Annotated in this window: 27 protein-coding genes and 2 pseudogenes; 17 read left to right on the top strand and 12 right to left on the bottom strand. The window is 54.3% G+C overall.

Going from position 1 to position 57286, the window contains the following annotated elements; translation table 11 throughout:
• Positions 1 to 285 precede the first annotated feature (285 nt).
• The 5 genes from RC85_RS09355 to RC85_RS09335 form a co-directional block, all read right to left on the bottom strand.
• Positions 286 to 1920, bottom strand: a complete 1635-nt coding sequence (locus RC85_RS09355; protein WP_068261600.1) for a prenyltransferase/squalene oxidase repeat-containing protein — start codon at positions 1918 to 1920, stop codon at positions 286 to 288.
• A 929-nt stretch (positions 1921 to 2849) separates the two neighbouring features.
• Complete coding sequence (gene ispG, locus RC85_RS09350) at positions 2850 to 3992, bottom strand: (E)-4-hydroxy-3-methylbut-2-enyl-diphosphate synthase (RefSeq protein ID WP_068261598.1); 1143 nt, start codon at positions 3990 to 3992, stop codon at positions 2850 to 2852.
• 52 nt (positions 3993 to 4044) lie between these two features.
• A complete protein-coding gene (gene mfd / locus RC85_RS09345) occupies positions 4045 to 7410 on the bottom strand; it encodes a transcription-repair coupling factor (RefSeq protein WP_068261595.1) in 3366 nt (1121 codons plus the stop codon).
• A 9-nt stretch (positions 7411 to 7419) separates the two neighbouring features.
• Positions 7420 to 7839 carry a hypothetical protein gene (locus RC85_RS09340; RefSeq protein WP_149752529.1) on the bottom strand — a complete coding sequence of 140 codons (420 nt, stop codon included), beginning with the start codon at positions 7837 to 7839 and terminating at the stop codon, positions 7420 to 7422.
• A 457-nt stretch (positions 7840 to 8296) separates the two neighbouring features.
• Positions 8297 to 9688: an ArnT family glycosyltransferase gene (locus RC85_RS09335; protein WP_149752530.1), complete on the bottom strand. Its 1392-nt coding sequence runs from the start codon at positions 9686 to 9688 to the stop codon at positions 8297 to 8299.
• Position 9689: 1 nt separating this feature from the next.
• On the opposite strand from RC85_RS09335, the gene RC85_RS09330 reads away from it, so the two are divergent.
• From RC85_RS09330 to RC85_RS09270, 12 genes are all read left to right on the top strand, one after another.
• Complete coding sequence (locus RC85_RS09330; protein ID WP_084422507.1) at positions 9690 to 12002, top strand: efflux RND transporter permease subunit; 2313 nt, start codon at positions 9690 to 9692, stop codon at positions 12000 to 12002.
• Between the two features lie 465 nt (positions 12003 to 12467).
• Positions 12468 to 13064, top strand: a complete 597-nt coding sequence (locus RC85_RS09325; protein WP_068261611.1) for an RNA polymerase sigma factor — start codon at positions 12468 to 12470, stop codon at positions 13062 to 13064.
• Positions 13064 to 15598 (top strand): DUF1553 domain-containing protein, encoded by a 2535-nt coding sequence (locus tag RC85_RS09320; protein WP_068261590.1) that lies wholly within the window; start codon positions 13064 to 13066, stop codon positions 15596 to 15598. The genes RC85_RS09325 and RC85_RS09320 overlap by 1 nt, the downstream gene beginning before the upstream one ends.
• Before the next feature lie 462 nt (positions 15599 to 16060).
• Positions 16061 to 17392, top strand: a complete 1332-nt coding sequence (locus RC85_RS09310) for a DUF1501 domain-containing protein (protein WP_068261585.1) — start codon at positions 16061 to 16063, stop codon at positions 17390 to 17392.
• Positions 17389 to 19020: an EF-hand domain-containing protein gene (locus tag RC85_RS09305; protein ID WP_149752532.1), complete on the top strand. Its 1632-nt coding sequence runs from the start codon at positions 17389 to 17391 to the stop codon at positions 19018 to 19020. The genes RC85_RS09310 and RC85_RS09305 overlap by 4 nt, the downstream gene beginning before the upstream one ends.
• Positions 19021 to 19029: 9 nt before the next feature.
• Positions 19030 to 20109 (top strand): AAA family ATPase, encoded by a 1080-nt coding sequence (locus RC85_RS09300; RefSeq protein ID WP_068261579.1) that lies wholly within the window; start codon positions 19030 to 19032, stop codon positions 20107 to 20109.
• Positions 20109 to 21068: a DUF58 domain-containing protein gene (locus RC85_RS09295; protein WP_068261576.1), complete on the top strand. Its 960-nt coding sequence runs from the start codon at positions 20109 to 20111 to the stop codon at positions 21066 to 21068. The genes RC85_RS09300 and RC85_RS09295 overlap by 1 nt, the downstream gene beginning before the upstream one ends.
• A complete protein-coding gene (locus RC85_RS09290; RefSeq protein WP_068261573.1) occupies positions 21065 to 23461 on the top strand; it encodes a BatA domain-containing protein in 2397 nt (798 codons plus the stop codon). Before RC85_RS09295 ends, RC85_RS09290 begins: the two co-directional genes overlap by 4 nt.
• A complete protein-coding gene (locus RC85_RS09285; protein WP_068261570.1) occupies positions 23458 to 26310 on the top strand; it encodes a hypothetical protein in 2853 nt (950 codons plus the stop codon). Before RC85_RS09290 ends, RC85_RS09285 begins: the two co-directional genes overlap by 4 nt.
• 10 nt (positions 26311 to 26320) lie before the next feature.
• Positions 26321 to 30745, top strand: coding sequence for a hypothetical protein (locus tag RC85_RS09280; protein WP_235033146.1), 4425 nt, complete (start codon positions 26321 to 26323; stop codon positions 30743 to 30745).
• Positions 30735 to 31931 (top strand): prenyltransferase/squalene oxidase repeat-containing protein, encoded by a 1197-nt coding sequence (locus RC85_RS09275; protein ID WP_068261565.1) that lies wholly within the window; start codon positions 30735 to 30737, stop codon positions 31929 to 31931. Before RC85_RS09280 ends, RC85_RS09275 begins: the two co-directional genes overlap by 11 nt.
• Before the next feature lie 53 nt (positions 31932 to 31984).
• Positions 31985 to 32974, top strand: a complete 990-nt coding sequence (locus tag RC85_RS09270) for a PD40 domain-containing protein (protein ID WP_068261608.1) — start codon at positions 31985 to 31987, stop codon at positions 32972 to 32974.
• A 194-nt stretch (positions 32975 to 33168) separates the two neighbouring features.
• Here the strand turns inward: RC85_RS09270 and RC85_RS09265 are convergent.
• Positions 33169 to 33846, bottom strand: a pseudogene (locus tag RC85_RS09265) (NAD(+) synthase); the annotation flags it as partial.
• A gap of 959 nt (positions 33847 to 34805) precedes the next feature.
• On the opposite strand from RC85_RS09265, the pseudogene RC85_RS26730 reads away from it, so the two are divergent.
• Positions 34806 to 35116, top strand: a pseudogene (locus RC85_RS26730) (integrase core domain-containing protein); the annotation flags it as partial.
• Positions 35117 to 35344: 228 nt separating this feature from the next.
• Here the strand turns inward: RC85_RS26730 and RC85_RS09255 are convergent.
• Together RC85_RS09255 and RC85_RS09250 are read right to left on the bottom strand one after the other, a co-directional pair.
• Positions 35345 to 42964 carry a choice-of-anchor Q domain-containing protein gene (locus RC85_RS09255; RefSeq protein WP_068261559.1) on the bottom strand — a complete coding sequence of 2540 codons (7620 nt, stop codon included), beginning with the start codon at positions 42962 to 42964 and terminating at the stop codon, positions 35345 to 35347.
• Between the two features lie 980 nt (positions 42965 to 43944).
• Complete coding sequence (locus RC85_RS09250; RefSeq protein ID WP_068261556.1) at positions 43945 to 45984, bottom strand: NAD(+) synthase; 2040 nt, start codon at positions 45982 to 45984, stop codon at positions 43945 to 43947.
• A gap of 229 nt (positions 45985 to 46213) precedes the next feature.
• Here RC85_RS09250 and RC85_RS09245 point away from each other — a divergent pair, with 229 nt between their 5' ends.
• Positions 46214 to 46900 carry a DUF2461 domain-containing protein gene (locus RC85_RS09245; RefSeq protein ID WP_068261553.1) on the top strand — a complete coding sequence of 229 codons (687 nt, stop codon included), beginning with the start codon at positions 46214 to 46216 and terminating at the stop codon, positions 46898 to 46900.
• Positions 46887 to 48290, top strand: a complete 1404-nt coding sequence (locus RC85_RS09240) for a sulfatase-like hydrolase/transferase (RefSeq protein ID WP_160148047.1) — start codon at positions 46887 to 46889, stop codon at positions 48288 to 48290. Before RC85_RS09245 ends, RC85_RS09240 begins: the two co-directional genes overlap by 14 nt.
• Here RC85_RS09240 and RC85_RS09235 read toward each other — a convergent pair.
• The 4 genes from RC85_RS09235 to RC85_RS09215 form a co-directional block, all read right to left on the bottom strand.
• On the bottom strand, positions 48269 to 48637 hold the full coding sequence (locus tag RC85_RS09235) for an RNA 2'-phosphotransferase (protein WP_068261547.1): 369 nt from the start codon (positions 48635 to 48637) through the stop codon (positions 48269 to 48271). The two genes, RC85_RS09240 and RC85_RS09235, sit on opposite strands and share 22 nt — an antisense overlap.
• Positions 48638 to 49214: 577 nt before the next feature.
• Positions 49215 to 50666: a replicative DNA helicase gene (gene dnaB / locus RC85_RS09230; RefSeq protein ID WP_068261546.1), complete on the bottom strand. Its 1452-nt coding sequence runs from the start codon at positions 50664 to 50666 to the stop codon at positions 49215 to 49217.
• 72 nt (positions 50667 to 50738) lie between these two features.
• Positions 50739 to 52472, bottom strand: coding sequence for a DnaA/Hda family protein (locus tag RC85_RS09225; RefSeq protein WP_084422505.1), 1734 nt, complete (start codon positions 52470 to 52472; stop codon positions 50739 to 50741).
• A gap of 302 nt (positions 52473 to 52774) precedes the next feature.
• Positions 52775 to 53959: an N-acetyltransferase gene (locus tag RC85_RS09215; RefSeq protein ID WP_068261541.1), complete on the bottom strand. Its 1185-nt coding sequence runs from the start codon at positions 53957 to 53959 to the stop codon at positions 52775 to 52777.
• 158 nt (positions 53960 to 54117) lie between these two features.
• Here RC85_RS09215 and RC85_RS09210 point away from each other — a divergent pair, with 158 nt between their 5' ends.
• Together RC85_RS09210 and RC85_RS09205 are read left to right on the top strand one after the other, a co-directional pair.
• A complete protein-coding gene (locus tag RC85_RS09210; protein ID WP_068261538.1) occupies positions 54118 to 55707 on the top strand; it encodes a PDZ domain-containing protein in 1590 nt (529 codons plus the stop codon).
• 96 nt (positions 55708 to 55803) lie between these two features.
• Positions 55804 to 57111, top strand: coding sequence for an excinuclease ABC subunit UvrC (locus RC85_RS09205; RefSeq protein WP_200836819.1), 1308 nt, complete (start codon positions 55804 to 55806; stop codon positions 57109 to 57111).
• Positions 57112 to 57286: the final 175 nt, after the last annotated feature.

Here is a 57286-nt window from a genome sequence, read left to right as displayed (position 1 = left end):
AGCGAGCCATAGCGAGTTACGGCAATTTGCGCACCGCCGTAACTCGCTATGGCTCGCTACGGCCTACTTTCAAGGGTCGTGACAAGTTGACAACGACACATTTTCATCAGTCCAGGCGATGCCCACGCGGCTAAACGAACTAATCCGTAGCTACCCGGTGCAACGCGCGCATCAACCTCGGGTTCACCACGGCAACAGGTTTAACCGAGCCTACTTTGGTGGAAGCAGAAACGTCCATTACCGATCGCGTGGTTGGTAGACCGTTGTTGGCGACGAGGGAATCGATCAGTCCAACTGAAACGAGTTCGCTGGACCATACAACGGTTCGTATCGGTAGTAAGCTTGCAGCGTTAACGCGCACATTGCGGTTGTGTAGATTCGCCCGCCGACGTTGCCCCAACGGTCGTCAAAGTGCCATGATCCCTTTTCGTGACCAGTCTTTTCTTGGGTTTGAACCAAGTGGTCTCGCAGGACGCCGTTCCACTTTTCCCAATCATGTTTGCCTTGGAAACTGTGTCGGCTGTGATGCAATGCGAGCGTTCCGTAGTAGTCGTGGTAGATGTTGGTCAGTGTAGGACCGCGCTGGGCTAGCTCGGATAGAGCTTCCATCATTCGCGAACGTCCAGGCGGTTCGCCCAGGTACAGCATCAACGTCAAGCCAACCGCTGTCGTGGTTGGTTCGCCAGGTGGTCCTTTGTAGCCAAACCAGAATCGATCGTCTTCGCGAGTCGATAGCGTGAACTCTTTCGCATCCGCCAGTGTGTTGGTGTGCAGCCGAATGTGATTTCGTCTTGCACCGATCAGAGACAGAACTTGCCATCCGGTCAACGTTAAATCACCGGGACTTTGAGGATAATAACCCCACGATCCGCTGCGGTGCTGGGCGTTGCAGGTGAACGATGTCGCGCCGTACATCAAGTCATAGAATTCGTGATTCTTTGGATCGCCATCGGTCGTCATCGCCATCGCTTCCCCGACGGCCATCATTGCAATGCCATGCCCATACATGCTGCCGGTTTGCCAATCGAGACCCTGCTCTGATTCCTTGGCAACGCTGCGAAGATAATACAGTCCGCGTCGGACTTGATCGGCGTAGGGGCCGTTGCCGGTATGAGTGTGTCCGGCACCGAGGAACGCCAAGACCGCTAGTCCAGTTGCGGCGGTCGGCGGAGTCGGATCTTCGCCAGCTTTTTTGTTGTTGCGACATTTGCCGCCACAGGGATCCAGTTTCAAATCGAACGACCAACTTCCGTCGCGTCGTTGATGCCGCGACAAATAATCCAGCGCCATGTCCACCGCGTTCTCGCTCGCGATCGATCCGCCATTGGCCATCGCCAACTGCTTTCGCTTTTCCGGCGATCGGCCAGCCAGCCCGCCACCGGTTGCGATTTGGATCAATGACGTGCTTTCGCCACTTCCGCCTGACAATGCCGCCAGAGCATCATCGATCGGAACGACGGACGTGTCCGTGACCACGGGCGAAGGTTTTAGCGATGCGGATTCAACAACCCGCGGAGCAATTTCGATCGAGACAACATCTGTCGCAGCATCGTCGCTGGACTCATTCAAGTCCTGTGTTTCTAAATCAATTTGTTGCAGCGAAAGGACGTTGGCAGCTTCACCGCGCCGCGCCGTCAACAATAGTCCTCGTTCACTTTGGCTGGGCATCCCAAGAAGAGCGAGCAGAATCAACAGAGCGGTGTGAAAGATCGTGCTAACCAAGAACGCCGGAAAACCGCTCGGACGTTGGGATGTTTTCAGGTCATCTGGAGTGGCTTGCGAACCAGATTCTTCCACCAATTCCGGCAAGTTTTCAGTTCCGCTCCAGCGCGCAGCTTTCTCCGACACCTGCTTGGGCGGCAGTGAAATGACGGGATTGGTTGCGGTCGTGCTGGTCGTACCGATTTTGGGAGCCTTCATTGAAAGAGCCTACTTTCAATGATAGCTCCCGGTTAGCGACAGTGACGGCAGCCCCCGTTTCATAAGCTAAAAGCACAAAATTCAAAAACCCATATCACCTCTCCCGCTCGCGGCAGAGGCCGAGCCAAAGCCAGGACGAGGGCAACGCCGTGAAGGGTTTCTAAATCGTTTAACCGCGTGGGCATCGCCCCGCGCGTCCGGCGGTGTAGCAATAAATCTTCTGGTGACCAAACCGGGAAGATGAAACTCAACTGACTCATTGTCATCTGGAACGATAGGTCTTCTTAGCGTTTGAAATTGCTACGCCTGGATTCAGCAGTGGAATGAAAGACAAAAAGATTACAGACAAAAAAATTTTGCCGCGGTCATTTTTTTGTCTCTAATTTTTTTGTCTAAATCAATTCACTTGGTGAGCACTATCCAACACCGAGAAGGGTTTCTAATTCGTTTAACCGCGTGGGCATCGCCCCGCGCGTCCGTGTCCAGCACAACGCGTTGGGCGATGCCCACGCGGCTAAAGGAACTCATCCGTGTTTGCCATCATCAAACTGTTCCAGAGCTAGGTGAATGCTTATCGAATCGTGAGGTCCGAGCCGACCACTTGGTGTTGTTCGCCCAGGAGTGTCCAGGTTTCGGTTCTATTACCCCTCCGGGGCAAATCATGGTTTTGGTTTGATTACCGGTGGGCAATGGCCAATGGCAGAGTGCTGACGCCCCATCCGGGGCTAAGGAACGAGCGGGGAATTAGTGTCGCCTTTCGCTCCGCGAAAGTAGCGAATCCGCTGCTTTCGCGGAGCGAAAGGCGACTAAAAAAGTTGCACGTTCATAACCGAAAAGCGCCGCCTCCTGGGCGCTAACACGTCCGTACTATTCCGTCACGCGGTGGAGGTGCAAATTGCAAGCTAGTCTTGCGATCTGCGTGAATGGGTTCAGGCCAATGATCGTTCGTCGATGATCTGATTTAGTTCTAGCTTCAACCTTGGTAGAATTTCGTCATAGCCGAACGCGCCGATCGTTTCGGTGCCTTTTTTCAAGTTCACCTTTGCCGGGCCGCACCAAAGGCCCAAGTCGGCGTCGTCGGTTTCGCCTGGTCCGTTCACGCGGCATCCCATCACGGCGATCGTGATTTGATAATCCTTTGCAAACTCGGTCATCTCCTTGACACTCTGGGCCAGATCAATGAACGCCTCGTTTTCGACTCGTGAACAACTCGGGCAACTGATGATGTTCAACTTGGTGTCGTCGAACTTGACCACACTGCGAACTCGGCCCGCATAGATGTCCTCGATAATGCTCTGACCCGCGTTAACTTCTTCCGGTTTGCGATCGTTGGGCAATGTCAATGAAACGCGAACCGTGTCGCCGATTCCGTGACCGATCAGTTGCTCGAAAGCGATTCGCGTCTTGATAATTCCGTCCGGTGGCATGCCGGCTTCGGTGACGCCCAAGTGGAGCGGGACGTCAGGCCGGGCTTCGGCGAAGCGGCGGTTGACTTCGACCACCTGCGATGGATCACTGTCTTTGAGCGAAACGATAAAGCGATGGAAGTCGAGCGAGTCCACGAACTCGCAATGTTCCAAAGCGCTTTCTAGCATCGGAGTGATCGCGTCTTCACTGTCGTACTTCGCTTTCTTCGCCGGATCGACGCTGCCGCAGTTCACGCCGATGCGGATCGCACAGTCATGTTCGACGGCTTGGTTGATAATGAATTGGACTTTTTCCTGCCACGTTTTGTCGCGCTGGTGGTGATACAGGTGGCCAGGGTTGTAGCGAATCTTGTCCACGTGCGGCGCGACCAGTTCGGCCAGCTTGAAATTCTCTTGCAGGTCCACGGCCAAGTTGGCGGTCGTTTGTTTGCGAATTTCGCCGAGTGCTATCGCGTCCTTGTCGCTGTCAACCGCGATTCGAACCACGCCCGCACCGGCTTCGCGGTACGCTTCGGCTTGAGCGACGGTGGCGTCGATGTCTTGCGTCTTCGTCGCGGTCATGCTCTGCACGGCGATCGGGTGACCATCACCAATGATGATGTTGCCGACCGAGACGGGACGAGTGGGGTTGCGAGTGATCTTCATGAACGTTGCTACGAGTGTTAGAAACGAGTGTTTGAAATTCGTCGATTGATGTTCAACCGAGATGAAGGGCTGCCCTTGCCAATTGCAACCAACTGGTTCCGGCTTGGTCAGTGTTCATGTCGTATTCGGTTGTCGGAATATAAGCTTTTTTGTGATCGACAACCCGGATCGGGATCGTCGATGTCTTGGCGAGTTGTTCGATTCGCTGGCGGTTGGTGTAGTTGAGGACAATGAAACGGTTATTGGTCGTGATCGATGCAATCAACCACGCGGCCGCATCGAGTCGTAATTCAGCCAATTCCAGCATTCGGTTAACCGCATCGGGGGGCGAACCAAAACGATCCTGCAGTTCTTCGCGAATCATTTCAATCTCCGCAGCGTCGTTTATCTTAGCCAATCGGCGATACAGGTCGATCTTGTGACGTAAATCGGGAACATAACCGTCAGGCAGGTACGCTTCGACCGGCAAATCGATGTCAACGTCAGCGGTTAACTTGGGCGGCAGGTTCTGAATCTGGCGAACGGCATCTTCCAGCAAATGACAATACAATTCGTAGCCGATCGCCGCGATATGACCACTTTGCTGGCTGCCCAGCAAGTTTCCAGCACCACGGATTTCCAGGTCTCGCATCGAAATCGCGAAACCGGCACCCATTTGGCTGAATTCTTCGATCGCCCGCAACCGCTTGGTCGCCTCCGGTGAAAGGTGCTTGTGCTGGTCCACCAGCAAATAGCAGTAAGCTTGATGCTTGTACCGACCGACTCGCCCACGCAATTGGTGCAGATCGCTTAACCCGTATCGATCGCCATCGTCAATGAAAATCGTGTTCGCGTTGGGAATGTCCAATCCGCTTTCGATGATCGTGGTCGCCAGCAGCAGGTCGAACTTGTGATCAATAAAATCGACCATCACCTGTTCCAGTTCCCCTTCGCCCATTTGTCCATGCCCGATTCCAATGCGGACTTCCGGCACGATGTCACGCAGCTTACTGGCAATGCGTTCCATGTCCGCGATGCGGTTGTGGACAAAGAAAATCTGTCCGCCACGATTGAGTTCGCGAACGATCGCCATGCGGATCATTTGCTCGTCGAATCGGATGACGTTGGTTTCGACGCTGCGTCGTTCAGCGGGCGGCGTTTCCAGGTTGCTGATGTCGCGCACCCCGACCAATGCCATGTGCAGAGTTCGCGGAATGGGCGTCGCCGATAACGTCAACACGTCCACGTTGCTGTGCAGCGTTTTCAGTCGTTCCTTTACCGCGACGCCGAACCGTTGTTCTTCATCAACGACGACTAAACCCAAGCGACTAAAATCCACGTCCTTGCTGGCGATGCGATGCGTTCCGACCACGATATCAACTCGGCCGGCTTTTAGCCCCTTGACCGTTTCGCGCTGCTCGGCCGCCGTGCAGAACCGGCTCAACTTCCCGATCTCGACCGGAAACTCAGCCATCCGTTCACGAAAGTTGTGATAGTGTTGTTCGGCCAGCACCGTTGTCGGCACCAGCACCGCGACTTGATAGCCACTGGAAACCGCTTTGAAAGCCGCACGCATCGCGACTTCGGTTTTTCCGAATCCAACATCGCCACAAATCAATCGATCCATCGGCTGGTTGGATTCCATGTCCTCTTTCAGCGCCGCAATCGCGGTGACTTGATCGGGCGTTTCGATGTAGGGGAAACTGGCGTCGAATTGCCGCTGCCATTCGTTGTCGTGATCAAAGATGATCCCGCGCAGCGCACTTCGCTGGGCCTGCATCTCCAGCAGCTCGCCCGCCATGTCGGTAACCGCCGATTCGGCCGCCTTCTTTTGACGGTCCCAAGATTGACCGCCGATCTTTGCCAACCGTGGCTGTGTTTTGGTCCCACCAACGTATCGCTGGACCAACCCGATCCGTGAAGCGGGAACGTAGATCTTGCTGCCGCCGTCGAATTCGATCGTCAGGTGTTCCAGATGCTGGCCGTTCTTTTCAATGTGCTGAAGCCCGCGATACAGGCCGATGCCGTAGGACAAATGAACGACCAGATCGCCCGGTTCCAACTGCGTCAGCGAATTGATCGGCTTACCGCGTGACCGACTGCGCCCACGACGAACGGGGCTGCGGTGAAACAGTTCGGCACCGGTCAGCACCAATACTTCGTTGTCGGTCAGCCGAAATCCGCCGCTAATTTGAGCAACATCCAAGTGGATTCGCCCGCTGCGCGACGCATCGGTGTCGTGCAATAATTCAGTCAAGCGTTCGCCGTCGGCAGGCGTATCGCCAACCAGGATGACGTGATGCCCGGCGGCGACGGTGTCGATTCGAGTTCGTGTTTCGTCCAGCGATGTGGCAAACGCATCCGCGCCAGTCGAATGCAAATCGACGATATTCTTGCTGGGGCCGCTCGCAAGTGCGGTCGCTGTGACCGTTTGGAATTCGGCTAGCGATTTTTGAAGCTCCGCATAAGTGATTAGGTTTGCATTTTCACTGGTGCGAGAAACCAAGTCGCTTGCCGATTTTTCTGTTTCCAGCGGATCGACGATCACCACCAAAGTGTCAGCAGGCAAATAGTCCACGATCGAACCGAGTCGGTGATCATTGGATGAGCCAGTTGTGGTTTCTTCTTCCGTTGATGTGGCGACGCCGACCGCAGCGATTTCGACGTGATCGACCGATTCGATACTGCGCTGGCTGCCTGAATCGAAGCGGCGGATCGATTCAATTTCGTCACCGAACCATTCGATGCGAATGGGGTGCGGCTGGTCGGCTGAATAAATATCCAGCAACCCGCCGCGTGTCGCAAATTCGCCGGGCAGTTGAACAGCCGTGGTGGAAGCGAAACCGGCTTCGGCTAACCAGCGACGGATGTCGGCCGGATCGATCTCGTCGCCGACGCTGATCTTTCGCGTCGAATCTTCCAGGGCCTGCGGCGTTGGAACTCGTTGCAATGCTCCGCCGATGAAAGCTGTCACCAGCAGTGGTTGGTCGTCGTTGCTGTCGCGGTTTTGCAGACGCTGCAGAACCTGCAATCGCTCGGCGTAATCGTCGTCGCGGATCGCTGCGGCTGTGATTTCGGCTGACGAAAGTGGCAACGAGATCGCGTCTTCGACACCAAACGCCTGAGCGTCACCGGCGACAATGTCGGCATCGGCGGCTTGCGGCAGTAGCATCAGCACGTTCTTGTGCTGGCGAGCAAGAGCGGCCGCGAAGACTCCGCGAAGTGATCCCCAAACGCCGCTGAACGCCAACGGCTTGGGGGCTTTTCGGGTCGCTTTGCTGGTCGCTTTTTTGGGGCGATTTTTTTTGTCGCCAGGCGGTGTCGCAGCGACCGGTTTTGGCCTTGCTGCGACAACCCGCGCGTTGATTCCCGCCGACTCGTCACACAGACGAGCCAGGTCGGCTAGTTTGCTGGCGTTAGCAGTAGCCGAGGCAACCAAAGGACTGGATTAACCTACGTTCCATTTGTTCTCGAACCATTCCACGCGGTCGATTCGTCGCGGGCTGTAGTTCGCAGTCGATTTGAACTTCTGGTTTTCCATGAACGATTTGAACGCGATGAACGGAACCTCGGCGTGTTGAGCGACGACGTCCACCATCTCGCTGTCGGGCTTCCAGGCGTACAGAATTTTGTTGTCCTTCTCGAACCATTGGTCCAAGTATTCGGCACCCGAAGTGCTGACGACAACGAAGTCGCATTCTTTTTTGCAAAGAAAGCCCAGAAACGCGGACGCTAGTGCCCGCGTTTTCTCTTGATCGCCCTCGACGGTGGTGGAGGCGATGTTCCACAAGGACACAAATCCGTCCTCGTCGAGATCTTCAGGCGTTGCGTTGATTTCAATGTTTTCTAGACCTTCTCCAACCGACATGGATTTCCCTTCGTATTGGGGGGTGACGTTTTGGCGTGTTTTTTCAGTACCGACGTGCATTATACCCCTGATTCGCCCCACCGATAAGCCGCCAACAGCCCGAACCACGAATCCCCACTTCCGAACCACAAATGCCTCCGGCCGGCCAGCAAACTGGGGATATGTTTCTTTACTTGAGGTTTTCTAGCCACAAAGGGCACAGAGAACACAAAGGTTTGCACTCGGGGCGGTTCTTGTGGCTCTCTGTTTCTTTGTGTCCTCTGTGCCCTTTGTGGCTAGCAATGATGGGCATCGGTGAACGAAATCAATCTTTGGTCAGAAACTTTTGTACTTGAGGTTTTTTAGCCACAAAGGGCACAGAGAACACAAAGGTTTGCACTCGCGGTGGTTCTTGTGGCTCTCTGTTTCTTTGTGTCCTCTGTGCCCTTTGTGGCTAGAAAACAAAAACCGTACACCGTCAATCAGTGTTCACTTTGACGTTGCGGCAGCATCCTGCCGCAACCAGGACCGCTAGTGCGGGGGTCAGTGGGGCTCGCATTCGCATGTTGCTCCAGTAGACGCTGTGAACGACGGACAGTGTGATCGCTAGCGTCAAACCAGCTAGCATGAATGGTTCGAGCAGGCGATGGCGTTGTTTGAATAGGCCAATTAGCGAGGTCAAAAACACGCAGGTGTAGAAAATACCGACGGCGAGGTTCATTGACGCCGAGCGACCTTGGACCTGATGTGGCATCGGTGACCAGAGGCGGGCCAGACGGACGAGACTGGAATAGGCGAACACTTGTGGTTGGCTGACGATCGTGGCTTTTGCTTTTTCGTAGGCCCAACGATCGTCACTGTGTTCGTCAACGATTTCTGGATGCTCTTGAAGCCGATTTTTGTAGTCTTCTAAGAACGGTTCTGCGTCCCAAGCTTCTCCTGGGCGTGACGTTCGCAAGTGCTGATAAAACATCGGGTTGTTCCCGAGCAGCAGCGTGTACCCGCCATGAGTGGTCGCCCAAACCGGGTGCCCGATGACTGTCCAGTTTCTAGCTGTCCAAGCACCAACGCCCGCGGCGACGATCAAGAGAGCGATCGCGGGTTGCAGCATGTTTACCCATCGCTGTCGCCAAGCGGAGACGCCGGCCAGTGCAAACAACAGCAGCACCGCCCAGACCAAAAACGTTGGCCGACACAGATAGCTGAGCGCAAGCAAGATGCCAAGCACAGAGTAGGCCGGAACAGAGTAGGCCGGAACAAGCGCAGCGAAGTTCCGGCAATTGCATCGTAGAAGCATCGGATTGCCGGAACTTCGCTGCGCTCGTTCCGGCCTACGAGAATGCGATGTCATCACACTGCACCACCACAACACGGTCGCCGCCAGTGCTGTCGCCAACGTTTCCGTCATCACCAACGTTGACTGCATCAACAAGATTGGGTCCAACAAGACCAATCCCGCCGCCAGAAACGACCATCGCGACGACGTGTATCGCATCGCAATTAAGAACGTCGCCAAAACTGTCCAACCACCCAGCATCGCATGCAGCACAAGGATCTCAATTCGATGATCCTGGTCACTGATCGATAATACCGCCAGGATCCACGGATACAGCGGCGGCCGGAACGCCGTCGGACGCGCGATTCCCTGATCGTCGGTCAGTCCATACACTCCTGTTCGCTCGATTGAATTGGCAATTGCGGCGTAGGCGTCTGGATCGGCATCAAAATTGTCAACAAAGACCCAACCCACCGCTCCGCGAAAAACCACTGCGACTAAAAATACCGCGATCCCAAGTCGATGGCCGGAAAATCGGCTGAGTGGTTTTAGGACTGATGTCACGCTTGATCTCATCGCTGTTTGAAGTTTCACCATGTTAGACGATATTGATTCCACAGGCGACGAACGTCCTCCACAAAGATGGGGCTCTATTGTCAGTGTCGTTGTCGCCATCGCGTGCTTCTTCGTCGCTTGGCCCATCGCCAGCCAATTGCAGTTTGATCGAACGATCACGTCCATGTTCGATCCCGACGACCAGGACTTGCGATCCTATCAGTCATTGCAAGACGACTTCGGTGGCAATGCCGTCGCGATGCTGGTGTACCACGACGCTGAACTTTGGTCAGCCGAAGGGATCGCTCGCAACGAAAAGGTAACGCAAGCGGTCGCCAAGATACCTGGAATCGACGGCGTCATCTCTCCGTCAATTTTGAACGACTTGGTCAAGAAGGTTAAGCCCGGATCGTTTTTGGCTGGCGGTCCGCCGCTGATCAATCGACGCGAGAGTGTTGCACGAGGGTTCGACCAGATGTTTGTCGGCTACACCCATTCGCCCGATCACCAACACGGCGCAGTCGTCGCGATGTTGGATCCGGCGAAAGTCGAAATGGCGGTTGCGGGCATGCGGGAAGTCACTCGCGAAATGAATGCAGATACGGATTCTCCGATGCAAGACTTTGTCTTGGTCGGTGAGCCGGTCTTGGTCGAGGAAGCGTTCGACTTGATTGAGCGAGACGGAAAATGGCTGGCGACGCTGACCGTGATCCTGTTGTCGCTCGTCGTCCTGTTCTCTCTGCTGGACCTGCGTTTCGTTCTGCTGTCCGTCATCGTGATTGCTTGGTCAGTGACCGTGACCAAGGCACTGATGCAGACCTTTGGCATGGAATTGTCATTGGTGTCCACCATCCTAACGGCGATCGTGACCGTGATCACTGTCACGTCAGTGTTGCATTTGGGCGTCCGATATCGAATCATTCGCCGGCGACGAGATTCGCCTGCTCGCGCGACGATGGTCGCGGTTTCGTTGTTGGCGATGCCGATTCTGTGGACCTGTTTAACCGATGCCGCTGGCTTTGCCGCTCTTTCTGTTTCCCGCATTTTGCCGGTGCAGCAATTTGGTTGGATGATTGCGATTGCGTCGCTGTCCACGCTGGTGGGACTCGCGCTGTGGTCGCCCGCGATGATGGCGATTGGCAATCCGCGATGGTTTGCGTCTTCTGTGCCCGCGCGTTGGATCGATGGCGTGCGTGGCAGCGTGCTGGAACCGCTGCAAACCAAATTGCGTCATTCGATTTTGGCAATCGCAAGTGTTTCAGTGCGGAATCCTCGATTGATGATCGTTGCCATCATTTTGGCGGTGATGGTCGTTGCAGGCGGGATCGGACGAACGCAAACCGAGACGAGTTTCTTGAACAACTTTCGCAGCGACAGCGATATCGTGTCGGCTTACAGTCGCGTGGAGGAGGAGTTCGGTGGCGCTGGCGTCTGGGACGTCATCATTGATGCTCCGCCAGTGGTTTCGTCGTCGTATTTGAAACAGGTTCGATCGCTGGAAAAGAAGCTTCGTCAGATTGACCTCGATGGCATCCGTCTAACCAAGGTCATCAGCCTGGCCGATGCCGATGCGGTCGTCGCTCGGTCAGGTTTAATGCGGTTGGTTTCGTCGCGAGTTCGACTCGGTGGAATGCAAGCGATCGTTCCAGTTTTCTACAACGCATTGATGAGCGGTCCTGCGGATTCGCAGCAAAGTGGTGAAGCCGGATCACGTAAGCTGCGTTTAATGCTTCGCAGTGAAGAAGACATCAGTTCAACGCAGAAGATTGCCTTGATGCAAGAAGTGCGTTCGGTGATCGCAAGCACCGAGATTGGGAAGTCGGCCGAAGTGACCGGCTACTACGTCTTGATGGCACGCTTGATCGACCAATTGATTCGCGATGGTTGGCGATGCTTTGCCGCATCGTCACTGTTGGTCTGGTTGCTGTTGTTGGTGTCGGGAAGATCGGTCCTGCGAGCGTCGATTGCGTTGGTGATCAACTTGTTGCCCGCACTGTTGGTGATCGCTGGACTGGGATGGATGGGCGGCAAGATCAACATGGGATCGGCAATGATCGCAGCGGTTTCGATCGGTTTGTCGATCGACGGAAGCGTCCACTTCCTGACCTCGTATCGACGCAAACGAGGCCGCGGCCATGACGCAAGTTCGTCCGCCGTGCATGCAGCCGGCAACGTCGGTGCCGCCATCGTACTGGCAACGATCGCACTGGTCATCGGATTCGGAGGATTGGCGACCAGCGAGTTCGTGCCAACGTCAACCTTCGGAATCCTGGTCGCGATGACACTGGTCGTGGGTGCGATCGTCAACTTAACGGTGTTGCCCTGCTTGATTGCGATCACGGATCGCAGCTAGTATTCCGCGTCACCTCAATTTTCGGGTAGCGGAACTCGCCAAGAGTTTCGGCTACGAGGGGGACGCCGAAAGTCTACGCGACTTCCGCTACCTCCTAACCGAAGATTGAGCTGACATGGACTACTAGTGCGGGTGCCGATCTAAGCGACCGGAGCGTAAATAGCACGCCACGGATGGCTTTCGCGGGACCACGGATGTTGCGCGGCCGGTGGGCGGATGGCGAATAAGAAAATAATCTAAACCGCTATCGAAAATCCCTTCGCCCCAAAACATCCGTGGTCCCGCGAAAGCCATCCGTGGTTAATTCAATCGCGAACAAGCTACCACCTGGATCTAAGGGCAGAACGTGCAGGCGTTTGCCGAGAAGTGTTGCTGAATAATCTGTTATTCTTGATTTTTCGAGAGCGCATCTTTCGCGTCCCACGACTGTAATGGTAGTTCTGGCCCCGATCTACGGACTTGTTCTTGGAATCTTCGCAGCGAATCAGTCGAGCAAAACGCGGAGGCCGCGAGGCCTTTGGCGAGTTGTATGATTGGTTGATCACGCCGGTTTATCGGTACGCCTGGAATCAGGTTGGCGATCAATGTGCGGCTGAGGACATTTGTTCGGAAGCCTTTTTGGCGTTGGTGAAGGAGCTTGACGATTTGCCCGAATCGGATTTGGCTGTGATGGCTTGGATACGGCGAGTGGTCAGGAACAAATCAGTGGATTGGATTCGCAGGAATCAGGTTCAGCGAAAGGCTTGGGCGGTGATCGCGACGACAGAACGTGACGTGCCGGAGGCGGCTTCGCCATCTTCGGCGATGGAAGAACAGGAGGATTGTCATTTGGTTCAAAGCATTCTTGGGCGTTTGCCAAGCGATCATCGCGATGCTCTTGAACTTTGTTATCTCGATGGTTTTTCAGTCCAGCAAGTGGCCACGGCTCTGGAGCTAAGTATGTCAGCCGCCAATTCATTGCTCTATCGAGCGCGGGAGAGCTTTCGCAAAGAGTGTGATCGGCTGCAAGCAAGGCCAGCGGAGTCTTCCATTGTTTCATCACCAGAGCAGGGAGCCGGATGATGAGTGATCGAAAAAATGACTCTGACAACAATGCTTCGGGCTCTCGCATCGCGGAAATGTTTGATAAAGGCTTTTCGAGTGTCTCGCCGAGTGAACAGTTTAAAGATCAGTTGAAGGAACGGCTGCAAAACCAGTTTGCTGAAAGTCAATTAGCAATCGAAAATAACGTTCAGCGGCCGACTGCGAAAAGTCCCAGATCATGGCGTCGTTTGTCGTTGGGTTTTGTTGCGGCTGCGGCGGCTGTGTTGGTGATGGTGCTTTGGCCGGCCCGGCCCGTCTACAGCTTTGATGCGATGCGAGATCGATTGAGTGATGAGGCGTTCTTGCGAGTCAACTTTCAGGAACAGGGCCAGAGTTTCGTTGGTTGGGTGTCGTCCGACGGGAAATTCGCTGCGGTCGAATCTTCGAGTTCGGTTGCATGGGCGACCAAGGGAACCCATGCAACGTTTGATCGCGAAACCAAACAATCGAAATCACTGGTGGATGCGAAATCGGTTCGGTCAAGCATTCAGGTGCGAGCATTGCGTGTACTCGATGCTCTGCGCGGCGACGGCAACAGTGGGCTGCGTGTTGTCAACGAATCATGGCAAACCGTAGATACGTCCGGCGGAGCAGACGGCATTTTGAAAGTTCGTTTCGCCGAGGCGGATGTTGAACAGGCAGCATTCGATGCGAGCTTCGGTATCGACTCATCGACCGGTCTGCCCGTTTGGATTGATCTGGATGATTCCGGCGATGTTCGGGACAGCAATTCCGATTCGCGACTGCCGCTTGCGTATCCCAAAAAAGGTCCGACACAATTGTCATCGCTTGGGGTTCCCCCGGATTGGGCGTCAATGATGTCCGACCGGTCAACCAAGCCTGCAACCGATTCGCTTTCCATGGGCAAGTCGGATGCTAAGGACGACAACGAAGAACAAGATGCGAGCTCGGTCGCCGTATCGCGTCAACCAGAGGTCTCGCTGCCTCTTGACGCTGGCCCAGAACCATTCGTCGCAACCGAGCCCACTCGCACTTGGCCGCAACCGCTACCGGTTCAGGTGCCGTCCGATGCGAAAGCGATGGCGACCAGGGTCGATGACCGTTTGAAGAGTGTTTGGGACGATGAAGGTTTGCAACCTGGACCGGCCGCCGATGCACCGACACTGTTTCGACGAATGCATTTGGATTTGACCGGCCGGATTCCTCATGTGGCCGAAATTCGACAGGGCATTGATGGCGGTAAGTTTGACGTCGCTTCGTTACTTAGCAGAATGCTGGATTCACCCGACTTTGATTCCAACATGGCGTCTGTTTGGGTGCGATGGTTGTTGCCGCCTGATGTTGAATTGGAACAGTTTGGTGGCAAACCGGCGCTGCAGGCCTGGTTGGCTGAACAATTTGAAGCTCGCGTTTCTTACGACCAAATTGTTCGCGACTTGTTGACCGCACAAGGACGCGTCGGTGACCCTGGGCCGGTTTTGTTTACGACCGCTTTGGAAATGAAGCCCGATCATTTGGCGAAACAGACGGCGCGGACTTTCCTGGGAACTCGCATTGATTGTGCGATGTGCCACGACCATCCCTACGACACATGGACGCAAACCGATTTTTGGGGTTACGCTGCGTTGTTTGCTCGGATTTCTCGCCCGCAGGGAAAGATGAATGCGATGTCTAGCGTGTTGCAGGTCAGGGACGTCGGCGACGGAGAAGTCACGTTTCCTGATACGGAGATTGTGGTTCAACCGCGGTTGTTGGGCGGCGGACGATTGAACGAGCAACCCGAATCGAATCAGCGACGGCGTCAGTTGGCCGACTGGATCACAGATCCGACCAACCGTCAGTTCGCACGCGCGACGGTGAACCTCGTGTGGTCGCACTTCTTCGGTGCTGGACTGGTTCACCCTCGCGATGATTTTGGGACACACAATCCAGCTCTGTCACCGGAGCTGCTAGAAGAATTGGCTGCGTTCTTCATCGAATCGAATTACGATGTCCGCAGTCTGGTTTCGGCAATTGTCTTGTCGGATGCTTATCAACGATCCAGTCAAACTGAATCTGACACCGATCGCCCGATGTTTGATTCAATGCCGATTCGCTGGTTAACGGCCGAACAGTTGTACGATTGTTTGTTGGTGGCGTCAGGCGGGCTCGGTGAATCGTCGGTTGCGTTGGATCCTGCACTCGGATTGAACCGAGTCAATAACACGGCTCGTGATTCGTTTGTTGAAAAGTTCGGCAGTACGTCTGATTCGGTCTTGGAATACCAAGCCGGTATCCCGCAAGCGTTATCATTGATGAACGGAACGCTGTCGAATTTATCAGCCGGTGAAGACAGTTCGCGTTTGCTTCGCGGGTTGCGAGCACCGTTCTTCAGCGACGCTGATCGGATCGAGACCGTGTTTCTGTCATTGGTTGGGCGACCACCGTCGCAACGGGAATCCGCTGCGGTCAATCGTATCTTGCAGGATGTGCGGAAAGATGAAACCAGCGAAGTATTGTCAGACCTCGTTTGGGCATTGTTGAACAGCGCCGAATTCGCGACCAATCATTAGGGAGTAAACAATCATGAAAATTTGGCGTGATAGTGAACCGCGACGCGTAAGCGGCCGGGCAGTGCGAATGTTGCAACCGCGTACGCGTCGAGGCCAGGCCGCTTACGAAAGCGTCCAGCTTTGGAACTTCGCGGCCGCTACACAAATCAACGACCGTAGCCGCGGAGCGGTGAAAGCCCATTGCCGGGTGCGTCAGCACCCGGTTGATGTTGCCCCACGGATTGTTTCTTCCACGAGCGATCGGCGGCTTTGCCGCCGATCGCTCGTGGAAGAGAGGAGTGGTGTTCGCTTGTTTCCGGGTGCTACGCACCCGGCACCGAGCTTTCGTCCCTCCGGGACTGGCGTTCAGCCACCTACGCGTCGAGGCCCGGCCGCTTACGCGTCGCGGCTCACTTTTTTGTACGCGATTGCCAAGAACGATCACAGTCTTGATTTTTCGTTCGCGAGTATTGGATTTTTACGATGAACGCTAACCTGAAACGTCGAAGCTTTTTGCAGGGCTCTTTGTCCGCCAGCACGGTCGCTGTGTCTGGTTTTCTTCCCCGGATCGCGATGGGGGCCGCGAAGAATGACCAGCGTCGTGCGTGCATTATCTTGTGGATGTCGGGTGGCCCCAGTCAAACCGATACGTTCGACATGAAGCCCAAGCATGAAAATGGTGGCGAGTTCTCAGAAGTGTCCACCAACGTTCCCGGCGTTCGCTTTAGCGAACATTTACCCGAGTTAGCCAAACACGCTGACAAGTTGGCGATCGTTCGCACGTTGACCAGCAAGGAAGGTGATCACGAACGAGGGTCATACTTTTTGCAGACCGGTCAAAAGATGGGCGGCCCAATGAAGGCTCCGGCTCTGCGATCGCTGATTGGGCATCAATTGACCGAAAGCCGCACGACGCTGCCGCCGCTTGTGTCGGTTGGCGGAAGCGGGTTCATTGCCGCTCGGCCGATTGGTTCCGGTTACTTGGGGCCTCGCTTTCAACCGATGGAAGTTGCGGTGGCGACGGGTGCCAACGCCGATGCCGATATTCGATCAGGCACGCCTGCATCATTAACGGTCAACTCGCTTTCGCGTCATCATTCGATCGACGAAGATCGTTGGCAACGACGCGTGGAGCTATGGGATGCACTGGAGGGAAACTTCATTGCTGATCGTAAGAATCCAGGGCTGGTTGCTCATCAAGGAACCTACCAAAACGCAAGGGAGTTAATGACGAGCGGTCAGGCGGAAGTGTTTGACCTGTCGCGTGAACCAGAATCGATTCGTCGCAATTATGGCGTTGGTACATTTGGTCAAGGATGTTTGTTGGCTCGGCGATTGGTCGAATCGGGTGTTTCCTGTGTCGAGGTGACGCTTAGCAGTAGCACCATCGGTGGAAGCACCTGGGATAGCCATACGCAGAATTTCCCTGCGGTTGAAAACCTGTCGCGTGAATTAGACGCCGGATTCGCCGCGCTGCTAAGCGACCTTTCATCACGCGGGCTTTTGGAAACAACGACAGTCGTTTGTATGGGCGAGTTTGGTCGAACACCGCGAATCAACAACAACGCGGGACGCGACCATTTCCCACGAGCGTTTGCGGGAGTGCTGGCGGGCGGCGATGTCGCGGCGGGCCAGGCTTACGGGAAGACGTCCGATGACGGGATGACGATTGTCGAAAACCCCGTGACCATTCCCGAGTGGTTGGCAACGATTTGCCAAGCCACGGGTGTCCAACCCGAAGAAACGGTCATCGATCAAAGCGGTCGTCCAGTGCCAATCGTTGATGCAGAACCGGTATGGGACTTGATCGGATGAATGGTGTTCGTTTCTATCGGCCGATTGGGTTGGCGGTAATGGCGGTTGCAAGCCTAGGGTTTTCGCCTGCGTTTGCTGCTGATGATCGCAGTCCGGACAAGCAGATCACCGCTGCGATGTTGCCTGTTGCGGTGAATAATGGGATGACGACCAGCCCGGCGTTTGGTATCTACCGCGCTGATGGAGATTCGGCCACTCGCAAGCTCGCGGGCTACGAAACCGATGCAAGCGGTCAATGGATGTTGCCAACCGTGATCGCGGGTAGCGAGCGAGACCATGTGCCGTTGGTGTTGCAAACGCCGCACGGAAATCTCCTGATTCGAATGTCGGTGTTGATCGATGGTTTGTCACCGGAACGGGCCACAGAGAAGTTGCTTGACGAAGTGATCGAGCGTGCTGGGGTGGAGCAGCCCATCGCAACTGAGTCAAAACCGAGTGATAACACTAAAGAAGTCACCGTGACGCCATCGGCCTACGATCGCGACAGTGTTTTAACCAAGTTGGAACGGTTGGTACGAGCGACAGGTGTCCAAACGGCTGATCGTGAAGAACTCAATTGGATGTTGGATCAATGGCGTCCAGGACCGTTGTGGCTGATCGCCCGCGACTCGGTTTCTCCCCCCAGCCAGTTGGTCGAACCTCTGGCTGCTTGGATGGATTTGGATCGCGACGGCGTACTGCAAAATTCGGAATGGCAGGGCCTGTCCGAGCGTCTCAAGCAGCTCGATTCGAACCGCGACCGCATCGTTACGTTGGTGGAAGTGCAAGAAAACTTTTCCAAAAATATGCGGACACGCAGATCGACCGCGCCCTCGCTGGACTGGAACTTGGCCTGGAAGTCAGGCGGGAAGTCAGGCGGGAAGTCAGACGGGAAGTCAGACGGGGAGTTGGACGGGGAGTTGGAAAGGAATCGTCCAGCCATTTCTGAATCGCAAACCGGGGACGCCGAATTGATCGATACCGTGGATGCCGTCGTTGAAGTCCGTTCATCGGGTGTGTTTGATCAAGTTGCATCGGTGGTCGATCAAATGCTTGACACAACCATCGCAAAGACACTTGGCAGTCAGGTCTCTGTGCATGTCGAATCCGGTTCGGTTTCCGAGATCCCTGGCGGAGTTCAGGCAACGTTCAACAACAAATCCCCCCGTCCCGCGATTCGTTTAACGGTCCATGGTTACATCAACAAAGGCCTGGCCAGTGTGCCGAGTTGCCAAGTTTCAATCGCTGCCAAGGTTGCGGAGCATCCGATATGGAGCGTGATTGATGCGAACTCCGATGGACGGATCGTTGAAGTGGAGCAACGCAATGCAGCGAATCGAATCGCAGCACTTGACTGCAACCAAGATGGGATCGTGTCGCCGATGGAATGGCCCTTGGCATACCACTTGGTCGTTTGCCAGGGCAGTGACGCGACTGAACAGTTGAAATCTTTAACGCCGCGTGTTGTGACGACGCCAATCAATGCTGCGGCCGTGCCGGTTCCCGATTGGTTTACCGGCATGGACTCCAATCAAGATGGCTCGCTGACTCGCGGCGAGTTTCTCGGATCGACGAAACAATTCAGCGACTACGACCAAGACAACGACGGCCTGCTAACACCTTCTGAAACAGCAATTGAGCAACCCTAGGAGCCATCCGTGAATCATCCGACCGACTCGTCACCCGCCCCGCCGCCGCATTCCGCCAATTCAACACAGTCAACACAGTCAACCGAAGCGACTCAGCAAGAAGTGCTGCAATGTCGCGAAGCCTATGACCAGCTTCGACAACAACTTGGCTTGGTGATCGTTGGGATGGAGCCGATGATCGAGCAGTTGATGATCGGCATGCTCTGTCGCGGGCACTGTATCCTGCAAGGGATGCCGGGGTTGGCGAAGACTTTGTTGATCAGTTCGCTGGCGAAGTTGATCGACATGAGTTTTGCTCGGATCCAGTTCACGCCCGATCTAATGCCCGCCGATATCACGGGCGGCGAGGTGCTGGAAGAAGATCGTACGACCGGTAAACGGGTCTTTCGATTCGTCCAAGGTCCGGTCTTTCATCATTTAGTGTTGGCTGATGAGATCAACCGAACGCCGCCGAAGAGTCAAAGTGCTTTGTTGGAAGCGATGGAAGAACGGCAGTTGACCGTTGCCGGGACGACCTATGAATTGCCCAACCCGTTCTTTGTGCTGGCGACTCAGAACCCGATCGAAGTGGAGGGAACGTATCCGTTGCCCGAAGCCCAGTTGGATCGTTTCTTGTTAAAGATTTTGGTTGAATATCCCGAGCGGGATCAAGAGATCGAAATTTGCCGACGTCAAACGAGTGCTGCTGCGGTTGAAATGAAGCCCGTCATGACGACGGATTCACTGCGATCGATGCAAGCACTCGCGCGTCGGATTCTGGTGGCCGATCATGTGATGGAAGCCGCCGTTGACCTCGCTCGCATGACGCGTCCCGGTGATTCCAAAATGCCAGCCGAGATCGCGCCCTATGTTCAATATGGTGGTGGTCCGCGAGCAAGCTTGGCGCTGATCAAAGCGGCCAAGGCGCGGGCGCTGCTAAACGGGCGACACCATGCGACGACTGAAGATGTTTGCGCGGTGGCTCGGCCCGTGTTTCGCCACCGAATGGTGTTGACCTTCAACGCAGAAACCGATGGCGTGGATATCGAAGCATTGCTTGATCGCTTGATTCAATCCGTTTCCGGTGCCAACGTCAATGGACGGGTTTGATGAACCTGTTTCAACGTTTCAAAGCCAACCCAGCAATCCCGAAAAAGGAATTGGCGTTATCCGCCGATCCTTCGGCGGCGCTTGGGCAATTGGAACTGCTCGCGCGAAACGCCGTTGATGGCTTGCTTTCAGGAAAACACCGTTCGACCCATCGCGGCGGAACGAGTGACTTCGCGGAACATCGCGAGTATTCGTTTGGGGATGACATTCGCCGAATTGATTGGCGACTGCATGCCAGAAACGATCGCTACCACGTCCGAACTTACGAAGACGAAACAAACTTAAAGGCATTGATTGTCGTCGATGCCAGTGGTTCGATGAGCTATGCGGGAAGTACCGCATCGAAGTTTGACGTCGCACGAAGCATTGCCGCATGTTTGTCTCGGCTGTTGATGCGTCAACGCGATTCGGTTGGGTTGGCGGTGGTGGATGATTCGCTGCAGACCGAGATCCCTGCGGGGCTGCGTCCTTCAACGCTTCATCGCATCAATCAAACGCTGGCGGATGCAAAAGTGACGGGACAAAGCGATGTGCCAGGTTGTTTGATGAAGCTGCGTCCGAGCGGTCGGCGACGCGGCATGATGTTCTTGATTTCGGATTGCTTCGGCGATCCTGATGCGTTGCGAAAAAGTTTGGCAAGTTGGACAGCGGCCGGGCACGATTGTGTCGTCGTTGAATTGTTGGCACCGGAGGAGATCGAATTCACGTTTCGCGGAACCGTGGTCTTTGAGGACTTGGAACTGACTGGATCCAGGCTTGAAATGGACGCGGGTCAAATCCGCAATGCGTATCTGGAACGATTTGGCAAGCATCGTCGTCAGGTGGCTGATGCGATCAAGCGAAGCCGCGCCGACCACTTGAAACTACGCACTGATCAGCCGCTCGCGGAAACACTGCGTCAATTTCTGATCTTTCGATCCGCGACCGCGCGTGCTCGTGCCGGAGGACGCCGCCGATGAGTTTTCTTGGAGCGATGTTCTTGTTGGCGCTGCCCGTGATTGGGATCCCGGTTGCCATTCACATGATGAAGAAACGGCAGCGGGATGTCGTGCCGTGGGGCGCGATGCAGTTTTTGCGTGACCCGACACGACGTGGGCAACGCATGTCGCAAATGGATCGCTGGTTACTGCTGGCGACCCGAATGCTGTTGTTGGCTTGCCTGATCGGCGCGCTCGCTCAACCGTTGTTGAAGTGGGGCCAGACTTCTGAAAACGACGGATTGCCGACTCAGCTTGTACTGATCGATGACACACGATCAACGCTGGCCGATGATTGTTTTGAATCGATTCGCAAAGCCGCCGACGAATTGATCGCTTCGTTTCCCGCATCAACGCCCGTCGAGGTCTGGGCGGCCGGAACGCCTGCACGTCGAATCGCATCGACTTCATCGGGTGCCGATTCGATGGATCAGATACAGAGTGCCGTTGCCAATTTTAGCCCCCGAGGCGGTGGCGGTGATTTTGCCGCCGCGGTACGTCAGGCAACCGCAACCGCGACGATCGATCAGGACACTTCCAATTTGGATATCTGGCTGTTTACTGACGACACCGATGCGGGTTGGGAAATGCCTTTGTCAGCGTCAGCAATGGCGGTGGGAAAAGGACAGCGATTGCATTTGATGCAGATCGAGAAAACGCAGCAAGTCAAACATCAGTTGGCGGTGGTCTCGGTCGAGTCTTCGCGTCGTGCGATTGCCAGCGGTGAATCGGTGTCGTTGTCAGCCACCGTCGCGAACGGTGGCTCGATCGCTTCGCCAGAGGTTTCTTGTGTCTGGAAAAAAGGCGGTGTTGTGATCGCGGAATCCGTCTTGCGATCGATCCAGCCCAATTCGCAGCAACTGGTGCAAACTGAATTGTCGATTGATCAAGCCGGAACGCATGCGATCACGTTTGAATTGAAACTTCAACAGTCAGGTGCAGCGGACATGTTGGCTGCTGATGACGTCGGCCACGTCGTGATGCAAGTCGTCAAAGAAGTCCCGATGCTAGTCATTCAGAACGCCGAGAATCAATTCGGATCAGCGCCGACTGATGCCGACTACTTGGCCGCCGCTTTGGGACGCAACCTGGGTGGATGGAAAACGGGTGTCGATGAATCGAAAGGCAAAGGGAAGACGAACGATCGTAGCAAAGCGTCATGGCACAGTTTGTTCAAACCCGAAGTCGTGGACATCGACGATCTTGACGACGTGCGTTGGCAGCGATATCCGGTGATCGTTTGGCTCGGGGGTGCGACATTGCCGCCTGCGTCGCTGCGAAGCATCGTCAACCAGGTCCGCCGCGGTGCGGGGTTGTGGATCACGTTGGACGCGCAAACGGACCGCGATTGGATCAACGAATCGCTTGGCCAACGCGGTCTAGGCATTGGGAACGCTGGTGATTTGTTAGCGGGAAATTCGCGATCTGGCGATTTGGTTGGTGGATTGGTGATCAATGCGTCGGCGAAGCAAATGCAGCGTTTACATCCTCCAGATCCCACCGATTCGATCCTTGCGGCACTTTCAGACACCCAGCGATTGGATCTGGATGCGGTTCGGATTCGGCGACGAGTTGAATTGCAGGCTCCATCGATGGAATCCGCGTCACGCGTGATGCTGCGTACCTTCGAAGGTGATCCGATTGCGATCCTGTCGTCGGTTGGTCGCGGTCGCACCGTGGTTCAGTCGCTGCCGATGAATCCTTCGTGGTCCAACTTTGCTTTATCCAAGTGTTTTGTTGTTTGGGTTTTGCAGGTGTTGGATCATCTTTCGCAGCCAGTTTCAGAAAATTTCAATCTTGCCGCGGGCCAGATGTTTCGTCACGACGTCGAATCCATCGATCACGAATTTGAGTTGACGTTGCCCGATGGGGCCAAGGAAGGGCTGATCGCGTTGCCATCGGGTGAAAACGATGGCAGCACCTTGGCAGGCGTGGTTCGATTTGACCAAACGCAGCGTGCTGGGTTGTACCGCCTGAAAGATTTGGATGATGACCAAATCGCTGAGGTGTTCTTTTCGGTGTCCGGTGCTTCGGAAGAATCCAAGATCATTCCGGCGTCACCCGATCGATGGCAGGCTTTGGCATCGCGAAAAGACGTCAGTTTCCATCGCAGCGCATCAGGGTTCGACTTTCCCGCGATGCTTTCCACAATTCCAAAAATCGACGTTACGGGCAACCAGGGATTGCGGCTTTGGCCAGCGCTGTTAGTCGGTCTGATTGCTGCGATCATCCTAGAAACCTTCTTGGCCGGTTACGCGGCACTTCGTCGCTACGGAAAATTGGGAACGGTCGAAGAAGATGAAAACGTGTCAGGTCTATCGAACGCACCCGCGTTCGGCAATTCGCCAAGCTTGGCGAAGGAGGCCGCGGTATGAATGCAATAGTCGTTTTGGCTCAGGCAAATACTCACACAATCGCCAAGCCAGAAATTGTCATTCGCGAATCACTTCAGGCATCGGGAACACTCAGTTTTGGTTTTAGCATTGCCTTGACCGTCATCCTGATCGTGTTTGCGATCGCTTGGCTCTTTCGACAACGTGAATTGCTGGGAACACCGTCCACGTTGTTGTTGGCTTTGTTGCGAACGGTGGTCATTGTGGTCGCAGTCTGGATGGTCGCTCAACCGACTTGGAATCGAACTGAAACCACTAGCCAAAAAGCTGAAGTCGTTGTCTTGGCGGACGCCAGTGGCAGCATGGACACGATTGATCCTGTCGGGACCGCTCTCAATGCCCAGTGGCAAAACGCGATCGCGGACCCGGACAGTCCGCTTGCGATCATCGAACGTGCTCAGCTTAATCTGAACATGGCCCAGCGAAGCGAAGCGATGAGTCCGGGGCTGTTGGATCGGGCGGCACAGCAGGTAGCCAAGATTCGTGATCGGGACCCTGGATTGGCGGATGCTTGTCTGGCGTCACTCAAAGAAGCCACAACGGCGTCCAAGGAACTGCAGGACAACGTCGAACGCGCCGAGCGACTCGCCTTGTTGGCCTTGCGATCAGATGCGATTGAATCTGCCAAAATTGACGTCGAAACGTTTCGAGCAAACTTGCAATCTCTGGTTTCGATTCCGCAAGGAACTTTACGGCAATCACGAAAACAACACGTCGCCGACCTTTTGTCGCGGTTTGAAACCCAGGTGAAGCAATCAACCAATGCATCGGTTTCGTTGCGTCGAGCCGTGTTTTCCGAAGACGTTGTTCCGCTGGAATCCGATTCGTGGGAAGCGGGGCTTGATGTCGCCGCTGGTTCTTCTGGAAGTGCAAATGGCAATCGCACGAACGTTTCATCTGCTTTGTCGTTTGTGCAGTCGTTAAATCCATCAGCAAACTTGGCTGCAGTGTTGATGTTGAGCGAAGGGCAGCACAACGCTGAGTCGCAACAAAGCCCCGTCGAAGTTGCCGCTGGGTTGATGGGGACGCCGGTGTTCACCGTCGCGATTGGTAGTCGTCGGCGGACACGCGACGTTGCGATTCATCGAGTGAACGCGCCGTCGATGGTTTACCAAGAAGATCGTCCGATCGTCGAAGCCGTCATTTCGGGATACGAATGTGACAACGATGAAGTGGTCGTCACGTTAAGCCAAGACGATCAAGTCATCGCGACAAAGTCGGTCCAATTTCCATCCAAGATTAGCGATGTTGCGGTTGAGTTTCGTTTGCCACGTTCGCGGCCCGGACGCAAACAGTACCGCTTGAACGTGGAAGCGGTCGAGGATGAATCGAGCCTGCAAAACAACAGCTCTGTCTTTTCAGTCGAAACGATCAAGAGCAAGCTTTTTCTCTTGATTGCCGACCGACAACCGCGTTGGGAATACCGTTATTTGGAACAACTCTTCAGGCGGGACAGTCGTGTTGAACTGGACAAGTTGTTGTTGATGCCGAAGGTCAAATCTACGCTGTCACTGGATACAGATTCAGATTCCGGTCAAGACGCCAATGTCGGCCAATGGTTACCCAGCACGGTGGACGGTTGGTCGAAATTCGATGTGGTCATTTTGGGTGATTTACCGCCCGACGTTTTGACGCCCAAGGTTTGCCAGGCAATGGACACATGGATTCGGTCGGGCGGTAACCTGATCACGATTGCGGGGCGACAATTTATGCCAGCGGCCTATCGGTCACAGCCCTGGTTCGATTTGTTGCCGATCACGTCCATGCAAATGCCGGTGTCAAACGAAATCCGTCCGACGCCGACGTTGGAGGGATCGATGCATCCGTCAATCCGATTGGACAATAGCGCCGAAGAGAATTTTGTCCTTTGGCGACGTTGGATGTCGGGACCCATGCCGGGTTTTGTTTCGCCTTTTCATGCCGCCAAACCGACTGCATCGGTTCTGGCGTCACTATCGGCTGAGCGAGAAAGCAGCTTTGATCAGCAGGGTTTCGATCAGCAGCAGGGTTTCGATCAGCAATCCGGCAGTGACCGATCATTCCGTCCGGCTTGGTTGAGTGTGCATCGGGTTGGCAGTGGACGAGTCGCCTATCTTTCGTCGCCGATTAGTTATCGACTTCGCGTCCGTGCTGGCGATCAGTACCACCATCGTTTTTGGGGTCAGTTGGTTCGCTGGATGACGACTTCAGATTTGGCTTCGGGCGACAGCATGGTCGAAATCAAATCAGACCGTTCGACCTATGACGCCGGTCAACGACCAGGCGTTCGCGTTCGTTTGGCTGATGCGTCGGGTCGGCCAATTCGCGGTGGCGATGTTCAGGTTCAGTTGTCGTCGAATTCTGGATTGGCAAACGACGGTTTCCAACCGCAGACGCTGCAACTGATCGAGAGCGAACAAGCACCGGGCGACTATCAAGTGACCCTGGATCGGTTGCCCGCTGGTGTCTACCAAGTCCGAGCCATCGGGCCGACGATCCAAACGCTACGCCAAACCAGTGCGGCCGCAGATTCGGAAACGACCAACGCTGAAACGACAAACACCGAAACGCCTGAATCGATCGCGACGTTTTCGGTGGAATCAGTCGGCGATTTGGAACACCTGATGACTGAAGCCGATCCGGTCTTGCTTCGACAGATTTCCGAAGCCAGTGGTGGGCTCAGCATTTCGCCGGCGGCCTTAGAAGAAGTCTTGCATGTCGTGTCCCTGGACCCGCATGTGACCGAAACCCAACAAGTGACTCCGTTATGGAATCGTTGGTCCAACCTCTGGATCATTCTTGGTTGTTTGACCACCGATTGGTGGATTCGACGCAGAAAAGGACTCGTTTAGCATGATCACGATGGCGAAACCTGAACCGATTTCCGATCGCGTTCGCGAAAAACTTGACCGACTGCATACCGCACGACGATCACGACGGACGATTGGCACCATCGTTTGGGCGGTTGCTTTGCTGGTCGCCTGTGCCGCGGTCGCAATGTCACTGGACGCAGTGTTTGGATGGTGGTCCAAGAGTGTCCGTGTTGCGATTTCGGCAGCCGTTTTTGGATCGGTCCTGGCGGCTATCGCCGTCGGTTTGCGAGGGGTTCTATCGCCGCGTCGTGAGTCTGAATTGGCGAGGGTTGCCGATGACAAAACGCCGGCAATGCAAGAACGGATGCAAACGATCTTGTCAGCATCACATTGGAGCGACCCGCCAACTGGGTTCCATCGAAACGTAACTCACCCGATCCAGCATGACCCAATCATGCGACAGCTTGTTGCGTCGGAGACGAATGACCTGATCGATAAGGTTTCACCTCAGGAAGCAGCCAGGGAAAGCAAGTTGACGGTTCCCTTGTTTGTCGGATGCGCCGGATTGCTGGGCTGTTTGGCGGTTGCGGTCTGGGTTGGTTCAGACATCAAGACGCTTGCGGCTCGATTGGTCGCGCCGATTTCCGATATCACTCGACATCAACTCGACGGAATTCCGGGTGATCAAGTGATTGCGAAAGGGGAAACTTGGGAACTGAAGTTAGCCGCGACGGGACCAACTTCGTCGATGGTTCACCTTGAACGAGAAACGGATGAGCAGGGCGAAGATCAAGAACAAGGTCAAGCGACGCTGTTTCATGAATCCGTGAAATTGACGCCCAACCGTGGGTCGGAGAACGAATTTCGTTATCGCCAGCGAAGGCTTGACGACTCGTTTCGCTATCGGCTTTCGGTGGGTGATCTGAGAACACCATGGCATCAAGTTATCGTCGCTGAACGCCCTCGAATTACCGGTGCGTCGATCCGCGTCACACCGCCTGCCTACACGGGGCTGAAGTCAAAGCTCTATCGCCGGATGCCCAATCGTGTCACGGTGGTCGAAGGATCAACGATCGAAGTCTCGGTTACCGGAGCGGGCGATATCGATCAGGGAATGTTGTTGATCGATGGCAAACCGTCGCGAACGATGTGGTCAGAAGACAAGAGCAACTTCAGCGTCTCGTTTGAGATCAGGGAGGAGATGACTGTTTCTCCGCAGCTTTTTGAACCCAATGGATTGCAGAATTTGCGTTCGCCCAAGTGCCGCATCCTGACGCGTCCTGACCTGCCGCCGACCGTACGGATCAAGACTCCGCGACCGGACCAGAAAGTTCGCCCGGATGACAAGGTGACTCTAACGTTTCAAGCCAAGGATGATGTCGGTTTGGCGAAGGCTCGCTTGGTGGTGGAATCTGAGGCGGAAGACGGTAGCGTCAAGAAGCTGGACTCGATCGATTTGCCTGTGCCAATGCAAAAGGGAGAACCCATCAAGGATTGGAAGGGGAAAACGAAACTGGATCTTTCCAAATATGAACTCAGCGAAGGGCAGTCATTGAGCTATCGAATCGAAGCCTATGACACCAAGCAAGCTTCGATTCTGGAGGAGTCGGAAACGGAAATTGCGTCTGAGGAGAATTCTGCAGTGCAACCGTCAAGGGAAAAAACGCCATTGGATTCGACAGAGGAATCGAAACCAAAACCGCAAGATGGCAAAGGAAACATTAGGGATTCTGACAAGTCTTCCGAAGTGAGTTCGTCAAAATCAGGCGAACCCAAACCAAACGATTCCGAAATGGCTAGCAACAAGAGCACTTCGAAATCGAAACCAGCCGATTCGCCGACCAATCCGGAAGATAAACCAACGGCCAAAACTGGTGCCAATGCGCCTGATGCAACCAATGCCAACACGGATCAGGTTTCGCAGAAGATAGCGAAATCAACTGACAAGCAATCCGCCAACAACATGACCGAAAGTGAAGACAAACCAAACGATCAACCGACGCCGAAACAAGATGGGGAATCAAAGTCGGAGCCTAGCGAAGCACAAAGAGATCGTTCGGCTTCGAATTCGGGTGAATCCCAACCGAGTATGTCCCAGCCAAATAAGTCACAGCCGAGTGAACCGCAGCCAGCCAAGTCCCAGCCAGCCAAGTCACAACCAGCCAAGTCACAACCAAGCAATCCTAACTCGGCAAACCAAAAATCCTCAGGCGCGAAACTCACCGCTCCACCAGAACCTTCCGATGAAAAGCAGCCGCCTAAAGAACCCGCGGCCAAGAAATCATCCGACGATGGTGATTCTATGAAACGGCGTGGGCTCGATATCCCCAGGCCAAGCAGCAGCCAGCGGATGCGGCTGCAAATCACCGAAACGATCGGATCTTATGAAGGCGAAGGGCGACGTAAAACTGAAGTTGCGGTGGCTGGAACGATCACTCGTATGGAACGGGAACTGACAAGTGCTCGCAAGCGGCTGTCGAGTGTGTTGGAGTCGCAGACGTTGAGTGAATCGCTGAATGAATTTTGGAACGCTGACTTGCAAATCATGGTCAACGAGGCGAGTCAGCATCAACGATCCGCGATTGATGCCGTCAAGGAATTGATGAAACGCACCAAGGACACGCCCTATGCCTTCATTGGCGTCCAACTCGCTGAGATCACGCACACCCATATCCTGCCGGCCGCACAAGACGCTGAATCAGTCGGTGATACAACCGGTGAAACGCGACTTGCTCTGCTGATGGCGTCGCGGCAACAAACGGTTCGAGCAATCGAACGGCTGAAGGAGTTGACGCGAACGTTCGAGAAAGCCAAACGTGATTTCAAGCTGGCCAAGGATATCCAGCAGATCAGCAAAATGTATCGCGTCTACCTAGAAGATTCGCTCGCCGAACTCTCCAAGGCCCAGCAGTCAGATCCGGACGGACTAAAACGCACCATGGCGGAATTGGACGTCGACGATGAGTACCTGAAACGGCTGAAGGAAGTGCTTGAAATGCAGAATCAACTTCGGGCCGAACTCGCTCGCATTCTGTCCAGCGATCCCAGGCTGATGAAACGTTATTTCCAAAACTTTGGTGATCGTGGCAAATCCATTCGATTGCAGTTGTTTGAAGTCGCCAAGCGGCAACGTGTTTTGCACGACAGGCTGGCCATGTACGCCGAAACCGGCGAACAAGACCAAGCTGCACTCGAATCGCTGTTGAAGCGACACGCTAGTATGATGACCACCGAATCGCTTGACCTGGTGCAGCGCGCGTTTGAAATTGAAGAAACGTTTGAGACTTGGCTACCGCTGCAGAGCAACGATTCCGCGATGGTTGCGGCAACGCGAAAGGCCTTCTTGGAATTCTCGGCTGTTGCCGCTGGCATCTCTGCTCGATACGAAAATGGTCTGGGCGGAAAAGTATTTCTGGGGACCGCGAATTGGGCGGAGACTCAAACCGATTTGCTGCAGGCTTCTCGTTTGATGGTCCAATTCATCGACTCGGCCGATCGCGTTGCGGCACAACTTGAACAGCTCGGGCGATCCGACCAGCGGTACGCTGGCAACGCTCTTCGAAGGGTAATCGAACTTGGGGAAATGCGAGACCAAGCCGCTAGGTGGAATCAGAAAGCCGGTTTCTTAGCGGCGGAAAAGTTCGCACCCGCGATCGGTGTCGAACAGTTTCTGGTCGCGATGGACACTCACACGCTGACCGAAAAACTTACTGGCTTGCAGGCGGAATTGGCGGGGCAGATTGGCGGGGGACAGAACATCCTGCCAAAATCCATCGCGGTGCAGTGTGATGCCTTGCTGGCCAAATTGGACCGCGATATCGAACCAATTCAGTTGGCGGCGATTCGTTCGCTGCAAAAATCGTTGACCGACAAAGCACTCGTGCGAACACAGGTCGCTAGCGATGGATTAGACGAAGCGTGCGAGTTGCTGGACACGCTACTGAAAAATGTGATCAAGCAACTCGACGAACTGCCGCCTGATCCCCTGGCAAACCTGCTAGACGATCCAACGTTGGATCAGATTCTAGCGATTTTGGAACAAGAACGTGACTTGGCCGAACTGCTGGGGATCCCCGCACGTCCGACCAATCTGCAAATCATCAACGACTGGGCCAGTGGATCGCGAGGCGGCAACGGTGGTTCCGGCGGGAATGGCGGTTCCGGGCGTGCTCGGTTGATGGCGATGATTCAGGCGGCGATGCAAAAACAGGGAAGCGAGACGGACAAGAATCTCAAAAGGATTCGCGAAAAACTGCTCAACGCAAAGTCCGCAGCGAGACTCGTTGACGGTGATTCAGAATTAGGACGCGGCAACGCATTCGGCTGGAACATCGTTCGCAGCCAATTGGGTTCGGGACTTTTGCAGGGTTCCGATGGTTTACCGCCAGAAGCGTACCGACGCAGCATCAACCGATACTTTGAATTGATCAGCGGAACTGTTAGCGATACCAACGAGGCGTCCGATGAAGAGTGAATGGAAGCGTTTTGAATTCGTGTTAGTTCTGCTGGCTTGCGGCGTCTCCATTCTCGGGACTCGTCTATGCGATGCGGAAGAACCAGGTTTAGGACTGCATGCGACCGAAGGGATGCAGGACGTTCCGGACTTTTCGGTGATTCCTGAAACGCAATGGCAGACGATTGAACGTTCGGTTGACCGTTCGATTGACTACTTAATCAGCCAGCAGAATTACGACGGCAGCTTTGGCCTTTTGGAAGTCCAGCGTCCCGCAGTTACCGCTTTGACCTGCATGGCATTGATTTCCCGTGGGCACATTGCTGATGCGAGCCCATCGGCGACAAAAGAATCAAGAGTGGTTTTGCGAGGCATCGACTATGTGCTTTCGCGGCAGCGCTCGGATGGTTTGTTGGGGCATTCTGTGGCGGCCACGAACCATGGTCAGTATCTAAAATACATGATTTACAACCATGCGATTTGCGGCATGTTTTTGACGGAAGTTTATGGCATGACGGATCCAAAACGGGCGGCGCGGATCGAGAAAGCTGTCAACGCCGCTTTGAAACTAACGCGAAAAACGCAACTGCGTCCGATCCCAATGGAGTTTGAAATCAGGGACCGCGGTGGATGGCGATACTTGGACGATTTCCACCACATGGAACTCTACAGCGACCTGTCCGTTTCAAGCTGGTTTGTGATGTTTTTGCGGTCGGCTGAGAATGCTGGCTTTGATGTTCCGGTTGAATGGGCCAAGGAATCGCTTGACTACGTGCTTCGCTGCTACGACAAAAAGTTGGGCGTGTTTTGTTATGGGCCGGGTCGAACCGGGCACACGACAAGAGGACTCTGTGGTGCTGGGGTGGTTTGTCTTTTCCTGACCGGTCACAAAGAACCTGAGATGGAAAAACGGTGCGGGAAATGGATTTTGGATCATCCCTACGATCGCTACAATCACATGATCAACCCGAATGAACACTTTCATTATGGCGTCTATTACCAAAGCCAAGCGGCGATGCAGATGGGTGGTCGGGTTTGGGAGCAGTTCTATCCGCGAATGGCAAAGACAATGATTGCGAACCAAGCCGCCGATGGCGGTTGGCAACCAGAAGGTAAACGACCCGAAATCGGACGAGTCTATCCGACCGCGTTGACTGTCCTTGCACTCACAACCCCATATCAATTGCTGCCAATTTACCAGCGTTGATTACCTCTTTCGAAAGCTTCTCGATGCGAATTTTACTGATCCAATCAATTGCTATGGCGATATTGTCCGTCGGCATTTCATTTCCCTGCCGAGCGGAGGATGATTCCACGGATGTCGATGCATCGAAACCTGGCAGACTTTTGCTGCACGTTTGTGAGATCGACGGAACACCGATTCGGCCGCTCGTTTCTGATACAGATTTACGTCACAAATTTGATCGCCAAGGCACTCCTAATGTTTCGCCTGATGGCAAGCGTGTCGCCTTCGACGCATGGACCAATGACGGTGGTTTTTCGTGGCAGGAATCACGCATCGTTGTCGTTGATATTGATGGTGAAAATGCGTTAGATATTTCTGACGGAGTGATGCCTTCATTTTCGCCAGACGGAACACAGCTTGTCGTCAGTCGCCCGCCAAAATATGCAAAAGCGGACAACGCGAAAGGGATGTCGATCTGGATCATGGATTCGGATGGGCAGAACAAAAAGATGTTGGCAGACCGAGGGGCTTGGGGAGGTCGCTGGTCAGCCGATGGGAAGTCAATCGTTTTTCATGGTGGACGAGATGATGACGGGAGTTCAGTCCCCAAGTCCTGCTTGCGTTTGTACGACATTGAAACCAACCGAGTTACAAACGTTTTCTCGCCAGCCGAATCTCCGTTCGCTAGCCTTAGTTTTCATTTTGCTTGGGCAAAGGGACTCGATCGAACCGTTGCATTTGGTGGGAAATTGAAGGACGGCAACGGATCGGCGTCTGCGATCATTAACGTTGACCAAGGAATCTCGTCTTTGAAAATACTCGATCCGCCCGCTGATGGAACGAGAGTGATTGATGGTCTTTCATTCGATTGGTATCCAGATGGCGAATCAATCATCGTGACCGGAAACAAGCATGGGCGACCGTTCCCGGTATCGCTGTCGATCAAAGAGGGGCAGACAAACAGGTCGTTCGATGGTTTTCCCGACGATGTGACGGTTCGTGATCCGGTTTACACCCCAGACGGGAAGAACATCATTGCATCGTTTGGTGCGAACCAGCGATAGAACGTTGTAAGTTATTCACCACGGATGGCTTTCGCGGGACCACGGATGTTGCGCAGTCGGTTGGCGGATGGCGAACAGAAAATAATCTAAAACACCACCAAAAATCCCTTCGCCCCCAAACATCCGTGGTCCCGCGAAAGCCATCCGTGGTTAATTCTTTCGCGCACAGCATCGTTCCTTCAAGCACCGAATAACTACAGGAAATCGCCGGCGTTGGCGTCGCTGGGCATTCGCCAATCGCCGCGTGGGGAAAGGCTGACTGAACCGACTTTAGGACCGTCGGGGACGCAGTTGCGTTTGTATTGGCTGAAGAAGAAACGCTTCACAAATACGTCCAAGGTTTCGGCGATGTGCTTGGGGGAATAGTCTTCGTCGAACTTTGCGTGTGATGCTAAGTACAGAATTTTGTCTCGACTGAAACCGTTTCGTACGAAGTGGAAGAGGAAGAAATCGTGTAGCTCGTAAGCGCCGATTGATTCTTCGGTACTCTGTCGAATCGTGCCGTCTTCGCGCGGTGGCAATAGTTCGGGCGAAATGGTTGTATTTGCGATGTCGTGCAAAACGGATCGCAATTCGCCGTCGAAGTAATGATCGGCGGCGTATCGGACCAGGAAACGGACCAGCGTTTTTGGGATCGACGTGTTGACGTTGTACATTGACATGTGATCGGCATTGTAGGTGGACCAACCAAGCGCCTGTTCGCTCATGTCGCCAGTCCCCAAAACAAAGCCGCGATTCATTAACAACATCGTTCGCACGCGAGCTTGGACGTTCTCGAACGTTAAATCTTTCGCATCGTCGGGAAGCTTTTGTAATTGGGCCTGTAACGATTCCACATCGGTGGAATCGCTGACGGGGATTCCCAGAACCGAAAAAGGTGACGGGTACCAAAAAGTGAGAATAGGTAATGCGAGAATCTCCCAAGCAGCCAAAACGGTATCTGACACCTTTTCAGCGGCATGTGCAGCAACGAACTAAACAGTTACTCTCGTTGCGATATGCCACGGAAAGGCCACGGCCCAAACGCGCCGACGAAGCCAATGGGCTGTACCATGCTATGAATCGCGGGAATGCTTGTAGGGAAATTTTTCTAAGGAAGCCGACTACGAGGCGTTCGAGCGTATTCTTGCAGAAGAATTGGAACGTTACCCCTGCCGGATTCTCAGTTACCAGTTGATACCCACACACTGGCATTTTTTGCTTCAGCCTACCGAAGATGGCGTAATAAGCAACTTCTTGCGTTGAGCTAGGCTGACGCACACACAGCGTTTTCACGCCGATTATGGGTCATCAGGACAGTGGCACGTCTTCCAGGTGCGTTTTAAGAGTTTTCCAATCCAAGGCGATGAACTCTTCTTTGTTGCCTCAAGGTATGTGGAACGCAATGCATTGCAGGCGGAGTCTTTGGACCGAGCCGAAAATTGGCAAAGGGGTCGATGCATCGCTGGGTACGCAAAACTGAGCCTTCTCTTGAATGGCTATCTCCTTGGCCATTACCTCGGTTTCCAGATTGGGTTAGCCGAGTCAACGAATCGCTCAGCGAAAAGGAACCGGATTCCATTCGATGGAGCGTCAAGCGTGGGAGCCCTTTTGGCAAAGAGAACTGGATTGAGTCAATCGCCCGCCGACTCAGCCTTGAATCAACCTTACGCCCACGCGGTCGGCCAAGAGTCCGGGAATTGCCAGAGAAATCCATCATTGATTCCTGACAACTTCGTTTAGTCTGACACCTTTGTTTTGTCCGATCGTCCGGCAAAACACAAGCAAACCGCAATTACAGTTATTATCATTTCAAGCAGCAATCCTTGTTAGTTCCCTGTCCCCGTTTGTCCTTCACAGCGATCGAGGTTCCCAGTTAGCAAGCGAACACTTCCGAGGCAGATTGCTGATGCTTGACTTGGTTCAGACTATGAGTCGCCGGGGGAACTGTTACGACAACGCGCCGATGGAATCATTTTCAATAGTTTTAAGACCGAAGAAGTTCACCAAATCTACGACACACACGAGCACGCAACACGCGGTGTCTCGCAGTACATCGAAGAGTTCTACAATTCAATTCGTTTCCATTCATCGCTGGACTACCAGAGCCTAAGCGAGTTTGAACACGCAATCAAAGAAACTTCACTTACCGGTGAGGCCTGATCGTCAGGACTCACCATCTACCTTCCCGTTAAGATCGTCTCACTGTCAACTTTTCGTGGGCAATTCTACTTGACCTACCGCTCCGGCGACCTGGCGGAGAAACACTGTGCTTTGCGAAGCACGCCTGATGCCACATGACGTCCCAAAGCACGATAAGCACGCAACCACTTGTTGACGTTGCGGCGTTTCGTTACGGGGATACATAAGAGGGCGGTGACTCAAAATCGACTACAGCGGCAACAAGGATAGACCCACCAATTCGTCTTCGATCGAATCGTCATCCAGCGATGCGATCACGTCGTCAACGTGGTTGGCCACCATCGAGGAGTCGCTGCGTTCGATAGAGACGAACGAGTTAGCAACGGAGGAACCCATAGGAAGAAGCTCTCTTTCAAGTTCAGGGATCAACGCACTGAATGCTACATCGGTTTCCTCCGCTGAGGAGTCTGTTTCGATCGCCGAAGTCAACGCGGTGCTGGGAGCGTCGACCGGGGTTGATGGACTATTCAGGCTTGTTCGACGCTGTAGATGGTTAATGACGATCACGGCATCGAGGGCCGAAACTCTTCCATCATGATTGACGTCCAAGAAATTAGAGCTTATCGACGACTGCTCACCCTCTAAGTTACTCCCACGCCGCAAATGGTTAATGATGAGCAAGGCATCGAGTGCATTCGTTAGACCGTTCGCGTTGGTATCGGTCGGTGTAAAAAGGTTTGTTGACGCACGGTTTGATAGGGCACGAAATCCTTCGGATGATCGAACCGAGTAAATGCGTTCGGTTGATTGTGGCTGAAAAAGGATTGCGTAAAGTTGGCCCGCAGTCACCCCCGCCACCGTTGCACCGTCTTCCAAAGTGCTAATCGGGTTGGTATCGCCATCTACTATATAAATGGACTCGCGGACCGATGCAGTTGCAACAGGCGTGACCGACACGATGGTGTCCGAGACTGCTCGGAAGATGATCGCGGTTGGCACACTGTCACCGGGTATCAAGTGCGGACGAGCAACTAAGCCCGGAAGGTAGATTCGCGTTTGGCGATTTAGGAAATCATCATCTTGGATCTCCCCTTGTGCTTGGGCATTGGAAATCACCGCGTCTACATCGGAAGAGCTAAGCGTGATCGTGAAAGATTCATCCGATTCGATCAAATTGTCACCAGAAACCGATATCGAGATCGTTTGAGTGGTTTCGTTTGCGGCAAAATCAATCTTCCCACTTGGCAGCGATCCACCAAAATCGTCCGCATCAGCAGGCGAGACTCCAGTGCCTCTCACAGTGAAATCCACCGAGGTTGCCATGGTGGTGGCGCCACTACGGGTGACAGTGAAAGCAAAAATCTTTGATCCCGTATCACCTTCAGTTTCACTGACGAGGTCGGTCCCGATGCTGAATGATGGAACTGGCTGGAAAATGTCATCATTTAGAATTGTTCCAGTAGCGGTGCCGGTCACGATTTCTGATGCACCAGACACATCTGAAAGCGTCACCAAAAACGATTCGTCAGGTTCAACTTCGGTGTCGCCTGCAACATTAATCGATATCGTTTGAGTGGTTTGGTCCGCAGCAAACGTGACCATACCAGTCGGAAAGGTCCCGCCAGCGAAGTCGTCGGCTATGGCAGGATCTGTTCCATCCCCCGAAACGGAATAGCTGACCGTCGTCGAGCCCAACGTGTTGCCGCTTCGTGTGACCGTGAAGGCAAGCGTTGTGCTACCACTGTCTCCCTCGGCCTGGGCGACATCCATCGTCAGCTGTATTTCGGTTCTGGGCATCAAGTCTGATTCAAATGCACCGATGTCTGTCGCTCCACCCTGCGGTCGGGCGGTACCTCGTTGGTCTATTGTTAAATTGCCAGCGTCTCCAGCCCCCAGGGCAGGGCTGCCAGCAAGCAATGCGATCGTCCGGGTCGGCCCACCGTTTTCGGCTAGCCCCGCTAAACCGGCATCGACACTGACCAAATTGTTGCCATCGTCGGTCAGAGCACCAAACACATCGGAATCGGTCGTCGCTGTGTTTCGGGTGATGATTGAATTGGTTGCCAAGACAGTTCCTCCCGAAGCTCCAATTCCACCCCCGGTTTCAGCAGCGTTGTCGGCAATGGTCACACTAGCGAGTGCCACACTCCCACCTTCGCTGGCAATCCCGCCGCCAATTCCCGTCGCGGTATTTCCCGCGAGCGTGGAGTTGATGACCGAAACGTTGCCGTCATTGAAGATGCCGCCTCCGTCAAGGTTGGCAAAGCTCCCGGAAATCTCGGAATTGACGATGCTCAAGTTTCCATTGTTGAAAATACCGCCACCACTGCCCGAAATCCCGTTGGCCACGTTGCCCAAGACGGTTGAGTCCGTCACCGTGGTCAAACCACCAGCGCTGAAAATGCCACCGCCGCCCTGGTTGGCAGCATCGCCGCCAGCGGCATTGGTGTCGATCGTCGACCCATCGCTCACAACCAATGCTGACGAGATGCTCTTCCAAATCCCGCCGCCGTTTCGCATCGCCAAGTTGCGGGAAATATCGGTTCTTAAGATCACAGCGTCCGTGTCCACGTCGACATAGATTCCGCCGCCGTCAACCGCCGCGTCGTTGCGATCCATTAGATCGGGACCGCCAATCACCGAATCGTTCATGGTCAGTAAATCGCCGGTTGCAAAGATGCCGCCACCATGGGTACCCGCTCGATTGCCGCGAACTATCGAAGCCGCCGTGCCGCTGGCGTTGAGAGCCAGGCTTATGCCGTCGTGATAGATTCCACCACCTGAACCACCGCCGGCAGTGGCGTCGTTGCCTTCGATCGTCGAACCGTTCACGGTCAATGTTCCGACAGTGCTGTAGATCCCTCCACCGCCCTGATCCAAGCTGGCATTGTCGCCCGAAAGCGCGGTGTTATTTTGGATCAACGAATCGTTCAGCGACATGGCTGTCGCTCCGCTCCAGATGCCGCCGCCCTCTTCTGCCGCGGTGTTGCTGGCTACCGTGACATTGCTAAGTAACGCTGCCAACGCAGGGACGGGCGCGGTCGGTGTGGATGAAACGATATGGATACCGCCACCGTTGCGACCGGCGGAGTTGTTTTGAATGGTTAGGCCGTCAATGTCTAAGGGCGTGTCGATAGCGTGGATGGCACCTCCGTCGAGTGCGGCTCGATGGTCGTTGATCATGCCTCCATCGATTAGCAGTGAGCCGTCGACGCTATGAATCCCACCGCCGCTCCCACCGCTTCCGTCGTTTGCGATGGCTAGATTGGCCGTCAAGGTCGCTCCAGTCAATTGAACATCACCGCCGGAATTGAAGATCCCTCCGCCGCCCTGATCCAAACCCGCGTTCACGGAGGATTCCGCGACATTGTTGGAAATCGTGCTTCCGCTGACCAAGAGTGAACCATTGCTGATCCAAATCCCGCCACCTTCCTCGCCCGCGGTATTGGCATCGACTTCACCGCCGATCACGACGCTGGTTGCATCAAATGCAGCTAATCCGCCACCATTGCGATCCGCCGAATTGCGCATCATTTCAACACTGCTTGACGTGACGCTCGCACCGTTGTTGAAGATCCCCCCGCCATCGATCCCCGCTGCATTCTCGACGATGTCGCCGCCTGTAACATTCAGTTCACCATCGTCCGTAAAAATGCCCCCGCCGCTGCCAGTAGTTGCCTCGTTCGTTGAAATCGACGAGTTCAAGATATTGGTAAACTGACGCGTGAGAACCGCACCGCCGTCAGTTACCGCAACATTGCTTGAAAGCGTTGCCCCGTCGATATCGAGTCGCAGTCCGTCGCTCCATATGCCGCCACCGAAAAGGGCGTTGTTGGCATTGATCGTGGATCCATTGACGGTCACTGCGGCAAATCCGCCTTCACTATGAATGCCACCGCCCAGTGTTGCCGTGTTGCCTTCGATGGTCGCGTTCGCCTGAATGAATACCGAACCGTTGTCATTGGCGATTCCACCGCCGTTTACGGCGGCCGCGTTGGCGTCGCCAGCAAGCGTCGATCCGATGCGACCGCCGTTGACGTTCAAGCTGCCATTTACATTCAAAATTGCACCACCGCTTCCGGCATTGTCGATGACTTGATTGCCCAATAAATCGGTTTCGGTAATGTTTGCCGCGGCATCGGCGATAAGTAATCCGCCACCGCCCTGAAACGGATCGGCGGGGTCGCTCGATTGTGCGTCATTGCCACGCAGTTCACTGCCGATGATGTTGAGCGTCTGACCGTCGAACGACGCGATCCCGCCGCCGGCTTGGAGCGCAGTATTGTTTCGGATGGTTGACTGTGAAATATCGGTGCTAGTAAATCCAATCAAATACAGACCACCACCGTAGACCTCGGCTTGGTTGCCTTCAACGATGGCATTTTCAGACAGAGTCAGGGTTGAATCAAAACTGTAAATCCCGCCGCCGTGGATGCCCGCAGTATTTCCGTCGATATCGTCGGGCCCGCCGATCACGGTGCCGATGATATCGACCGATGCGTTGACCGCTCCTATTCCGCCCCCGAGAGAATCGGCTTGGTTCCCCGCCACGATCGAGTCTCGAACGGTTCCCGTTGCGCTGGAAATCAGTACTCCACCACCGTCCTGGAAGGCACGGTTATCTCGGATCGTCACGCCGTCAATCAGTGCAGTTCCACCCTCGACAAACACGCCTCCGCCAGAGCTTGCGGTATTATCAGAAACCGATCCCGCGATGACATCCAACTGAGCAGTCGGTCCGACTGAACTAACACCACCGCCTAGGTTGGAGATATTGTCGGTCACGGCAACATCCTCCAGCGTTGCCGATCCACTGTTTTCATTAGCCAGCCCGCCGCCTGCCGTAGCGGCCTGATTCAATGTGATCGTTCCGCCTTGAACAATGATCGTTCCGCTGTCATTGAGCAGTCCACCGCCGGCACCGTCGTTAGTAATGGCACGGTTGTCCGTAATGATTGAATCACGAACTTCGAGCGTTCCACCTAGGTTATAAGCCGCACCGCCGCCGGTTGGGCCAAACAATCCGGCCAAGCCCGCTGCCAAAGCTTGGTTTTCTCTTAGCACGGAATTAGAAACCGTCATGGTCGATTGTTCATTCGCGATCGCGCCGCCGCTCTGTGTTGCGATATTCCGTTCAAATGTGCCCTCGGAAATTGTGATGGTCGACTCATTGGTCGCAGCGATCGCACCTCCATCTTGCTCTGCCGTATTGTCTGTGAATGTCGAATCACTGACCGTCAACGTGCTATCTTCGACACGTATTGCTCCACCGATGTTAGCTGATTCATTTGACAAGAAAGTGGAATTGCTGATGTCGGCCACTCCGCCAAAGACCCGAATTGCACCTTGCGGGTTGTCCTGAAACAAAACATCAGGTCCGGTGACAGTCAGAACGCCATCGGTGCTTTCAATCGCCCGGTTCGTGTTGTTGGTGAATGTCGCACCTGAGCGAATGTCGATGGTACCGTTTTGTTGGGCTTGAATCCCACCACCGCTAAACGTCGCTTGGTTGGAGTTAAACAATGTTCCCGTGACCGTGGTTCGGCCACCGAACTGTTTGATGCCGCCGCCGCGAAACGCGGCACTGTTGTTTTCAACTATTCCGGCGTTGAGGGTTAAAGTGCTGTCATTGAACAACACGAAACCGCCACCGTCACCTGAGTTGGGCGTCGTGGCGCGGACCCCCAATCCATTCGCGGAATTACTGACAACGTTCGTGTTGGTCACAATCAGTGTCGAAGCGATTGATGCGAATCCGCCACCGTCACCGTTAGCGTGGTTGTTGTCAATCTCGCTATCAACAACAAACACATTCGCGAAGCGAGACGTAATGCCGCCGCCGATTCCCTGAATGCCGTGCGCTTCGTTTTGTCGAAGTATCGCGCTAGCCAAGTTTAACGTGCCAGCTTCTTGGTAAATTGCTCCACCGCCATCATCTGTTCCATCTCCCGCTGAGAAATTTGATTCAAATAAGACAGAATCCACTGTCACAGTTGATTCGCGAGACCAAATTCCGCCACCCTGACGCGAGGCTTCGTTGCCCCGGAAACTCCCGCCGACGATAGTTAGATCGTTATTAATGGAGCCGTAAACACCACCGCCAAATCCAGAGTCCGTGAGTGTGGACAAAGTCCCGGCACGGTTATTTTCGATCGATGCTTCGGTCAGAAGTCCCGAAGTACCGTTGCTCAGTGTGATTCCGCCGCCGGAACCGGCCGCAAAGTTGTTTGAGATCGTTGAGTCGAGGACATCCAGCTGCCCTCCCAGAACATGGATTCCGCCACCGGTTGCAGTGCCGTTGATGGCGTCATTTCCACTCACCAAAGTGTTGTCGGCGATCGTGAGATTGGCGTCGATGCTAAGAATGCCGCCACCGCCTTCAGTGTCTAGTACTCCGGTCGAGCCGTTGCCTGTAATGGTGGACCTCTGGACCAACACGTCCGACGGTCCGTTGATCAGCAAACCAGCGCCTCGGACGTCTTGGTTATTCAACAACGACGTGTCCGAAATCGTTGCCGTTTGAATCTGATCGATCTCCAACCCGCGTCTGACCAATCCTCGAACGAATCCGTCGATCACCAAATCATCGATCGTGGCCAAATTGTTGCCGTCGCCTCCACGCAAAATCATCGACGCGGCATACATCGTGTCCATCGCTGCGACGTTGATGATGTCATTTCCTGATCCCGAATCTACTAGTAGTGACGAGGTCGGATTCACAAACGTGACCGACTCACCCAACGTCGAATCAATTTGCGAGACGTTGTCGCCGGCCACCAAGTCGTCTGAAAGCGTGATCGTTTCGCTACCGCCCAAAAACACGAATTCGCGATCGACGGCGTTCAGATTGTCAAAAACCGGCTCCAGTCCGGTGTAAAAAATTGGGGTCGAGACTCCGCCAAACACAACATTGATCGAACCGCTTGATGGATCGATAAATTCATGGCGTACCAAGTCGGCATCACCGCCGATCAACGCCAGCGCATCGCCCGCTCCGGTGGTGGGGTCGTTGCCGAAGTAGTCGATGGCAACGGGTAGGCCAGCCGAGAAGTCCAGCGTCACCGTGTTCGCTTCTGCTGAACCGTTGACCACAATCCTATTGAGGCCCAGCACCGGGCTGGATGTAAGCAGGTTGCCCGTTTCGGTTTCGCGAACGGTAAATTCGTCGCCTTCGCGGACGACCGTAAAATCAGTTGGTGTGCTGGGGTCGAATGATTCAGGCAAAAAGACGGACAAGCGATCGGTGACGGTGAGTGTTGCAGTCGTCGTATCCGAAAGTCCGCCAAGATCCGTCACGGTCAGCGCGATCGTGTTGTCGCCCACGTCCACCAAGCCGTCCAGAAATGATGGCGCTACTGGAGTAAACGGGGAAACATCACTGATGTCGACGATTCCGTCGTTGTTCAAATCCCATTGATATACCAGCGACTCCGATTCGGGATCGGAACTGAGACTGCCGTCTAGAAGCAAGCCCGAGCCCCGATCAACTAAATAGCCATTAGTCACTGCGGTCGGATTATCATTGATGTTTAACACTCTAACGCAGATCGTAAAATCCTCGGAACCCATTGAGTCCGTTCGGCGAACGGTGAGCTCGTAAATGTTGTCGCCGTCGCTGTCTGTCGGCGATTCAAAGTTGGGATCGCTAACGAATTGCAATTCCTGGTTGCTGTCGATAGTCAGCTGGTCATCGTCTGCGCCGCCAACAATGGTGTAGACGTCCGCGGAGCTGCCCAGCAAAGTTGCAAGTCCTAGATCAAGCGACTCGTTTTCGGATGTAAAGAGGTTGAAATCGCCAGCCAATAGCTGTCGCGACTCGAGCGGTTCCAGCAGCGACTGACGGCGCGAACCGGTAGTGCGGCGGACCATCTTTGAACGTCGCGTTTGAGACCGTTTTTTAAAAAAGCGTCGAGAGAATTTGGAAAGCTCTGGAATGTTTTTCTTCGAACGGGACATGGCGGCCAATCTTTGAAGCAGGGCTAAGAAATTATGTGTATCCGAGTGGCGATCGCATCTAATCGCATGGACGAGGAGTCGGCGACCCGCGGTTCGGATTCCTTGAATGCGCAAGCATTAAACACCGGGGGGGGGAATTGTTCAAGCGATTTTCCTTGCTTTGGCATCCCGCTCGTTAAAAAACTTCCCTGATTTCGCTGTACTGCTACCCAAATGGGGATGGTACTGTGGGGTGGCTGAAGTAACCGCACAGAGCTTTGAGACAGATTTGCCTTAGCCCAGTGGCTCTTCACTGCTTGACTGACGATATTCGTATTGCTCTTCGCGGCAACTACCCGAGTACTTGTGGTTTCTAAACACTCAAAGCCTCGCCAACTTCGCGAAACCGGCATGCAAGCTACGATCTCAAATCCACCGCCGGGGTTCTGTCCCAACTCACCCAATTCAACATTTTGGACCTTAGCCGAAAGCAGAAAACCGTCGTTTCCGCTGTAGCTCGATCCAAAAAAGCCAAGTGGTGGGACCGGCAATCGCTGCGGCACCACGCGTCTGTGGTATGGACGAAGACCGTGTTCAATTCCCGGACGGACCTCTGAAGAATCGGGCACCAAAAAAGGTGTCAGGTACCAAAAAGTGAAAATAGGTAATGCGAGAACCTCCCAAGTTGCCAAAACGGTACCTGACACCTTTTTATTCCGCGGAGCGTAATTAGCACGCCACGGATGGCTTTCGCGGGACCACGGATGTTGCGCGGTCGGTTGGCGGATGGCGAATGAGAAAATGATTTTAACGAATGCCGGAAGTGCAATCACCCCCAAACATCCGTGCTCCCGCGAAAGCCATCCGTGGTTCATTCTTTCGCGCACAGCATCGTTCCTTCAAGCACCGAACAACTACAGGAAGTCACCGGCGTTGGCGTCGCTGGGCATTCGCCAATCGCCGCGTGGGGAAAGGCTGACTGAACCGACCTTGGGGCCGTCGGGGACGCAGTTGCGTTTGTATTGGCTGAAGAAGAATCGCTTCACAAATATGTCAAGGGTTTCGGCGATGTGCTTGGGGGAATAGTCCTGGTCGAACTTTGCGTGTGATGCTAGGTACAGAATCTTGTTGCGACTGAAACCGTTTCGTACGAAGTGGAAGAGGAAGAAATCGTGTAGTTCGTAAGCGCCGATGGATTCTTCGGTACTCTGTCGAATCGTGCCGTCTTCGCGCGGGGGCAATAGTTCGGGTGAGATGGTTGTGTTGGCGATGTCGTGCAAAACGGATCGTAATTCACCGTCGAAGTAATGGTCGGCGGCGTAGCGGACCAGGAAACGGACCAGCGTTTTGGGGATCGACGTGTTGACGTTGTACATCGACATGTGGTCGGCATTGTAGGTGGACCAACCAAGCGCCTGCTCGCTCATGTCGCCAGTCCCCAAAACAAAGCCGCGATTCATTAACAACATCGTTCGCACGCGAGCTTGGACGTTCTCGAACGTTAAATCTTTTGCGTCATCGGGAAGCTTTTGTAGTTGGGCCTGTAACGATTCCACATCGGTGGAATCGCTGACGGGGATTCCCAGTGGTGAATGATTCAGTGACAAAAACGTGTCCAGGCATAATTGTCGAATATCGATCAGTTCTCGGGTGATTCCCGTGGTTTCGATCAGCGTTTCGGCGCTGGACTTTGTCATCGACGTGGTGCCAAATCCTGGCATCGTGATTCCAACGATGTCTTTGCGATCTTTGCCGATGCTGTCGCAGGCTCGAATGGCAACCAACAGTGCAAGCGTGCTGTCCAGTCCGCCTGATACGCCGATCGAAAGTTTGGTTGTAGGCCCGAGTCGCGAAAGGCGTTTGCAGAGACCAGCGGTTTGGATGTCGAAGATCTCGGCACAGCGAAGTTCAAGCTCGGTGCTCTCGTCTGGCACGAACGGATGCGCATCGATGCGTCGGAGTAAATCGCCACGCGGTTCGCGACCCTGGCCGTCATTGCCAAATCCACCTAAATCGATCGTCCGGAAACTTGGCGAAGCGTGACGTCCGTCATCGAACGACCCTACGACTTGTCGATCATGAATCAAACGGCCCAAATCGATATCGCGAGCGACGGATGTTTCCGCGCTGGTGCTTTCGTTTGTCATTCCCGCGGCGATCGATGGAGTTTCTCCGTCACCGACTCGTCGCGATTCGCCCAGGACGGCTCCGTTTTCTGCGATCAGGCAATGACCACCAAACACCAAGTCCGACGTCGATTCGCTGGGGCCGGACGAGCAGTAGACGTAGGCCGCAATGCAGCGACCGGATTGACTGCGAACCAGATCCCGACGCCAACCCGCCTTGCCGATCGTTTCGTTACTGGACGACAAATTGACCAACACGTTTGCACCGGCCAAAGCTGCGTGCGAGCTGGGCGGGATCGGCGTCCAGAAATCTTCACAAATTTCGACCGCGATCTTGGCGTCGCCTCGCTGAACGATCAGATCGGTTCCAAAGGGAACAATTTCATTCAGTAACTTAATTTCAGACGGATCGGCGTTGGAAGCGGCTGCGAAATGGCGACCTTCGTAGAATTCGCGATAGGTCGGTAGGAAGGTTTTAGGAACGACCGCACGAACTTTGCCATTGAAGATTACTGCTGCGGTGTTCATCAGCGATCCGCAAACCCGCAATGGCAAACCAGCAACGATTGTTTTGTCGTGCGACTCGCTATGCGAAACCAATTCGCCAAGTGCCAACAACGTGGACGTCATCAACGCATCGGTCGCGAACAGGTCGCCGCAGGTGTAGCCCGTCAAACCGAGTTCAGGCAACACGATCAGATCAGCATCGACGGAATCGATTGCTCTGATCGATGACTTTGCGTTTGCCGACGGATTTGCCACCGAGATCGTTGGTGAGACCGCAGCAACGCGAAATAGGTTATGGTCGTTTAAGATTGTATTTTTCATGGATTGAACTTAGCGTCTTGCTTCCGGGTTTAACACGATCATTTCGATCTTCTTCGCTCCATGGTTTGACAGAAATGGGATGCACCTACACACCCTTCTTTTTGACAATAATTTTTTTGTCTTGTTCAAATCTGTAAGCTGATCGTGATGTTTAGACAAAAAAATTGGCGACAAAAACATTTGACCGCTCGATTATCATACTCCAACCTGTCCGTCGGCCCGAGATGCCATGCCTGATTCGATTTTGACGCCTAAGTTGTTTAAGTTCCTACGTGAATTAAAGAGAAATAACGATCGCGATTGGTTCGCGGAGAATAAGCCTCGTTATGAGGCTGATGTTCGCGAGCCTGCCGTCGAGCTTGTTCGTCAATTGGAAAAGCCGCTGGCGAAGGCCGCGCCGATGCTTGGGGTTGTTGCCAAGGGACATGGCGGCAGCGTGATGCGAATCTACCGTGACACACGGTTTAGCAAAGACAAAACGCCCTACAAAACCAATGTCGGAATCTCGGTTCGACATCAAGCCGATAACGACATTCATGCACCGGGCGTTTACATTCATTTGGCGGCTGACGAATGTTTCATCGGAGCGGGAGGTTGGCGACCGGAACGCAAGACGTTGGCGGCGTTTCGACAGGCGATTGCGGATGATCCAAAGGGCTGGATTCGGGCGAGAGACAATCGAGCGTTTCGCAGCGTTTTTGAATTGTCGGGGGAGAGCCTGAAAACGTCGCCGAGGGATTATCCCAGAGATCATCCGATGATCGAAGATTTGCGCCGGATCGATTTCATTGCGGTCGCACCGCTGAAGCAGTCGGATCTAACGAGCCCTGATGCGATCAAGATTTTGGTGGATCACATCAAGAAGGCAAAATCGTTGATGACCTTTTTGTGCGATGCGGTTGATGTCCCGTACTGACGTCTGGAAATTTGTTGCGCCGCTGTTGCTTTGGCTGATGCTAGATCGGTTGGCGATCGGGGTGATCGATGAACATTTGTTGTCGTCGCGAGTGTTTTCGGCGATAACCTTGTTGCCGGGGATCGTTGCGGAAACGCCGATCGGGTTTTGGAAAACGCTTGCGGCTGAGTTTGTGATCTGGGTTTTGGTTTGCAGTGTTCTTGCTTGGGCTGCGGGCAGGTGGTCGCGTCGCCCGTTGAATCGCGGGCGGTTGTATTTGCTTTTTGGCACCGCGTGGCTGGCTGTGCTTTCGCCGTGCGTTTTAGATCGACGAGATTCGGTAACTAAAACCGAGTCTGTTGCGGTTGATCCAACTTCAAATTTAGACGAACGAGATAGACGGATTCGACGAATCGGATTCCTACAACCGCAAGTCGTTCCGCAAGAGTCGCCTGATGTTTTGATTGTCGTGCTGGAATCGTTTCGGTACGAATTGGTTGAACCCGAGGTGATGCCGAACTTGGCCGGGGCGGCTGAGCAAGGTTTGTGGTGCAAAGGTCACTTTTCGAGCGGGAACGCGACGAGCCATGGCATGTTTTCCATCGTGACGGGAATGGACGCGACATGGTTTGATACTTCGTTGCGGTATCAGGCACCGTTGTATCGCTTGTTTCGATCTGCAGGCTACGAGTTGGGGTTCTTTGCGGGCCATGACGATTGGCGAACGTTTTTTATGGATGGATTTGTTTCGGCTGAGCAGTTTGATGAGTTTTCTATCTCGCCGCAGAATCGCTTGGAATCCGATCGTCAATCGATTCAGGCGGCGATGAAGTTTCTGGAACCGGATCAGTCGCGTGGGCCACGACTTGCGATTTTGTATCTGTATGTCACGCACGCTCCGTATCGCAGTTATGCAGAAGACCGGTTTTTTGAACCAGCGGCGAAGGACGGGTTCTTGATTCCGTATTCAAGCGATCAAGTGGATCAGGTTTGGAACCGTTACAAGAATTCAGCTCGGACGGCGGACCGTTGGATCGGTTTGTTGTTATCGAGTGCGGAAGACTGCGTGGTGTTGGTAACGGGCGACCACGGCGAATCGTTTTTGGAAGATGGAACGATCGGACATGGCAGCAAGATTTCACCGCAACAAAACATGACGCCGATGATTCTGGTTGGGCCAGGGGTTCCGACGCGGAAGATCAACGCACCCACCATTCACAGCGATGTGTTGCCGACGTTGTTGGCGGCGACGGGGATCCGGCTTTCAGATTCCGTGCAAGCTGATGATGCAGATGACCGGCTGTTTGATGGAATCAACTTGCTGGATGTCAGCGAAGGAGAATTGTCAGTGCGAGAGAACGTGACGCGAGATTACTTGACCGATGAAGTTCAATCGGTCTCGGTACGCTGAACGATTTTCGATCGCGTGAAGATGGTTTTCGCTGCGGGTTTTTTTGGTTTTGGTGTCGCGGGCTTGGCGGCGGCTTGTCGGGTTTGTTGCCTGATTGCTTTGCGAGAAATCTGCACAGCACGGATTTTCGATTTGTCTTCGCTGAGTTCGAAGCGTTGCTTGTCGTTTTCGGCAACGACCGTCATCACTTGTTCGGTCGTGACTGATTTTCCCGACGCGTTTGCTTTTTCGACAAACTCGTCCACGTTCGCCCAGCCGTCTGTATCCAGTTTCAAACCAATCGATTTGGGTTCGTGACAGAGGATGAAGCTCATGTACTTGCTGATTCGGGTGAGTCTTTTGTTCATTCGGTCATTCTAACAGGAATTTGCGCGGCGTAATATGATCCGGGTTTTGCATCAAGCTGATTCTGGTGAGCCGCTTTTTATTTAGCCGCGGAGCGGTGATAGCGCTTTGCCGGGCGCGTCAGCACCCGGAAACAAAGCAACAAACCACCCTCACTCAGACAAATATGGGGTGGCATGATCCGGGTGCTGACGCACCCGGCAAAGGGCTTCCGTCCCTTTGGGACTAACACAGAGCCTAGCCTTCAGCATCATCTGGACCTTAGCCGGACGTTCTCTCACGCGTCTGCGGCAGCGCGTTAGGGGCCCGGCTGAACGCCGTGAAGAGATTTGATCCAGCAAAAAACATCGTTTTGTTTAGCCGCGTGGGCATCGCCCCGCGCGTTTCGCCCCGCATGGACGCGCGGGGCGATGCCCACGCGGTTAAACGATTTAAAACTCTTCACGGCGTTGGGCCCGGCCGCTTACGCGCCTGCGGCTCACAGGATCGCATCGACCGATTTTGACCGGGCCCGGCCGCTTACGCGTCGCGGCTCACGAGATAGACAAGGTGTTGCGATTCCGGCTTGTTTATTTGGGGCTAGAAACCACCTGGGCTGCTGAATTCGGCGTAGTCGTCGAACTCGCTGTGTCGTTCGGATGCTCGGTCGCTGAACTTGGTGAACTCTGCTTCCCAGGTTAATTCGACGTCGCCGACGGGACCGCTACGTTGTTTGGCGATGATGATTTCGGCTTGACCAGCAAACTCTGCTTTTTCATCGCCGCGATGGTAATACTCTTCGCGGTGAACAAACATCACAACGTCGGCATCCTGCTCGATCGCACCTGATTCGCGCAGGTGACTCAGTTTGGGGCGGTGATCTTTGCCTTCTTCCGATTGGCGGTTCAGTTGCGACAAGCACAGCAGCGGGACTTCCAATTCACGCGCGAGGCCCTTCAAACGACGAGCGATCTTGGCGACTTGTTCCTGACGTGGATCACGAGAGTTATCGGGATCGATCAGTTGAAGGTAATCGATCACGATCAAACCCAGGCCGTCTTCTTTGCGTTTGATTCGGCGAGCGGCTGCGGCGATTTCGCTGACCGTTCGTGCGGGGGAATCGTCAACGAACAACGGCCCCTGCGAAATTTCGTTGGCTTTGTTGACCAAGCGGTCACGATCTTCGGATGACACTGTTCCTTCGCGGAGTCGGTGGCCGTTGACTCGGGCGAGCGAACACAGCATTCGGTCGGCCAATTCGATGCCTGACATTTCCAACGACACAAACAGCACCGGTGCTTTTTGAACGAACGCACAATGTTCGGCGATGTTCATCGCCAGCGCCGTTTTCCCCATCGCTGGTCGAGCGGCCAAAATGATCAGCTCGCCGTTGCGAAAACCGCCGCCAGTAATCGTGTCGAGTCCGTGCAGTCCGGTTTCGGCACCGCCGTCAAGTTGGTCGCCTCGCAATCGGGCTTCCATGCGGTCCATCGCTTCGTGCAACACGTCACTGATGCTGTGGACGGATTGGCCGCTGCGACCGTCCATGATTGCGAAGACTTTTTGTTCCGCTTGAGCGCATAGCTCTTTGGCGGAACTGGATTGGTCGTAGGCTTCGCGAAGAATTTCAGTGCTGGATTCGATCAGTTTACGCAGCACCGCTTTTTCAAGCACGATGTCTTTGTAGTAGATCGCGTGGGCCGCATTGGGAACGGCACCGGACAGTTTTGCCAAGTACGGTGCGCCACCGATCTTTTCGTAGACGCCAGCGGTTCGCAGTTTTGACAACAACAGCGTGATGTCAATTTTTTCACCGCCATCATGCATTTCACGCAGCGTGTGATAAATCGTTTCGTTAGCCGGATCGTAAAAGTCGTCGGCTTTTAGGTCGGCGATGTCATCGCACACGATCGGCATCAGCAGGATGCTGCCGATGACGCCCATTTCCGCTTCGAGGTCAAACGGCGGTTCGCGCTGCAGGATTTCGGCGGCGCTGGAGGTGGGTTTCTTCTTTTTCCGGTCAGGATAAAAGTTTGATTCGTCGTTGCTCATGCGATGGGGCTCTTGATTCCGGTCCGTGGATTGTTCACATCAAACGTAGCGAGAGTCGCCGAAATTGACAAACTAGGATGCACTTCGAATCAGGTTTTCAACGCGATCGAGGGCTTCGCGAGTGGACATGGCGGCGTGGCCGCGGCCGATGGATTTGCCAGCACTCAACCAGCGATTGACGTTTTTCTCGGCCGCGATCGCGGTGCTGTGTGATTTGCCGCCAAAGTGACGGGCGATTTCAGCATAGGCCGATGACGTCATCTGACGAGCCAAATACATCGCCAACATTCGCGGTTCGGTCGTCGATCGGGTTTGCGATGCACCACGCAGTGTCTCGTGCGGCAATTGGAACGCGTCGCAGACCGCTGATTCGATCACCGATAAAGTTGCCACCGGTTTGGACGATCGCAACAAATCGCCCGAGATCGTTCGAACTTCGTCGATTGTGGGAATGCGACCGTGCATCCGGCTTAGCAGCGTGACGCTGTTCGCCAGCCCGCTGATCACTCGGCCATCACCGGCGACAACCGCCGACAACTGTTCGAGCAAATCGTCGCTGGCCGCCGCGGGACAACGCTCTTTTAACAGGCGACTCAAAACAACCTTGCGAGCTTCTTGGTCGAGCGGTCCGACTGGGCAAACCAAACCGGCTGCCATCCGTCCGGCCAGTTCGCTGGTCAGGCCTTGGATTTCCGTGGGCGAACGTAGGCCACTAAAGATCAGCGGACGACCGGCGGCCGAAAGTGTTTCGATTGTGTAAAGCAATTCGCGAAGGGTTGCTTTTTTGGAGCCCAGAAATTGAATGTCATCGATCAACAACGCGTCGATGTCGCGGTAACGAGATCGAAACGACGTGATGCCGCTGTTGCTAACCGAGGCGATGAAGTCGTTGGTGAATTGTTCGGCTGACAGATGAACGACGCGGCGCATTCGATGCCGACGGCGAAGCATGTGCGCGATCGAACAGAGCAAATGAGTTTTGCCGGTGCCGCTGGGGCCGCAGATAAACAACGGGCTGGCGACGCCGGGCGTTTCGCAAACCATCGTTGCGGCGGTGAATGCTAACTTGTTGCTTGGTCCGGCGACAAAGGTCTGCATCGTCATCGCATCGCGAGCCGATTTTTTGGCACCGCCGGATGTTTCTTGTTTGTTCGAGTTGCCGTTGCCTTCACTGATACCGGGCAGCGGAAGTTGTCCGGGCAGCGGTCGTCGTGGTGCGGGACGCGACGCCATCGAATTGCGATCGCGGTTCTGTTTCGCCTGGGCCGAACGCGCGGTTGTTCCTGAAACCAAACTGGAAATTGATTCAGTCTTGCCGCGTCGATTGTTGTTGGCAAAGTTTGATCGTCGCGCGACTGTTTTGGTTGCGACTTTCTTTAACGCCGTCGCTGAACTTGCTGCTTCGAGTCCTTCGATTGGCAGGTCTACTTGTTCGGCTTGCGGTTGGTCCAAACAGACTTCGACATCGGTGGCTGTTCCGCAGGCTTGCATTGCTGCGCCGCGAAGTTGCGACAGGAAATTTTTCTCCAAGCGGTCTTTCGCAAACTGACCACGAACCGCAACGATCAACTTGCCGCGAGTCACGACGGTTGAATCAAGATTCTGTTCGGCACCATTTTGCTCGGCACCGTTTTGCTCGGCATTGGCGTCGGCTTGGAACGAGAACGAAACGTTCTGTCCAAACCACATCCGAAATCGATCGACACCGATTCGTCCTGTTAATGCTTCCGTGAAAGTTTGAACAACATCCATGTTGTCGGTGCAGCCTTGCGATGCGGACATACGGTGAGCGTCAACCTCCATCATGGATAATGAGCATTAAAAAGAGTCATTGCTGAAACCAGCAAAAAAGAACACTCATCCGTCGATCGTTCCGCAATCCATTCGCCGGGCGTTCTTGCCGGACGACATCTTTACCTGATCGGGGTGAGTGTGGAGGCAGATTCTAAGGTTGCTAGCATTCAAGTCAAACGCACCTTTAAAGATTCTGTGAAGATTCGTCGAAGGTTGTTTGGCGGCGGTCAATGTTGACGCGAAAGTCCCGATTTTGATGGTGGGCAAAGACCTGCGTCGTGCGGTGGATTGGTCGGAATTTTGGAGCAGCGAGTTTAGGTCGTTGTGGATAAGGTGTCACCGACCGATTTTCCCCAAACCTGTTCCTGAAGCAGCGGGCGAAGTCCGGCATCGTGATAGAGTTGCCGGGCGTGGGAGTTTTGTTGATCGACGGCCAGAACGATTTGTGGCGAATGGGAAACGCCGCTGATTTGCGAGCGAAAATGCACTGCGGGTTCGGAAAGAGCCAGCTTGACCAAGGGCCTGCCCAAACCTTGCCGACGTTTTTCGGGCAGTAACGCCATGTAAACCAATTCGCTGGTCGGTACGGCGTCCGTCTTGGTTTGATCTTCCCCGTTGCCGCCGCCATGAGTCGCCATGATGACGCAGCCGATTGGGACGGCGGGATCGGCTTTTGAAACGACAAAGTACCAACGGTTGGGGGCGTAGGAATCGACGTCGCGATAAGAGCAGAGTGTTTGCGAAGCCGTGCGAAATTGGCTCAGTGCGGGGCAGTCCAACGTGTCCTTGTACGTTCGACCGACCAACGCTTCAAAAGCGGCACTGTTTCTGTTCGAATCTTGCTCGTCCAGATTCACTAATTCCAGGATCGGTTGCGTCGCCGATTCGCGGTCCGTTCGATCGATGTTTTCCAGCGTCAGCTTTTCCAGGGCGACCGACAGGTATTCCAGCGTTGCCAGGGGCTGCATTCCAAACGATTCGCAGACTTGTGATAGGCCAGCGTTGGTGTCAGTGCCGGCGTCCGTCGCCCATTGCAAGAATTTTGCCCCCTGGCGAGCTAGTGTCTGATCCAACGCCAACACCAGCGGCTGTGGAATTTGCAACCGATCAATGGAACTCGTCGCAATCGATTCTTTTGACAGCGATTCGCCCCACGGTCCGGCATGCAGAATCGTCGCACTGTCGCCCAGCACTCCGATTCCCGTCGCATTGGCACCCAAGTGGCCGCTTGGCGGAACCGGCGAAACGGAAAAACTGTGGGCTGCCAAGACGGCGGACCGTTGTCCATTCGAATCTGTCCCGATCAGAAAGACCAATGGCGAGGCGATCGTGCGGTTGGATGAGTGTGTTTGAAAACCGCTGCAGCGAGCGGATCTTTTCAGTAATCCGTGAATTTGATCGACCACAATCTGGCCGCGAGCGAGCGACAGGGAACTTAGCCAGTGCGGGATCCATTGGTTCAGTTCGGCCAGCGATCCGGCTTCGATCTTCATTTCCATTGCCCGATTGCGAACCTGTTATTGGAGCCTGCTTTGTGGCGGAAAGTCCGCCGGACGACTTTGCCACGGTTTTCTTCTTGGATGACCACCCTATCATAAGGAACGAAGTCAGCACGTGGCTGGCTTACTAAAACTCAGTTGCAACGAAGACATTAACCATGAATCGTCCATGCTTATCGTTCGTTTTGATGATCGCAACCTTCATCGGTGCAGTCGTGGTCACGGCATCGCCCGCGGACGCTCAACTGTTTCGTCGAATTCGCCAAGCTAGGCAAAACGCTGCCCAGGCTCCGCAATATCAGCAACAACAGCGTGCCCAACAGGCCTATCAACAACGATTGCAACAGCAACAATTGCAACAGCGAATTCAGCAGCAACAATCTTTGCAGAATCGTTTTCGCACGAACGAAAGGCAAGCGGTTCCTGCGCCCCGTGTTCCGCAAGTCGGTGTTCCGCAGTCCCGTGTTCCGCAATCCCGCGTTCCGCAAGCCGGTGTTCCCGCAGCCAACTACTCGACTACTCCGCGCGTCGTCGGGCCCGTGCGTTTTCCAACTCAACCGGCAATCGCGGCTCCCGAGGCCATCAACAGCCAATCACGAATGCCGACTTTGGCCGAACAACCGAAGAAGGTTTCTGACAACCTTGATGAAGCAGGTGACCAGGAATCCAATTCGCAAGAATCGACCGAACCAGGTCAATCGGCAGGCGATAGTGATCTTGGGCAATCCATTTTGTCTGGTGACGAATCAACCGAGGACACTGACCAACCTGAAGTCAAAAAGTCTGATTCACCAGCCGCAACAATGGGGCTGGAAGTCTTTCAGTATTCTGAGCCGCAAAACGGGGTCCGCATTGCACGGATCGGTGAGGACTCGCGTGCCGATGAATCGGGAATACGGGTTGGTGACATGATTGTCGCCGTCGATCGAACCCGGACACGCCGTGCCGAAGATGTTGCATCGGTGTTGAAACAGCACAGCCCTGGTGAATCGCTTCGCGTTCAATTTGTTCGCGGATCGACTTCTTACGTGACCGACGTTCCGCTGATCGCCAGCAAGTTTTCCGAAAACAAAGCACCCGATAAATCTTCAAATTCTGATCGTGTCACCGTCGCCAAACCACCAGCGGATGCGACTGATGAAACGGCGGCAAGTTCAGACAGCATCAAGTTGGGGATGCTGATTCAAGACAATTCGAAGCTTCGCGGAACCGTGGTAACCAAGGTGCGTCCTGGATCGATTGCCGATGCGTCTGGATTGAAAGAGGGCGATCGAATCGTGTCGGTTGAATCAAGACTGCTGGAAGGCGGTGAACAGCTACGTCAAATCGTCGGAAAATCAACATGGGGCGACCAGTTGGCGATGGGCGTCGTCCGCGATGGCGAATTGATCTCGCGTAAAATCAAGTTCGCACAACCAGTGGAAACAAAACTGGCGGATTCAAAACCTAAAACCAAACCGAGCGCTGACTCAAAACCATCGTCCGCATCGGGTCTGAGCAAGGGAATCGGGTCGATGCTAGGCGGATTGTTCTCGGGTGGATCGAAGACAAAGGAAAAAGCGGCATCGAAATCGACATCGAAGGGTGAACAAGTCGTTCAGGCGGATGCTGTCTTGCCAGCGCCCGATAATTTGACGGAAAACAGTTTGGCGGAAAACTCTGAGATCGCCCAAAGCGAGTCCGATCCGTTGGGCTTTGGCGACGACGAGCCGATCGAGCAAGTGATCTTTCAAAAAAACGTCGAATGAAAGTTTGGGTAGCGAGTGAGTGAGGAAACCAACGAGCCAGAATCCGGCGAGCTTGAATCCAACGAGCCAGAATCCGGGGAGCCAGAATCCGGCGAAATGGGATTCGATCATGCCGCCGCGAAGGTGAGGACGTTTCCGCAGGTGCCGGGCGTTTATTTGATGAAGGACGCTGCCGCCCGCGTGATCTATGTCGGCAAAGCAAAAAACTTACGCAGCCGCGCCGGCAGCTATTTCTTAAAAGCCGCCGCCGAGGATTCTAGGACTGCGAATTGGGTCGGCGAAATCGCTGATATCGATTTTGTAGAATGCGAAAGCGAAGTCGATGCTCTGTTGATGGAATCGCGGCTGGTCAAAGACATCCAGCCCAAGCACAACAAAGATCTCAAAGACGATAAGTCGTTCCCTTATTTGATGATCACGACTCACGAAGAGTTTCCGCGTGTCGAGGTGACTCGGGAACCCAAACAGCGCGGCGTCAAACTGTATGGACCGTTCCCCAGCGCGGGTGCGCTGCGTGGTGCGATGTCGGTGCTGCAGCGGATTTTCAAATTTCGCACCTGCACGTTGGACATCAGCGAGTCGGATGAAAAGTGGCAATGGTTTCGGCCCTGCTTGCTGGCCAGCATCAATCAATGCACCGCTCCGTGTAATTTTCGCGTCAGCAAACAGGATTATCGCCGCGACATTCGTCGGTTGCAGACTTTCATGGAAGGCGGCAAGAAGCGGCTGATCAAAGAGATGACTGACGAGATGATGTCGGCCAGCAAGTCGCTTGATTTTGAACGGGCCGGTGTGCTGCGAGACGAGATCAAGATGCTGGACCGGTTGGAGGAACGGGGCGAACTGGAAACGCACGAACAACCGGAGGTCTTTTACGTTGACCCGAAAAAGGGCCTGACCGGTTTGCAGCGAGTTCTGAATTTGCCAAACACACCACGAGTGATCGAGGGAATGGACATCGCTCACCTGGGCGGCGGCGAAACGGTTGCATCGATGGTGCAGTTCATCGACGGATTGCCGTTCAAACCGGGCTATCGCCGATTCAGGATTCAGGACGTTGACGGAATCGATGATTTCCGCAGCATGTACGAAGTGGTGTCTCGCCGGTTTCGCCGTTTGTCGGACGAAGGCGAATCGTTCCCGGATATTTTGTTGATCGACGGCGGCAAAGGCCAACTGAGTTCGGCGATGGCCGCGTTTCGGGATCAGGACATCACGCCGCCGACGGTGATTTCGCTGGCCAAACGCGAGGAAGAGATTTTCCGCCCCGGTGAAACTGAATCAATCAAGCTAAGTAAACATTCGTATAGCCTGCGGTTGCTGCAATACGTGCGAGACGAATCCCATCGTTTCGCCCAGCATTACCACCATCTGCTGCGAAGCAAATCAACGTTCGATCGGTAGCGATTGTTGCAAATGCGCGGACGCGCGGGGCGATGCCCAACGCCTTGAAGGATTTCTAAATTGTTTAACCGCGTGGGCATCGCCCCGCGCGTTCGGGCCAGCACGACGCGCGGGGCGATGCCTGGACCGCTAAATCTTTGGGATTGCATCAGTTCTCGTTTGCGCAGGTTTCATT

This window comes from Rubripirellula obstinata, from assembly GCF_001642955.1.
In the GTDB taxonomy this organism is placed as follows: domain Bacteria; phylum Planctomycetota; class Planctomycetia; order Pirellulales; family Pirellulaceae; genus Rubripirellula; species Rubripirellula obstinata.
Note: the sequence above shows the minus strand (reverse complement) of the source record. Positions and strands in the feature narration are given on the sequence as shown.

Bases quoted from the DNA above. Each gene is read 5' to 3' on its own strand.
- RC85_RS09215 (WP_068261541.1), bottom strand. From the start codon at position 53,959: ATGGAAATGAAGATCGAAGCCGGATCGCTGGCCGAACTGAACCAATGG.
- RC85_RS09320 (WP_068261590.1), top strand. From the start codon at position 13,064: ATGAGTGATCGAAAAAATGACTCTGACAACAATGCTTCGGGCTCTCGC.
- RC85_RS09330 (WP_084422507.1), top strand. From the start codon at position 9,690: ATGTTAGACGATATTGATTCCACAGGCGACGAACGTCCTCCACAAAGA.
- RC85_RS09235 (WP_068261547.1), bottom strand. From the start codon at position 48,637: ATGAACAAAAGACTCACCCGAATCAGCAAGTACATGAGCTTCATCCTC.
- RC85_RS09280 (WP_235033146.1), top strand. From the start codon at position 26,321: ATGGCGAAACCTGAACCGATTTCCGATCGCGTTCGCGAAAAACTTGAC.
- RC85_RS09305 (WP_149752532.1), top strand. From the start codon at position 17,389: ATGAATGGTGTTCGTTTCTATCGGCCGATTGGGTTGGCGGTAATGGCG.
- RC85_RS09270 (WP_068261608.1), top strand. From the start codon at position 31,985: ATGGCGATATTGTCCGTCGGCATTTCATTTCCCTGCCGAGCGGAGGAT.
- RC85_RS09290 (WP_068261573.1), top strand. From the start codon at position 21,065: ATGAGTTTTCTTGGAGCGATGTTCTTGTTGGCGCTGCCCGTGATTGGG.
- RC85_RS09275 (WP_068261565.1), top strand. From the start codon at position 30,735: ATGAAGAGTGAATGGAAGCGTTTTGAATTCGTGTTAGTTCTGCTGGCT.
- RC85_RS09340 (WP_149752529.1), bottom strand. From the start codon at position 7,839: ATGTCGGTTGGAGAAGGTCTAGAAAACATTGAAATCAACGCAACGCCT.
- RC85_RS09310 (WP_068261585.1), top strand. From the start codon at position 16,061: ATGAACGCTAACCTGAAACGTCGAAGCTTTTTGCAGGGCTCTTTGTCC.
- dnaB (WP_068261546.1), bottom strand. From the start codon at position 50,666: ATGAGCAACGACGAATCAAACTTTTATCCTGACCGGAAAAAGAAGAAA.
- RC85_RS09255 (WP_068261559.1), bottom strand. From the start codon at position 42,964: ATGGTCCGCCGCACTACCGGTTCGCGCCGTCAGTCGCTGCTGGAACCG.
- RC85_RS09240 (WP_160148047.1), top strand. From the start codon at position 46,887: ATGTCCCGTACTGACGTCTGGAAATTTGTTGCGCCGCTGTTGCTTTGG.
- RC85_RS09210 (WP_068261538.1), top strand. From the start codon at position 54,118: ATGAATCGTCCATGCTTATCGTTCGTTTTGATGATCGCAACCTTCATC.
- RC85_RS09250 (WP_068261556.1), bottom strand. From the start codon at position 45,984: ATGAAAAATACAATCTTAAACGACCATAACCTATTTCGCGTTGCTGCG.
- RC85_RS09285 (WP_068261570.1), top strand. From the start codon at position 23,458: ATGAATGCAATAGTCGTTTTGGCTCAGGCAAATACTCACACAATCGCC.
- RC85_RS09225 (WP_084422505.1), bottom strand. From the start codon at position 52,472: ATGATGGAGGTTGACGCTCACCGTATGTCCGCATCGCAAGGCTGCACC.
- RC85_RS09205 (WP_200836819.1), top strand. From the start codon at position 55,804: ATGGGATTCGATCATGCCGCCGCGAAGGTGAGGACGTTTCCGCAGGTG.
- RC85_RS09295 (WP_068261576.1), top strand. From the start codon at position 20,109: ATGAACCTGTTTCAACGTTTCAAAGCCAACCCAGCAATCCCGAAAAAG.
- RC85_RS09355 (WP_068261600.1), bottom strand. From the start codon at position 1,920: ATGAAGGCTCCCAAAATCGGTACGACCAGCACGACCGCAACCAATCCC.
- RC85_RS09245 (WP_068261553.1), top strand. From the start codon at position 46,214: ATGCCTGATTCGATTTTGACGCCTAAGTTGTTTAAGTTCCTACGTGAA.
- ispG (WP_068261598.1), bottom strand. From the start codon at position 3,992: ATGAAGATCACTCGCAACCCCACTCGTCCCGTCTCGGTCGGCAACATC.